Raw genomic sequence first — 50908 nt, forward strand, 5'->3', positions numbered from 1 at the left:
ATTCGACCAGGATACGGCCAAGCAGAAGCGCCTGTTCGGTGTCGTCGGTGATCGTTCCAGCGGGAAGCCCCTTCGACACCGGATGGTCGGCGAAAGGAGCAATGAAGCCCTCTACATGGGCGTAGAGTTCGGCAATCCGGGCCGGCGACAAAAGCTGCGTCGGCATGCCCAGCGCATCCCCCAGTGCCCCGCCGACAAGCGCCCCCATGGCCCGATCAGTCATATTCCCGGTGTTGTCGTCCGGCATCACTCAGAACCTCATATGCAGCGCAAAATGCGCCGGGTTGAGCAGGCTGGTCACATATTCGATCGGCCGGTCATCGGCGGCGCGGGTCAACCGGCGACCGCGAAGGAACGGCGTGCCTTGCGGGCAACCGAGGATTGCAGAGTCCTCGGCGTTGAGCATTTCGATGCCGACCCATTCCTCGCCATGGTCGGGAATGAGGCCGGCGCCGCGCAGCGTCTGGTGCAGCGAGCCTTCGCGCAGCCCGCGTAACGGCACGTCCTCCAGTTCCGGCGACAATGGCAGGCGGCTGCGCTCGATGGAGATGGCGTGGCCGTCGCTGGCATTGGTGCGCACCCGGTCGACAGCGATGAAAAACGGGTTTTCTATACCAAGCCGTGCGGCAAGATCGGGATCCTCGATCACCTCGAGCCGCAGCGTCCGCGTCTCTGCATTGGCGCCGGCATTGGCGAGCGCCCGCGACCAACCGATGGAGTCATCAACGGGCTTGCCATCGAAGGTGACGAAAGAGCCGATGCCGACTTTGGTGGTGATCAGCCCGCGGCTGGACAGTTCCTCGAGGCCTTTGCGGACGGTGTTGCGGCTGACGGAGAAACGATGGACGAGCTCGTTCTCGCTTTGCAGCCGGTCGCCGAAGCCGAGAACACCGGAGCGGATTTCATGTTCGAGAACGGTGGCGATCTGTTCGGGCTTGCCCGTGCCGGGAGACAGTTGAACCGAGCGTCGCTTCATATGGGCACCTGTTCAGTGAGCCTGTATAATCCTGTTCATATCACGGCAGGCTTGTCAACGAGTGCCGCATGGAGCTGCTATCGGGCTTGATTAGGCGTCGCGACGAGCAGTCGCCGGTTCCGTCGTCGTGGGACCTGGCGTCCAGCGCCAGCTCCGCATCATCGGCAACATAGCGGGCGTTGCGGTAGTCGCGAATGAAGCTGATCCGACCTTCACACCACTCGAGCCACATAAAGTGGTTGGGTTCGCGTCGGCTCGGTCTCGAACACCGCGATCACCTCCCGGCCCTCGTGCCAAGCCGGCTTGAGCCACACGCCCTCGCTCTTAACGTGGTGAAGAACCTGCTGACGTCTGCTGAGCCTGAGCGAAGCGGATGCAAGGACGGATGAAGCTTCACTGTTTTTCGAAGCCGATAATCCCTTGAATGACAGGGATGGCCTGCATCGCTTGAGCACACCGGCGGTGACGATGAAATGGCCGTAAGACGGACAATGTTCATTCATTGTCGGAGGCAGTTCGTGATCCCGAGTCCGGTTCAACAGGACGGCCTAAGGAGCGTCAGCCTAGCGCCGCCGCAGCCGAGACGCGGGATCGACCGCTCCCGTCGAGGGGCGTCGTTTAGCAGGAGCTCGCGACCAAGGTGAATTCCAGGATCACAGTCGGATGTGGGGAAAGGATGCCACACAACGCACTAGATACGGCGCACGACGGCCGCCTCGCCATCGTTGATCTCGCGGTCGCCGCCTGGCGAGGGCGTCAAACTACTCCTGTCGAGTGAGGTGAATTAGGAGGGGAAATTACCAGCCCGGACCCGCGAGAGGCAGGCGTGTCTTTCGAGAGTTGGAAAATCTTACAAGTTTCGTCGGTCTGCTGCATTCTTCTTAAACATGGCCAAGACAAGCCGCTTGCTTTCGCGCACACTGTCTTCGAGCGGCTTCGCCTTCGCCAGATGCGCCGCAATCGCGCTAGCCAGCATGCAACCCGTCCCGCGCATTGATGCGACAAGACGAGGTGCGTCGAAGCGGATTGGTTCTTGATCGGAACGCAACAGAATATCGGTTGATCGAGGTCCTGATGCATGGCCCCCTTTGATCAGCAGGCCCGGCACGCCGGCTGCCAGCAATTTCCGTCCCAGTCTCACCGCGTCGCTCTCGTCGGCTGGCGGTTCCGCACCAACAAGGACCGCCAGCTCGAGGAGATTGGGGGTCACAAGGCAGCAAAGCGGCATCAGATCGCGCCTCATGGCAGCGATGGCACCTGCTTCCAGAAGCCCCCGGCCGGAGCTCGAGGCCAGCACCGGATCGAGCACTGCCGGCACCTGCGGATTTTCGCGTAGCACAGCCGCGACGGCAACGACGATCTCGGCCGTTGCGAGCATGCCGATCTTAATTACCGCCACCTTGTTGGCCTGCAGCGCGGCGCGCATCTGATCGGCCACAAGATCGGGCTGCGAAGGATGGATTTCCATCACGGCTTCGTGCGTCTGCACCGTCAGCGCTGTGACAGCCAGGCAGGTGCGCACGCCAATGGAAGCGATCGTCTCGATATCGCGTGCAATTCCAGCCCCACCGCTGGAGTCTGATCCGCCGACCACGAGCACATGCGGTTCTCGACTCAGCGCCATGGCTTTGTCTTTTCGATCCATTCTCGCGTGCGCGCTTCGGGATCGGCATTCAACGTGATGTCGGTGACCACCGCCGCGCTGTCCGCACCAGCCTCGAAGACACCGTCGAGCCGGTCGGGGTTGAGGCCGCCTATTGCGACCAATGGGATCGGTGCGACCCGGCGCTTCCACTCGCTGATCCGTTCGAGCCCTTGCGGCGCCCATTTCATCTGCTTCAGGATGGTGGGATAGATGGGGCCGAGCGCGATATAGTCGGGCTCGGCAGCGATAGCCGTTTCCAGTTCGAGATGATCGTGCGTGCTGAGCCCGAGCTTCAATCCGGCGTACTTAATCGCCAGCAGGTCGGCCGCAGCCAAATCCTCTTGGCCGAGATGGACGAAGTCGCAGCCTTCCTCGATTGCCGTGCGCCAATGGTCGTTGACGATCAGTTGGCAACCATGGACCGCGCAGACGCCGTTCGCGCGGCGGATTTCCGTCCGCAACGTGGCCTCGTCCCTATCCTTGATGCGCAACTGAACCAGCTTGACGCCAAGCGGCACCAGCCGTTCGATCCAGGCGGCGCTGTCGACGATCAGGTAGAAGGGGTCGAGCTTCATGAAAAAACTGCCCTGCCAATTGTCGGCGTCGACGGCACGGCGACGTCGCGCGGTTCGAGCATTCCCGAGTTGAAAGCTTCACGACCGGCCTCGACCGCCTTGCCGAACGCACGCGCCATGCCGACCGGATCGGCCGCCTTGGCGACCGCGGTGTTCAGGAGTACGGCGTCAAAGCCGAGCTCCATGACGGTTGCCGCGTGCGACGGCCGTCCGAGCCCCGCATCCACGATCAGCGGAACGCCTGGGAAATGTCCGCGCATCGAGCGCAGCGCCGTGATGTTGATCGGTCCGAGAGCGGAACCGATCGGCGCGCACCACGGCATCAAGACCTTGCAGCCCGCCGCAAGCAGCCGCTCGGCAACGACAAGGTCGTCGGTAGTATAGGGGAATACAGCAAAACCGTCCTCGCACAGGATGCGGGCGGCTTCGACCAGACCGAACACATCCGGCTGCAGGGTGTCGTGGTTGCCGATCACTTCGAGCTTGACCCAGCTCGTACCGAAGACTTCGCGCGCCATTTTCGCAGTCGTGACCGCTTCCTTGACGGAGTGGCAGCCAGCAGTGTTGGGCAGGATTCTGACGCCGAGCGAGCGGATCAACGACCAGAATTTTTCGCCGGCCCTGCCGCCTGCCATTTCACGGCGCAAGGAGACGGTCAGCACCGACGTGCCCGACGCCTTGACCGCATCGGAAAGGATAGCCGGCGAAGGATATTGAGCCGTGCCGAGAAGCAGGCGGGAGGGAAGCGTCGTCCCGAGAAGATCGAACATGGCTAGCCTCCCTGCATGGGCGAGAGGATTTCGATCCGGTCGCCGTCGTTCAATTGGAATTCCGCCCGGCTGGCTTTGTGCACGAGGTCGTTGTTGACGGCGGTCGCGAGCCAATCGCCCTCATAGTCAAGCGCGGCAAGCAGCTCGGCCAGCGTGGTGGCGGCAACCTCATGCACTTTGCCGTTGACCATCAGTTTCATGAGCAAGCTCCTTGGTTCCGTCTTGATTGAAAACCAGGTCGGCAGCCTGGCGCGCCATGGCGGGAGCCAGGAGAAAACCGTGACGATAGAGCCCGTTGATCGCGATGATCTCACCGTTCGTTTCGGCGCGCGGCAAATTGTCGGGAAAGGCTGGACGGACGCCAACACCGGTTTCAACGATCTCGGCCTCGCCAAAGGCCGGATGGAGGGCATAGGCGGTACCCAGCAGCTCCAACATGGAGCGCGCCGTAACCGGTCCGGCGGACTGGCTTTCAATCATCGTCGCACCAACCATGAAACGGTGGTCGGTGCGCGGCACTGCATAGAGTGGAAAGCGCGGATGCAGCAGCCTGACCGGGCGCGACAGCGAGGTATCAGGGGTGCGCAGGATGAGCATTTCGCCGCGAACGCCGCGCAACCTGTCATCGGCGGCTGCCATTCCCGTGCAATCGATCTGACGATCGAAACCAAAAACATGCTGGGCGTCGGCGCCGAAGTGGAATTCGACACCCATGGCCGCGAGCTTGTCATGAAGCGCTGCCATCGCCTGGCGCGGATCGAGATGGCCCTCATCGGGAAAGAGCAATCCGCGGCGGAAGCGGCCGGCTAAGTCGGGCTCCAGCAAGGCAATTTCATCTTCCTCGACGCGCCGATAGCCCGTCGTGCGGCTGGCGAACCGGTCGAGCTCGCCCGCATCGCGCGGCGCGGCCACGACCAGCGTTCCGGTCCGCGTCACCTGGCCGGGCGTTGCGGCATCCCACCAGTCGGCGGCACCGCGCCCGAGATCCAGCACCGGCTGCTCGGCGCTTTCGCGCTCGCACCATGGCGCCAACATGCCGCCGGCGAACCACGACGCATTGCCCCCAAGGCCAGGCCTTGTCTCGGCAACGGAAACCGCCGCGCCGCGTGCGGCGAGCTCGAAGGCGGCGGTGAGGCCGGCAACGCCGGCCCCTTTGACCAGCACCTTCATGATGGCTCATGCGCCTGTGGCGAAAGCGGTGCGCCGGTCTCGTCCGCCGGCACGTAGAGATCGCCGCCCTCGCGGTATTTCGCCGCCATCGCCGCCATGCCCTCCTTCTGCGCTTCGGCGCGGATGTCGTGGGAAATTCGCATCGAGCAGAATTTCGGTCCGCACATCGAGCAGAAATGCGCCAGCTTGTGCGCCTCCTTGGGCAAGGTTTGATCGTGGAAGGACCGCGCTGTTTCGGGATCGAGCGACAGGTTGAACTGGTCCTCCCAGCGGAACTCGAATCTGGCCCGCGACAGCGCGTCGTCGCGGATCTTCGCCGCCGGGTGACCCTTCGCCAGGTCGGCGGCATGCGCCGCGATCTTGTAGGTGATCACGCCGGTCTTGACGTCGTTGCGATCGGGAAGGCCGAGATGTTCCTTGGGCGTGACGTAGCAGAGCATGGCGGTGCCGAACCAACCGATCATCGCCGCGCCGATGCCGGAGGTGATGTGGTCGTAGCCCGGCGCGATGTCGGTCGTCAGCGGGCCAAGCGTATAGAACGGCGCCTCGCCGCAAACGGCGAGTTGCTTGTCCATGTTCTGCTTGATCTTGTGCATCGGCACGTGGCCAGGCCCCTCGATCATCACCTGGCAATCCTTCGCCCAGGCGATCTTCGTCAGCTCGCCAAGCGTTTCCAGCTCGGCGAACTGCGCCGCATCGTTGGCATCGGCGATCGAGCCGGGACGAAGGCCGTCGCCGAGCGAGAAGGAGACGTCATAGGCGCGGCAGATGTCGCAGATCTCCGCGAAGTGCTCGTAGAGGAAGCTTTCCCGGTGATGGTGCAGGCACCATTTTGCCATGATCGAGCCGCCGCGCGAGACGATACCCGTGACCCGGTCAACGGTCAGTGGGATGTAATGCAGCCGCACGCCGGCATGGATGGTGAAATAGTCAACGCCCTGTTCGGCCTGTTCGATCAGCGTGTCGCGGTACACCTCCCAGGTCAGATCCTCGGCAATGCCGCCAACCTTCTCGAGCGCCTGGTAGAGCGGCACCGTGCCGATCGGCACCGGCGAGTTGCGGACGATCCAGTCGCGGATGTTGTGGATGTTGCGGCCGGTCGACAGGTCCATCACCGTATCGGCGCCCCAGCGGATCGCCCAGACCATCTTTTCGACCTCTTCGGCCATCGAGGAGGTGACAGCGGAGTTGCCGATATTGGCATTGATCTTGACCAGGAAATTGCGGCCGATGATCATCGGCTCGCTCTCTGGGTGGTTAATGTTGGCGGGAATGATTGCGCGTCCGCGCGCCACCTCATCACGCACGAAATCCGGCGTGACGAAATCGGGCAGTGTCGCGCCGAAAGCCTCGCCGTCGCGCTCAAGCTTGCCGTGCAGGATCTCGCGACCAAGGTTCTCGCGGATGGCGGCGAACTCCATTTCGGGTGTGATGATGCCGGCGCGCGCATAGGTAAGCTGAGTCACCGCCTTGCCTGACTTGGCCCTCAGCGGCCGGTTACGGACTGGAAACTCCGGCGTCAGGCGCTCGCCTGCGGCGAATCCGTTGTCTTCCGGCCGCACGTGGCGGCCGTCATAGGCTTCGACATCGCCCCGCGCCGTAATCCATTCGTGGCGAAGCCGGGCAAGGCCGTTTTCGATGCTGGTTTCGACAGTCGGGTCTGTATAGGGGCCGGACGGATCGTAGACGGTGACGGGCGGTTCGCCGGCCGTCGGATGGACGGAGATTTCGCGCATCGGTACCCTGATCTGCGGGTGGATGGCACCGGGCTTGTGGATTTTTCGTGAGGCGGGCAGCGGTCCCGTCGAGACGGCGGGGGTGAGGGCATTCATCTTGAGGCTCCTTTGCTCGTTGCATTGGAGACCCAGTTCTGTGCCGGGAGGATGAAAAGACGCTTCTGTCGACCTGCCGAAACAGGATCTCGGGCGTAAACTCCCGCAAAGCGCTTGCACCGTCCCTACGCCAGTATGAACTGGATCAGGTTCAACGGGTCACTGCGCCGCGAATGCCAGCAGTATCTCAGCCCCTTGCCGGGACTCCCCTGGTGAATGCGTGAGGTTGGACGGGACGGCTCCGGTTTGTCAAGCGCGTTCTGGCCGCGGCTGATCGGCCGCCGGTCAGACCGTGCGGAAAAAATCGTGCATGTCTCGGCGACAAGTCAAGCGTCGGAGATGAAGGCAGGGACAAGGGAATCGCAAACCGTCGGACTAAAAATCGATCCTGATGATCACACCTTCAATGGGGACCAAAGGTTTGCGCGTAGATCGCCTCGATTCTTCCTACCTCGTCATTGGTCAGCGCGGCGAATTCCTTTTCGCGCGCGCGGTTCGATAGATGTCCATCATTCTGGTGAAGAAAACGGAAGAGCAGATCGATCAACCGCTCGGGCATGTCGATAAAGGCGTCCACCTGCTGCCGGAACTGATCGTAGCGCTGCAGAAATGCGGTTTCCTCGGGAAGGTCCCGTTCGATCGTCCGCTGAACGCAGGCATAGAGGAATTCGGCGTGCGGGGTTGCATCGAAGAACCGGTAGAAATCACCGGTGTCATTCAGCACCCGGACGTTGAATTGCGGCGTCGGTTCCCATTCCACCAACGGCAGAAGGCGCTGCGAATAGCTCTCGAGCACGCCCCTGTACTCGTTGATCTGGTCCAGGATCGCGGCCGAGACGGGAAAGACAACTCCCGGCGGATTGAAGCCGCGCATGGCAAGGACGTGGTGGATTAGGTAGCGGTGAATGCGGCCGTTTCCGTCCTCGAACGGGTGAATGTAGACAAAGCCGAAGGCGAGGATTGCGGCGGCTACGACTGCATCAAGGTTTTGCGCGGGGCCCTGATCGAACGCCGCCATTCCATCAATTAGCCGCGGCAGGTCCTCGGGCCGAGCGCTGATGTGATCGGGCAAGGGCGTGCCGTTGTCTCGGTCATGCTCACCGACGAAACCTCCTTCTTTTCGGAAGCCAAGTCTTACGAAACGGGCGTCGCCAAGTACAATTCTTTGCAGACGCAGCAGCTCATCGCGATTGATCGGCCAGCGGCCGGATTCGCCGATGGCGCGGCCCCAGCGCTGGATGCGATCTTGCGGCGGGTGCTCGCCCTCGATCGCATAGCTTGATCGCGAGTCTTTGAGCAAAAGAAAGGCGGCGGTCCGAGCAAGAAGGTCGCGCGGCACGTCCGCTACGATTGCCTCCGCGCGCCGCGGTAGTTCAAGGCCGATGAATTTTTCGAGAATCTTGGTGCGGAACACCAGAGGGCAGAACTCACGCGTGCCGGGGAGATTGTCCCTTACGCGGTAGCGCGAAGCGGTCTTGTCGGGTCCCGGCCACTGCAGCTCGGGATCGACAACCGGAATGTATCGTCCGGCCTTCGCGTCCGGCAGATCGATACGCGCGCCCCTCAGCCATTCATATAAAAACCAGATGCGTCGGGCATAACTGCCGGTCGGGCTTTCACGGACCAGCGCCTCGATCGGCGCGGGACCGGTCACTTGGAACAGCCGCTTGAGGACGGCAAGGTTCAGTCCCTCGTACTTGAGCGCAAAGGTCAGGTGGCCTTCGAGGGTAGGATTTGGGGCATGGCGGGGGGTCATGATCCGCCAGCCATCCCGTTCGGTAATGCGATGATGCTCGCCCGTGGCGAACAACCTACGGGGCAAGGGCACGGCGAGCCTGTAGGCTCCGATCAGGGCGCTGTACCCGGCCGGGGTCGCCGTTTCAGGAAGGCGGATTTCCTGAAAAACGGTAACAGGACCTGAAAATTGGTGCTGTTGCACCGCAGGCATGAAAAGCGAATCCTTCCATCGAATTTTGGTTAGTTCGAGCCAAAACCTATGAAAAATGATCCTATCCCATGAAAATTGATGCCACAAGACAAATTTTCCGAAAACCGATTCTAAGACGGTGCTGAAGTCGATCAAGCAAGAACTCCGCCACCGGCTCAAGGAAGCGACTTCAGACAAAAAGGTGAGTCCAGGAACCGCCATTCGCCCGTCTGTTAGTCACGAGGCCGGCACGGATGGCCCGCCTTACGTCGAGCCGGATTGCTCGAGGAGCAGCGCGCCGTTCGGGGCTCACTCATAGAGCGCTCCGGCGCGCGATCCCGATTTGATAGCCGCGATCACGCTCGCGACTGATCTTGGTGACGTGGCGGCGTCGGAGTAGAAAAGTGATGCAGGATCTCGGTGGCGTCGTGTGTGTGTGTGTGTGTGACCTGAAATGAGTTCTCTACGGTATGGGGGGCGGCACGCAGCGCGCGCGTCTTCTCGGCAAACAGATCGACGAAGCGGCACCGAAGGGAAGTTCCCGGCATTCATTCTCGCCATCGCTGCCCCAATTTGCCGACCGGACTGCCGATCGATCTCGGCCAATACCTTGCGCGCGCAAGGGCCGAAGCTGAACTGGGCGGCACCTGCTCATTCGGGAGCTAACTCATGCTTGGCGCGCTAGCCCGAGAGAGCTGTGCCTGATCGAATGCGTGAAATCGTAGCTCGGGGTGGAGAGGCTGACGCGGTCATCTGTCACCCGCCTTCGGGCTGTAACGGAAAGCGCGACATCGTCTCCAATGCTCGTTCCCCACGTCGAGGGCCCAGCGGCTTGGCTGCGGGGGGACTGTCAGCTAGTGGCCGCTGGGCCTTGACGACCAGCGAGCGTAAGAGGAGGCCCTGTGCTGGCTGACGAAAACTTGCGAGCAAAGCCGCGGAAAAGCATCATTCGAACGAATTCTTTCGTCGAGACGAGGAGGCAGTGAGCGGTAGCCGCCGCTTTGAAGCTCTCCGGCAGCTGCTACGCTGGTCGTTCAGAGGGTCGCAGCTGCGCTTGCGCCGTCATATCAGATAAGTCTAATATAATCCGCGCCTGGCCATCGAACGCCGCGGCGCCCTCGGGTCGGCGCTATTCATCGGGTGGGCATGTCGGGCACGCAAGGGAGGACGAAATGAGACTGGTTCAGTCATTTGCATTTGCTGCTGTGCTGCTTCTTTCGTCTGCATTGTCTGCGGCCCCCCACTCGGCTCGTGAGGACATCGAAGCGGCGTTGGTAAAATTCATGGACGCCTTCAACAGCGGAAACGCAGCAGCGGTAGGTCAAATGTATACCGACGATGCCGCCCTGCTGCCACCCGACGGCAAACGCATCGATGACCGCAAGGGCGTGGAAGAATTCTGGCAGGGCGCAATCAAGGCCGGGATGAAGAATCTCACCCTGAAGGCGCTGGAAGTGGAAGGGAGCGGGAATCTCGCCTACGAAGTTGGCGCATTTACGCTCAGTGTGCCGAGCAAAGGCGGTGCCCCTTCCACCGTTGCGGGCAAGTACATTGTCGTTTGGAAAAAAGGGGACGACGGGACATGGCGCCTGCATCGGGACATCTGGAACTTAGGTGCGGCCGAATAGATTCCGCGACCCGTGAGGCCGGCGCGGCTTGCAACAGTTCCAACGAAAGTCCATGGCAATAGTTGATGTGACTGAATTGATTAACAAAATTGAACAGACTTGATGGGTCTGCTCATCGAGTCGGCTCTGGATCTATCGCGCTACCGATCAGGGAGGCGGTAAGATTCGAGCTCAGCAGAACGGCTGACCACCACTTGCCGGGACTAGAGTGTTCTCCGGCTCGGCGCGCCGCTGAGGACTCTTGTTCATTTGGTCATGCGCAATCCGTGGTTCTCCAAGAACCCGTCCATCTCGTCGAATGCCATCTGAGCCGAGACAACTAACTATCATTGGGCAAGTAGCGGCTCAACGGCTCCAGAAGAAAGCAGCCCCCCTATGCTCGTTCAACATTCGAGATCGCATCGGGCAAGTCTTTCCACGTCCGGGTACGCCATGCTGCTTCGACCGCCCCTTTTTTCTTGCGAATTTAGGAATTCGAGCTTTTCGGTTGTTCCGATCATCCATTTGGGAAACGACCGATGCCGGCAAGCAAGGTTTTATGGGGCCAGATCCTCACCGCCTTTCTGATCGTCGTCGCGACAACATGGGGAGCAACACAGTGGACGGCAGGGCGGCTCGGCTTTCAAAGCCAACTCGGTCCGCCGTGGTTCGAATTGGCTGGACAGCCCGTTTACCCGCCGCCAGCCTTTTTCTGGTGGTGGTTTTTCTACGACGCCTACGCGCCGAAGGTCTTCCTGGAGGGCGCGGCGATTGCGGCGAGCGGAAGCCTCATGGCTATCGTCGCAGCGATCGGGATGTCGCTGTGGCGGGCGCGCGAGGCAAAGGATACCACGACTTACGGCTCGGCGCGCTGGGCGACGCGAGACGAAATCAAGGCCGCTGGGATGATCGGTCAGGATGGGGTGATCCTGGGTATGTTGGGCCGACACTATCTGCGCCACGACGGTCCGGAACACGTGCTATGTTTCGCACCGACCCGAAGCGGCAAAGGCGTCGGCCTGGTCGTACCGTCACTACTGACCTGGCCGGGTTCGGCAATCGTCCACGACATCAAAGGCGAAAACTGGGAACTGACGGCCGGATGGCGGGCTCGTTTCGGCCAGGTGCTTCTGTTCGACCCGACCAATGCTGGATCCGCAGCCTACAATCCTCTGCTGGAGGTGCGACGGGGCGAGTGGGAAGTTCGAGATGTGCAGAACGTGGCGGATGTCCTGGTCGACCCAGAAGGCACATTGGAACGCCGCAACCACTGGGAGAAGACCAGCCATGCGTTGCTGGTCGGCGCAATACTGCACGTGCTCTATGCGGAGAAAGACAAGACCCTCGCAGGCGTGGCGAACTTCCTTTCCGATCCAGAGCGGCCAATCGAGGCAACGCTGCGCGCCATGATGCTGACGCGGCATTTGGGTGATGCAGGCCCGCATCCCGTCGTGGCGTCGGCTGCTCGGGAACTGCTTAACAAGTCCGAGAACGAGCGTTCCGGCGTGCTCTCGACGGCCATGAGTTTTCTGGGCCTCTACCGCGATCCAGTTGTGGCCAAGGTGACGTCATGCTGTGACTGGCGGATCGCAGACCTTGTCGAGGAGGCACGGCCGACGACGCTCTATCTGGTCGTGCCGCCATCGGACATCAGTCGCACAAAGCCGCTGATGCGACTCGTGCTTAACCAGATCGGCCGCAGGCTCGCCGAAGATCTTCACGCGAAGGATCACCGGCAGCGTCTTTTGATGCTGCTGGACGAGTTTCCCGCGCTCGGCAGGCTCGATTTCTTCGAAAGCGCGCTGGCCTTCATGGCCGGGTATGGCATCAAGTCGTTCCTGATTGCACAATCGCTCAATCAGATCGAGAAGGCCTACGGACCGAACAATTCCATCCTCGACAATTGTCATGTGCGGGTGAGCTTCGCCACGAATGACGAGAGGACGGCCAAGCGCGTCTCAGACTCTCTGGGGACCGCGACCGAGTTGCGCGCCATGAAAAACTATGCGGGGCACAGATTGTCGCCCTGGCTCGGGCATCTGATGGTGGCGCGGCAGGAAACGGCGCGTGCACTGATGACGCCGGGCGAGATCATGCAGCTGCCGCCTACCGAGGCGATCATTATGATCTCGGGCCAGTTCCCAATCCGTGCGAAGAAGGCACGCTACTTTGCCGACCCGCGTCTTGCCGAGCGTGTCTTGCCGCCACCAAGGACCGGAGGGACAACGCAGAACGCTCGCTCTGACGACTGGACCAACACGACACTTCTTGCTGAGCCGGAAGGCAAATCTCGCAAGCTGAGGCTTGCCAGGGATCAGCAGGACGAGGATCCGGCCAATGGCGGCATTCGCCGCCAGCCCGAGCTTCCCGAACACGAAGACATCGCGCCGGAACGAACGCCACGCTGCGACGATGAGTTCGACCTCGACAGGGACGAGCCCGACGATGACGCCGTTCGTCGCCGCAGTGTCGATCAAGCCATGAGACGCGCAGCTCGTCAGGCCGCCCTTGACCCCAATGATGGCATTGAGCTTTGAGCGCATGAAGAACGCCAAGAAAAAACGTCTCTCTGCCTATCTTGATCCTGACGTGATGAACGCGCTGGCAGACTACGCGGAGCGGCGCGAGGCCTCGCTGTCACTGGTTGCCGAGGCTGCGCTCGCGTCGTTCCTGTCGCCGGATGCCGAAGAGCGAAAGCAAGCCGCGATCACTCGACGCCTCGACCAGATCGATCGACGTGTGCAGCGTGTCGAACGCGACGTCGGAATTGCTATTGAGACGCTCGCATTGTTCGTCCGGTTTTGGCTCAATTCGACCCCAGCCTTGCCGGAATCCGCTCAGGCCGAAGCCCGCGCGAAGGGTTTGCAGCGCTACGACAATTTCGTCGATGCGCTCGGTCGCCGGCTCAGCAAAGGACCAAGGCTCAGGCAAGAAATAGCCGACGATGTCCCGCCAGCGCCGCCAGCGACTGGATGACCTGCCGGCAAGACAGTGCGCTTCAACAGCCCAACCCCAGTGCCCGATTTCCGAGCTATTTTGCGCAGCTGATGCCCATCAGATCACCTTTCATCGGAGCGGCGGGCCTCGGCAAGGTTATTGCCAGCGAAACCGGACATCGGGCCACGATCGATGCCCAGGGCTTCTTCTTAGGCGCAGTAACTTTGAAATAAATCCTGCCGGCAGGCGTTCCAGCATGGCGGGCGGCGTTGCCGGAGGACCCAATGCCCGACGAATACAATGACATCGTCATCCCCCAAGACCACGATGCATCGCCACTTCGGGAGGAGGAGTATTTCGTCCTCTGCCCGGCGTGCGGCCAGGCGTTCGACATCAGGTGTATGGCAGAGGCGCTTCATCACAACGACCTGGGCCACGAGCCCTACGACCTTGACTCGTAGGCAGTTACCGACGAACGTCGAGCCTGGTCGAGACCCACACCGAGGGTAAGTTCTCGCTCATCTGGCCGGCGTTGCCGTCTGATCGGCTTACAACGAATCCCCGTCGCAAGGGCGGAGCTTCGCCGGCGCGCTATGTCGTGACAGATACCTTGCGGCCTTTCAGCGACGACTTGATTGCCGATGCGGTCGCGGCCGTCACCGACGGGGTTGTTGACCCAGGGGAGGGCGCTTACTCCACCGCAACCATGTCGCCCAGTTCCGTCGCGACGCTCCGAAGCAGACCTGTTGCCGGCATCGGGGTCCGGGACGAACATGTGATCTCCATAATGGGTACGAGCCGGAGCCCATCGCGATTGAAACTGCTGACCGGCGATCAGGCGCTCGTTGCAGAGAAAGATTACGATCGATCGCGATGCCCGCGTTGCCTTCACCCGAAATGTTGCTGGGCGCCTCCTTCGACAGCGCGCACATGCGACACGTCCTGGCCGGGCGCGCCGCCTGTTGCCGAGAGCGACGATCGCGAATCCGAACGCTGGACGGCAGGTGAGGCGCGGTTGCGATAGGCCAGGTCTGACTTGCTTCACCAGTAATCCGAAGACGCCAGGGACGCACTACGCTGGACGCGTGCCCTAGCCGTCGAGCTCCCGCTTATCCGTTCGTCCGCTCCATATCCGGCTGGACCGCGCCGCACCCTTGGGCTGTTCAAAGGCGCTGGCATCTTCCCTACGCCGGCCGTTGTATCGCCGGAGCGTCAACCCGCTGAAGTCCGGCGGTGCTTTCTCAGCCGGGTGATCGCCGACTTGTCGACCGTGATCACCCCGCCGCAGTCAATCCGCACAGTGAGTTTGTTCGCCCCGCGCTCGATGCGGGTGACGTCCCCAACAAGAATCACTCGGTCGCCGGCCCGGACTTTGGGTGGCGGATCAATCGTATAAGGATGGTCATACGAAGGAATGCTCACCCTGGCGCGCCCGCTGGGGAGAATCGTGACGACGGTACCTGCCAGCGCAACCTCATCGCCGACCTCAAATTCGCGAGGCATGTTAACGTGCAGCATGGTCTTCCTCCCGATGCTTTCCCCCATTGACGCTTTGCTAAATTTAATGCCCGGCCAACCAGGTTGGTTGCTTGCAATCGACTTCGTACGGTTCCGCACAATTCCAAGCTGGTATGCACTCCCAGTTGGCCTCGGATCGGCCTTGTGTGCGTCAAATTCTGCAGAAATGGTTTGACAGTCAGCGATGACCTTGGCGCGCCCCGCCCAGCCCCGTGTCAGCGGAGCGGCGAACTTCCTCTCGGTCGGCGATGGTCATAAACGCGGAGCGTAGAGCGAAAATGAATCCTTGGCCTTCGGGTACTTCGTCCGGTAAATTCGAAGAACGCCGACGCTGGCTTCAGCTGCCACGCGGGTTATTGGAGCCAGATCATTGATGCGGGTGTCGCGCGCCTACGGCAGGTCAAGTTCGGTTTCATGCGCCCCGATCTTCAACGCCAGCGACGCCATCATCGGGCAATGTTCAGCCAGCTCATATGTTGTTCGCAATCGCTGCACATGGAAGGTTCCGATCGGTTGACATTTCAACACTAGAGCAACCGGACAGACGCTGGAAGCGGCCCAAGCCTTGCCCTTCTTCGGGCCATGCTTCGGGCTTTTTGGCGAGCTATCCTGAGCTCGGGCAGCGTTGGTTGCCACCAGCCTCGCTGCCGTTCCGTTAACTCGGCAGCACGCCGAGCGGGCCATGTTCTAATCAATTCAGTCAAGGTCGCCGGACGCCATCTGCCCCAGATATAGTCGACGTTCGCCTCGATCAAATGCGGATAGAACGCTGCTAGCTCCGAGGCGACGAGTTCGCCCGAAATCTCGGTGAAGACCACGACGCCGTATTGCTCCGTTGCCACGGCAGGGCCAAGCTGGGGTAAATCGTCAGGGGGCAGTGAATAGCGACGTCGCCTGCGTTCGGCATACCGTAATCTGGCGGCTTTATATTCCTCGGAGTCTTTGGACGCTTCCCGTCGCCGTTTCCTCTCCTCCGGTTCTGCGCGGCGTGCGGCCCTTTCGATGCTTGGCCAATGGCGCCTCAACTCCTCGTAGGAGCGGAAAGGCACCCTCCAGGCCCGCAGTTCGTCGTCCCAGCTCGCCCATGGAACGGCTCGCAGTTCTTCGAGAACCGTCCGCGAATATGGCGTGCGGATGCGCAGGTCGTCCGCGACTTCCAGATACCGGCTCGACAGGGGATCGAAGGCGAAGGCGTCTCGTCCCTTGCTGTCATCATGTGCTACTCGTAGATCCGCCTCTTGCGCAAGCCAGCGCTGGATGCGCCGCGCGGCAGTCTTTCCCGGCACGAACCAGCTTGTGCGCTCGTCACTCCACCTGGCGCGCGGGAATGCCTGTCGAAACCGCTCAACCGCCGCTCGATCGTACGGAAAGCGCGCTTCGGCACCAGGAACTGTCTGCGGTGCAGCAGGGGCGTCGGATTTTTCCATCAGATTGCGAAGCACAGCACTGCTCGCAAACAACGCGGTGCAGTTCATTTGGGTCTAAGAGCACCAGAACGTATGGTCAGAGCCGCTAGGGGCAGCCAATGAGGCGATCGGTGAAACTGCTGAATGCTAGCGTGGGAAAGCTTCGCCGCGCCGGACCGTTTATTTTGCTCCAGGAGAGGTCCATTCATGCCCAGACTAGATGCAAAAACCCAATTGCCAGACGGCCAACGAGCCCTCGTTCGCGTCCCCTGAAAGCGAGGAGACGGAAGTGAACCACTTCGTCGAAACGCAAAGTGTATCGCCAGCCCAGGCGCGGGAGCTTGTGCGGCGGCACGGAAACGACTGGCGTAAGATCGATAATGCCGCCAAGTCTTATAGGGACGACAGCTAAGCACTTCCAAGCCGGGGGAAAGGGAGCTTTGTCACGCCATCCGCGGAGTTGCAAATCGAGCGGATCTGCTTGAGGTGACGAATGACCACCATCGCCATCTTGGTAGCTTTCTCAGACCGTTTGCACCGGCCCGGTCTAGGATCGAATAAAACCAGCGAAGGCCGCGTTCGAGCGGCGCTTTTGCTTCGACTGCGCTGCCGTAGAAAAGCCGCTCCGTTGTCATATTTTTTAATTAATACAGTTACTTCAACAGTCGAAGTGGAATCACGTGAGAGCTGTTGCAATCGGGCGCTCCGCCGCCTATTGTGTCTTGCAACAGCTCTGAGCTAAACGTATGGTAACTGTTGAATTGATTGATTTTGTTGAATTAAATAACGATCAGCGTCGGGAAAAAGTCAATTCCGACCAACGTTTCATTGCGCTCAAAGAGGCCCAAAGGAAGGCGAAGAGCTTTCGGGGATCCCTCGTCTGGCACACCGTGAACGGCATCGACCATTTGATGCGAAGCTACTACGACGCCGCTGGCGTACGACACCAAAAGGCAGAGGGTCGGCGCTCGCCGGCGAGCGAAGCTGTCAAGGCGGATTGGGAAGCAGCTCGCGCGTCCGCCCAAGAAACGCTCTCTGCGCGACAGGAGCAGATGGAGCGCCAATCTGCTGTCAATCGCGCGCTCCGGCTTGGGCGTGTTCCCCTGATCGCCGCAAGAATTATCAGAGCAATCGATAACGCCGGTCTTCTCGGGGAAGGCATTCGTATTGCAGGCACGAATGCGATCTACGCCTATGAGGCGGCGGCCGGAGTGTTCGTGGATCCCGGAATCACATCGACGCAAGATATCGATCTTCTCATGGACTCGCGCCAGTCCCTCAGGATCATGTCTGGCGCCAACGTCGAAGATGGAGCGCTCATCAACCTTTTGCGCAAGGTCGATCGGTCTTTCGAGCGTTCATCCGCCACATTCCGCGCGGTGAACCGCGACGGATATCTCGTCGATCTGATCAAACCGCTCGCAAACCCGGCGTGGAAGCCGAGCCGGGAAACTATCGGGAAGGCTGACGACGAATTGGTGGCCGCCGAGATCGCCGGCCTGGCATGGTTGGAAAATGCCCCTGCTTTCGAAGCAATCGCCATCGATGAAAAAGGCGGACCGTTACGGCTCGTGGCACCCGATCCGCGTATTTTTGCCGCCCACAAATTCTGGGTCTCAAAACGAGCTGATCGCGAGCCAATCAAGCGCCGTCGCGACCTGGCCCAAGCGCAAGTGGTTGCCCGGCTGACGACGCAGTATCTCGAGCATCTCCCCTACGAAGCAAGCGAGCTTCGGGTCCTCCCAAGGGCCGTTTTCGACGAGGCCCATCATTTGTTCGCACAAGCAGCGCCGCGGCCGTGAATGTCTGAGCGACATGTTGGCCGGCTGGATTGGCCCTCAACTTCCAACCGATCGAAGACGCGGCCCAGCAGCGCCAGATCGGAGGGACGAAAGACGCCAGCTTGCTCTGCTTTGGGACCAATTGGCACGACCCCCCTTGATGCAGGCCCAGCCGACAGGATCGAAACTAATTGGCGCTATTACAGGGTTCAAGCTGGAGACAGCCGATGATCCTAGAGTCTCGTGCTCATGCCGGTTCGATATTCGTTTGGGAGAAGTCTTTGCCGATGAAAAGCAGCGGTTCGTCTGCACGCTTTGCCAAAGCATAGGACAGGAAATCGGCAAAATTCAGCGCCGCCGGGTGGTGGCCTTTGCCGTAGGTCAGCCAACCCTGGGTCGCCAGATCAACCAATTCGGAGTCGACAGGAATGATGTCGGCCTCGATATTGCGCAGCCAAAGATCGATCTCGGCCAATGCGTGTTCGCCCGCGCCTGCTGACCAGCACCATGCGTGCCTCGGGCACCCCGGTTGCCGGGACCAGTCGGATTGGGTCGGAGACCAGCGCTCGTTCCAGCCTTGCTGCCTCAGGCTCGCTCCGAAGGATCGCTACAACAGCTGAGGTATCGATCACCATCAGTTAGGGATTCCATGCTCGTCATACCCGATGATCTCCTCGTCGCTGCGAGTATCCAGTTCAGGCAATCGTGCCACTCTTTCTCGGATGGCGCGCAATTCTGCCAGCAGACGCTCCTGAGCGGTCTCTCCAAAGCCCAAGCGATGCAAGCGCTCGCTAAGGGCTTGATGGATGGCTGCTGTCTTACTGATACCCTGGCGGCGTGCGAGTTCATCGGCGAGAGCAACGGTGGCCGGATTTTTGATATTCAGGGACACGAGAAACTCCAAAAATCTACCTTTCTGGCAATTTCCACCATAGTTCTCTAGGCTCCTCAACATACCTGCTAGCCTCGCCTACACCCGCGCCGGATTGATCATGACAATCGCCAGGCCGTTGCCTGCCAAGGCGGCGACCGCCAGTCTCTCGAAGCTGCCTGTCGACTCCAATCCGACAACGGCCGGCGAAAGGGCTGCCAATCGCCGAACCAGATCCTCCACCCCGGCATGGTCATACCCACCGAGAACGCCTCGCCGGACGGCAAAACATGCACGTCGAGCCGATCCTTGGAACGTCGATGCCAAGAATGACTTCCCAATCGGGCTTCGCTTGCGGCCCTAGATATAGCCGGATGTTCTGCTGGAGCGGAGATGGCCAGTCGGGCACCGGGTTGCTGAGCTATCGCGGTCGCGGCCGCATTTCGCAAGTCTCTGCACGTCATTCCACGATCGCCGGCTTTGCTTGTTGCAAGGCCGGCGCTCCTGCCTTTTCTAATGATCCCCGACCGCGGCAAGAACCAGTTCGTGGCGAGAAACGGGGACCCGCATGGCGACCAACTATCGTGCCAGCAAGGGAGCGGTATCGCGCGGCGCGCGCATGCTGCGCACCGCCCTCGGCCCGGCGATCGCCGGCTTCCTTGACGATCCAGCCATTGTCGAGGTGATGCTCAATCCCGACGGTCGCCTGTGGGTTGACCATCTCAGCGAAGGACTCGCTGCAAGCAATGAAATACTGATCGCGGCAGACGGCGAACGGATCGTCAGGCTGGTCGCGCACCATGTCGGTGCGGAGGTGCATTCGGGCTCGCCGCGCGTTTCGGCTGAACTGCCCGGGACCGGCGAACGGTTCGAGGGTCTGTTGCCGCCTGTTGTCACGGCGCCAACCTTCGCCATCCGCAAGCCGGCAGTCGCGGTGTTCACGCTTCAAGACTATGTCGCCGCCGGCATCATGACCGAAGCCCAGGCTGGCGTCCTGCAGCTTGCCGTGAAGACACGGAAGAACGTGCTGGTGGCCGGCGGCACGTCGACGGGCAAGACCACGCTCGTGAACGCGTTGCTGGCGGAGGTCGCTAAAACCGCCGACCGCGTCGTGCTGATCGAGGATACGCGAGAGCTGCAGTGTGCTGCGCCCAATCTTGTGGCGCTGCGCACCAAGGACGGTGTCGCCTCGCTTTCCGATCTGGTGAAGTCGTCGTTACGCCTTCGGCCCGATCGCATTCCGATCGGCGAGGTACGCGGTGCGGAAGCGCTCGATCTGTTGAAGGCCTGGGGCACTGGCCATCCCGGCGGCATCGGCACCATCCACGCCAATTCTGCCATTGGCGCACTGCGGCGACTGGAGCAGCTCGTGCAGGAGGTGGTCATTACGGTTCCGCGCGCACTGATTGGCGAAACCATAGATCTCATCGCAGTTCTCGCTGGCCGCGGCTCAGCGCGCCGGCTCGTCGAGATCGCCCTGGTCGACGGGCTCGATCCGGCCACCGGCGACTACCGCACCCTGGAAGCAAATTTCGAGACCACAACGACCGTGAATCGCCACTCTCCCTATGGAGCTTCAGAATGACCCAGATCCGCTTCAATTCATCGGCTATCCGCAAACTTGCCGTGGAGCTGTCGTATGCGGCGACCGCCGCGATCATGACGATTGCGCCCGCCCATGCTGCCGGTTCCTCCATGCCCTGGGAGGAGCCGCTTCAGCAAATCCTTGAGTCAATCGAGGGGCCTGTCGCCAAGATCGTGGCGGTGATCATCATCATCATCACCGGTTTGTCGCTCGCCTTCGGCGACACGTCAGGCGGATTTCGCCGGCTGATCCAGATCGTCTTCGGGCTGTCGATCGCTTTCGCGGCAAGTTCGTTCTTTCTGTCCTTTTTCTCCTTCGGTGGCGGAGCTCTGATCTGATGGATGAGGAGATCCGTGGCTTTTTCGCGCCGGTGCATCGCGCGCTCACCGAACCGATCCTGCTCGGCGGCGCGCCGCGTGCGGTCGCCATCGCCAACGGCACGCTGGCCGGCGCGATTGGATTGGGGCTTCGCTTGTGGATCGCGGGGCTCATCATCTGGGCGGTCGGACATCTCGTGGCCGTCTGGGCGGCAAAGCGCGATGCGCAATTCGTCGATGTGGTTCGCCGCCACCTGCGCTATCCCGTGCATTTCGGATGTTGAGGTTTCGCCATGATGAACCTCGCGGAATATCGAAAGAAGAGTGCCAGCCTCGTCGATTATCTGCCGTGGGCTGCCCTGGTAGCGCCGGGCGTGGTGCTCAACAAGGACGGCAGTTTTCAACGGACGGCGCGTTTTCGCGGGCCGGATCTGGACTCCGCGACGCGGGCGGAGCTCGTCGGCACGACCGCGCGGCTCAACGGCGCGCTGCGCCGGCTCGGCTCCGGCTGGGCACTTTTTGTCGAAGCCCAGCGCAATCCTGCCAGCGGCTACCCAGACAGCCGGTTCCCGGATTGCGCATCCGCACTTCTCGACATCGAGCGTCGCGAACAGTTCGAAGACTCCGGTGTGCTGTTTGAAAGCAGCTACTTCCTCACCGTCGTGTGGCTGCCTCCGGCCGAGGAAGCGTCGCGCATGGAGAGTTGGCTCTACGAAGGCCGGGAAAAGACCGGCGTCGATCCTTGGGAGCTCCTGAAGATTTTTGTCGACCGCACCGACCGCGTGCTCAACCTCATCGAGGGCTTCGTTCCCGAAGCTGACTGGCTCGATGACGGAGAGACGCTGAGTTACTTACACTCAACCATTTCGACCAAGCGGCATCGCGTTCGCGTGCCAGAAACGCCGATGCATCTCGATGCTCTGCTTGTCGATCAGCCGTTGGCCGGCGGGTTAGAGCCGAGGCTTGGCGATGCGCGTCTGCGCACACTCACCATCACCGGGTTTCCGACGATGACCTTCCCGGGGATTCTCGACGATCTTAATCGCCTTGCCTTCTCCTACCGCTGGTCGACGCGGGCGATCATGCTGGACAAGACCGACGCGACCAAGTTGGTGACGAAGATACGCCGTCAGTGGTTCGCGAAGCGGAAATCCGTCGCCGCGATCCTCAAAGAGGTGATGACCAACGAGGCATCCGTTCTCGTCGACACGGACGCCGCCAACAAGGCGGCCGATGCGGACGCGGCGCTCCAGGACCTGGGCTCTGACCAGATCGGCGAAGCTTATGTCACCGCCACCGTTTCGGTCTGGGATGCCGATCCGTCGATCGCCGGCGAAAAGCTGCGTCTGGTCGAAAAGATCATTCAGGGCAGGGACTTCACCTGTATCGCCGAAGGCGTCAACGCTGTCGAAGCTTGGCTGGGCGGTATTCCTGGCCATGTCTATGCCAATATTCGCCAGCCGCCGCTTTCCACGCTCAACCTCGCGCACACGATTCCACTCTCCGCGGTCTGGGCAGGTCCGATCGAGAACGAGCATCTTGGAGCGCCGCCGCTGTTCTTCGCCAGAACGGAGGGCGCCACACCGTTCCGGTTCAGCCTGCATGTTGGAGACGTCGGCCACACCCTCGTCATCGGCCCGACGGGCGCCGGCAAGTCGGTCCTGTTGGCGATGATCGCGCTTCAGTTCCGGCGCTACGAAAACAGCCGGGTCTTTGCCTTTGATTTCGGCGGCTCAATCCGCGCGGCCATACTCGCCATGAATGGTGACTGGCACAATCTCGGAAGCGATACCGCAAGCGGGCAGGGGTCTGACGATCCGTTGCCCTTGCTGACTTTGACCGATCTGTCGGACGACGTTGACACCGTGTCGCTGCAGCCGCTTGCCCGCATCCATCATACGCCGGAGCGGGCCTGGGCGGCCGACTGGCTTTTCGACATTCTACTGCGCGAAGGCGTGCCCATCACGCCGCAGGTCAAGGAACATCTGTGGTCGGCGCTGACGTCGCTGGCGTCTGCGCCAGTCCAGGAGAGGACACTGACTGGCCTGTCCGTGCTGCTGCAGTCCTCGCCGCTGAAACAGGCGCTTGGTCCCTACTGCATCGGCGGCGCTTTTGGCCGGCTGCTTGATGCCGAGTATGAGCGTCTCGGCGAAGCCTCCGTCCAGGCGTTCGAAACCGAGGGCCTGATCGGCACGGGTGCTGCTCCCGCGGTGCTTGCCTATCTTTTCCACCGCATCGAGCAGAGGATGGACGGCCGGCCGACACTGCTGCTCATCGACGAGGGCTGGCTGGCGCTCGACGATGGCGGTTTCGCCGACCAGCTGCGCGAATGGCTGAAGACGCTGAGAAAGAAGAACGCCAGCGTGGTCTTCGCCACGCAGTCGCTTTCCGACATCGCCGGATCGCCAATCGCGCCGGCAATCGTCGAAAGCTGCCAGACGCGGCTGTTCTTGCCGAACGAGCGCGCTATCGAGCCGCAGATCGCCGAGATCTATCGACGCTTTGGTCTCAACGATCGTCAGATCGAGATCATCGCCCGGGCGATACCGAAGCGCGACTATTACTGTCAAAGCCGCCGCGGCAACCGTCTGTTCGAACTGGGACTCGGTCCGATCGCGCTGGCGCTCTGCGCCACATCGTCCAAATCAGACCAGGCCGCGATCGACCGGACAATCGCCGAGGCCGGCCGAGAGCATTTCCTCGAGGCCTGGCTAGCGGAGCGCGGTCTCTCCTGGGCGGCCGACCTCATCCCAGGTCTCACCAACGTGATCGACCAGTCCACAGAGGAGATTTCGTCATGAATTCCAATCTTGCAGGCAGCCGAATCCGTCGCAAGGCGGCAGCCGGCGCCATCGCCGTCGCCATGGCGCTGTCATCGGCACCAGCATCGGCGCTGATCGTGTTCGATCCGAGGAACTATGCCGAAAACCTGCTTTCGGCATCGCGTGCGCTGGAGCAGATCCACAACCAGATCACCTCGCTGCAAAACGAAGCGCAGATGCTGATCAACCAGGCGAAGAATCTCACGTCGCTGCCGACCTCGCTGCTTGGCCAGATCGAGGGCAATTTTTCCGAGATGAAGAGCCTGCTCGGCGAGGCCGAGAAGCTGGCCTACAGCGTCCAGGACATCGAGAGCCAGTTTACCTCCGCTTACAAGAATTTCGGTTCGGATCTCTCCAGCCAGCAGCTTGTCAACGGCGCGCGTCAACGATGGCAGACCTCGGTGTCTGCCTTTGAGCATTCGCTGAAAACCGGCGCCGTCGCGGTCGACAACATCGCCGGGACACAAGAGCAGACGAGTGCGCTGGTCGGTGCCAGCCAGTCGGCCGTCGGCGTGCTTCAGGCAACGCAGGCCGGCAACCAGCTCCTCGCCGTGCAAGCCAAGCAAGTTGCCGATCTCACTGCGATGCTGGCCGCACAAGGGCGAGCCGAAGCCCTTGAGCAGGCGAGGCGGGCGGCCGCGCAGGAGCAGGCACGCGAACAGTTCAGCCGTTTCATGACGGGCAGCAGTTACAGCCCGTCATCGGTAAAAATGTTCCACGACTGAGGCGAGAATCGCATGGATCTCAAGATCGCCGCCCGGATAGCAGCCGTTCTTGCCCTTGGCACCGCCATGACCGCCGCCTCCATGGCGCTGCGCGGCGACGGCTCGCACGACGCGTCCTCCCCGCGCTCCGCATATCCGGGCGGCGAGCCGGCTAAGGTCGAGCTTGCCCGATGCCGGGCCATCGGCATGGCGGCCGTTGACGACGAAGCCTGCAGGAGAGCCTGGGCGGAAAGCCGCCGACGCTTCCTGCAACCATCCCTCCGCCCCATCGCGCCAAACGCGGCTCCGTGGATCGAAAAGGACCAGAGCCGAATGCTGCCGCTCCAACCGCCAACTCCGCCTCGCGCGGAAGACCGGCTGCATCCGGAAACGGTGGCGCCATGAACGACACCGGCGTGATCGATCGCTTCCTGGAGACCTTTACCCGCTATATCGATTCTGGCTTCGGGCTGCTCAGCGGCGAGGTCGCATTCCTCACCTCCACTTTGATCGTCATCGACATCACGATTGCCGGCCTGTTCTGGGCTTGGGGTGCGGATGAGGACGTCCTGCACCGACTGATGAAAAAGACGCTCTATATCGGCTTCTTTGCCTTCATCATCGGCAACTTCAATCGTCTGGCCGGGATCGTCTTCGAGAGCTTTTCCGGGCTCGGTCTGAAGGCGGGAGGTTCGGCACTATCGGGCGCCGCACTGCTGCAGCCGGGCCGCGTCGCGCAGGTCGGCGTCGATGCCGGCAATCCAATCCTCGAAGCCGCCAGCCAGTTGATGGGCTACGTCTCGTTCTTCGAGAATTTTGTTCAGATCGTGGTCCTGATGATTGCTTGGGCGATCGTGCTGATTGCGTTCTTTGTTCTCGCCGTACAGATCTTCGTCACGCTGGTCGAATTCAAGCTGACGACGCTTGCCGGCTTCGTGCTGATCCCTTTTGCGCTGTTCAACCGGACCGCCTTCCTCGCTGAAAAAGTGCTCGGCAACATCGTTGCCTCCGGCGTGAAAATCCTGGTGCTCGCCGTCATCGTCGGCATCGGCTCGGGCCTGTTCGGCGAGTTCACTCAAGGCTTTGGTGCCGAACAACCGACGATCACCGATGCGCTGTCGCTTGTTCTCGGCGCATTGTCGCTGATGGGCCTGTCGATCTTCGGTCCAGGCATCGCGACGGGGCTGGTTTCGGGTGCTCCGCAACTGGGCGCAGGTGCCGCTGTTGGCACGAGCCTCGCCGTTGGTGGCCTTGGCGTAGCCGGCGCTATGGGCGCCCGCGCCGCAATAGGCGGCGCAGCAGGCGGGCTCAGTGCAGGCGGGCGCATGTCGGCAGCCGCCGCACGTAGTGGCGCGCATCTGGCCGGCAGCACTTCGGCCGCCTGGGAACTCGCCGCAGCCACGTCTGGAAGAGGTGGTGCAGGCTCAATCGCCGCCGGCATGGCGGGTGTCGCAAAGGCTGGTGCCAGCGCTGCCGTTCAACCCGTCAAGCAGGCAATGTCGCGCGCCGCGTCAGCCCTGTCCGATAGCTACGAGGCCGCCCGCTTGGCAGCTTGGGCTACGACGAGTGGAGAGCGATCGTCGCGAACGGCTTCCTCCGGTGACTGGTCGACCACCCAAACCAGTGCCGACGCCCCGCCCGCATGGGCAAAACGCATGAAGCGCGGCCAGGCCATGAGCCATGGCGCCAGCATCGCCGCGCATTCAGTTCATTCGAGCGATGATGGCGGCGGCTCAATGAATGTTTCCCTCGATCAGGACGACCGCCGATGACCCCCTTTAGACGCCCTTTTGTTCGTTACGGAAAAACGCCTCACCCTGAGACGCCATATCAGCGTGCAGCCCAGATTTGGGACGAGCGCATCGGCTCGGCTCGCGTCCAGGCGAAAAACTGGCGGCTGATGGCCTTCGGCTCGCTCGTCCTGGCCGGCGGTTTTGCATCCGCATTGGTCTGGCAATCGACGCGCGGTTCGGTGATTCCTTGGGTGGTTCAGGTCGACAAGTTTGGCGAGGCGCAGCTTGTCGCCCCGGCCATTGCCGACTATCGGCCGACCGATCCGCAGATCGCCTGGCATCTGGCCCGCTTCATCGAAGAGGTCAGAAGCATTCCGGCCGACCCGGTCATCGTCCGCCAAAACTGGCTGCGCGCCTACGATTACACCACAGACCGCGGCGCCATTTCCCTCAATGATTACGCTCGCTTGAACGACCCGTTTGCCAAATTGGGCAAACTCCAGATCGCCATCGAGGTTTCCAGCGTCATCCGTGCTTCGCCGGATTCTTTCCGCGTCGCCTGGATCGAGCGCCGCTACGAGAACGGCAACCTGGCCGGCACCGAGCGCTGGACCGCAATCCTCACAATCGTGATTCAGCAACCCCGCGACGCTGACCGGCTCAAAGTCAATCCGCTTGGCGTCTATGTCAACGCCATCAGCTGGTCGAAGGAGTTTTCATGATGCGTGCAGCACCAACAAGAACATCGGCGAGACCGGCCACGCGCAATGCGCCCAAGGCACGTAGGCTTGCCCTGGCATTGCTGTCGGCAACGGCGCTCGCCGGCTGTGCATCGAAGAAATACATTCCGCCGGAAATCGCCTACGACGATGCGGTGCCTGCCGTGCGCAGGGTCGACCCGCCTGGTCCGGTCAAGGTGGTGGAAGTGCCGAAACTGCTTCCGCTGCCTGGTCAGTTGAAACCGGTCGAGGCCACGAACCCGAAGGTGAAGCCGGAGCCAGCCGATCCGAAGCAGCGGATCAGCCAGGCCAATGAGGCCGCGCGCATGCAGCCGGTTCGCGACGGTTTCGTCAATGCCATCCAGCTCTATCCCTGGAGTGAGGGCGCGCTCTACCAGGTCTACGCCGCACCCGGCCAGGTCACCGACATCGCCTTGCAGCCCGGCGAGCAGCTTGTCGGCTCCGGGCCAGTCGCCGCCGGTGACACAGTGCGCTGGATCATCGGCGATACGCAAAGTGGGGCAGGGGAGCGCCAGCAGGTCCATATTCTTGTGAAGCCGACACGGCCAGACCTCCAGACCAACCTGGTCATAAATAGCGACCGCCGCACCTATCATCTCGAGCTCCGCTCGACCGAAAAGACCTACATGGCCTCCGTCTCCTGGCAGTATCCGCAGGACCAACTGATTGCGCTGCGGCGCCAGAATGCGCAGGCTTCCGCCGCAAAGCCGGTCGCGACCGGCGTCGACCTCCAGAAACTGAATTTCCGCTACCGCATCGAGGGCGATGCCGCACCCTGGCGGCCGCTTCGCGCCTTCGATGACGGTGCAAAGGTCTATATCGAGTTCCCGTCGGGCATAGCGCAAGGTGAAATGCCGCCGCTCTTCGTCATCGGCCCATCGGGCGGCTCGGAGCTGGTCAACTACCGTGCTCGCCAGAACTACTACGTCGTTGATCGGCTGTTTGCCGCCGCTGAATTGAGGCTCGGCGACAAAACAAGCGAAAAGCGCGTCCGCATCGTGCGCACGGACGGCAAACGAACCTCGCCTAGCACGAGGCTGTTCCGATGAGCGACCCTGCAAATGCACCCAACCAGGACATTCGAGCGGAACTGCGCCTTCGGCCCGAACCGGCCAGGGTCACGCGACTGTCGCGCAAGGTGCTGATAGGCGTTGGTGGAGTTGCCAGCGCTGTGATCCTCGGCACGTTGATTTGGGCGCTCGACACCAGACAGCGCGGAACCGAACAGCCGCCCGAGCTCTTCACCACCGAAAACCGCTCAACGGCCGACGGGCTACAGAAGCTGCCGAAGGACTATGCCGGTGTTCCGCAACTCGGCCCCGCGCTGCCTGGCGATTTGGGCCGGCCGATCTTGCGCGCGAAGGAGCGCCGCCAACCGATTGGGGCGTCCAACGTCAGTGGACCGCGCGCAGATCCGGAGGAGCAGCGCCGACTGGCCGAGATCGAGGCCGCACGCGTGGCGAAGCTCTTCACCGATACGAATACGAGACCTGGTCCCGCACGACAGAATGCTGGCACCAGAGTCATAGAACCGGACACCCAATCTGGTCTGACTCCGCCGCCGGGGCCGCCACCAATCGATCCTGGCGCCGCGCAAAACGTGCAGGATCGCAAGCTGGCCTTCGTCAATGCCGAGCCAGACCGTCGTACAGTCAGCCCCAATCGGCTCGCCGAGAAGGCCTCGCCCCATGTGGTGCAAGCCGGCAGCGTCATTCCAGCTGCCCTTATCACCGGCATCCGCTCCGATCTGCCCGGCGAGATCACCGCTCAGGTCACGGAAAATGTCTACGACAGCCCGACAGGATCCCATCTCCTGATCCCGCAGGGTGCGAGGCTGATCGGCCAGTACGACAGCCACGTCGCCTTCGGCCAGTCGCGCGTGCTGCTGGTCTGGAACCGGCTGATCATGCCTGACGGCACCTCGATCGTGCTGGAGCGCCAGCAGGGCGCAGACGCTGAAGGATTTTCCGGGCTGGAGGACGAGGTCGACCGTCATTGGGGCCAGATGTTCCGGGCCGCAGCACTCTCGACATTGCTGGGCATTGGGACATCGCTTGGGTCCAGCGACGACGAAAGGGAAATCGCCAAGGCCATCCGCGAAAGCGCGCAGGATTCGGCCTCCGATATTGGCCAGCAGCTCGTGCGCAATCAGCTCAATGTCCAGCCGACGCTCACCGTGCGGCCCGGTTTCCCGGTTCGCGTGATTGTCAATCGCGACCTTCTTCTTGTGCCTTACGGCACGCCAAAGGATCCATCATGACCAAGCTGAAACTTTCTGCCATTCCCGATGACCGTCCGGTCAAGATCACCGTCGAACTGCCTGCCGCCGTTCATCGCGACCTCGTTGCCTATGTCGATTATCTGAACAGTCAACATGTCTTTGTCTCACAAGCAGGAGGTGAACCATGCCGGATCTGAGGCTCGGTCGGCTGCCGAAGGTTGGCGTCGTCCGCATGACCATCTCCCTGTCGGAACCGCTCAAGGAGGAACTCGACCAGTATGCAGCCGAACACAGCCGGCTCTACGAACCCGTGGACGCCGCAGCCCTGATTCCGCACATGCTGGAAGCCTTCGTCCGTTCGGATCGCGGCTGGCGCGGCCGTAAGGCGAAGGCCGGCCGTGCCCGTCAACGAGGGGCGTCTCCAGCCAGCAGTACGACACGAAGCGGTGCTGAAGGTGATGGCTCCGCCTGAAGCTGTCCTGGTGGCTTTACCCTAAGCGGAAGTTCGCTCGCCCTCGGTTGAACTCACACTCATGGACCCAATCCTGACCTTCCGGGACCCATTTTCCTTCCAGAAACCGGACATTGGGCCCAACCAGCGCTCGTGACCCGAAGGCGACCTTCATTTCCTAGAAGCGCGTATGACTGCTCTTAGCCGGAAACCCGGCATTTGATGGACGCTGTGCTTGGAGGGCGGGTAATGAAGCGTCATAGCATCGTCGGCATGATAGGCGCCGTCGGCTTGCTTCTCGCCGCTGTGTTTGATTGCCTGTTGCCTTCCACTGATGAAAGAGTCGACTAGGACCTTTTTTGCTGTGACCGCACCGAATTGGTGATTAGATAAGTTGTCATGTCCGACCCACGCATCGACAGGGGCGATGACGGGCGCAATTCCAAGGATGTGGAACTGGTCCGCCGCGCGTTGGCGCGCGACGCGGACGCATTACGAACCATCATGCAGATGCACAACCAGCGCCTCTACCGTATCGCGCGTGGATTGGCCGACGACGACAGCGAAGCCGAGGACATCGTTCAGGAAGCCTATGTCAACGCCTTCGCCCACTTTGCCGAGTTTCGAGGAGAATCGGCATTGTCGACATGGCTCTGCAGGATCGTCGTCAACGAGGCACTAGGACGCTTGCGAAGGAGTCGGCGCGCGGCAGCTTTTGCAAAATCCGCGGCACGGGCCAATGCCGAAGTCATACAGTTTGCTCTCGACAAGCATTCCGGGGACGCAGAGCGAACGGTGGCGCAACGACAAATCCTGAGCTTGGTCGAACAGGCAACCGATAGGCTGCCCCCCGCCTACCGCGTTGTTCTTATTGCCCGAGCAATCGAAGGACTCTCTAATGACGAGACAGCGGAACTGCTCGGCGTGCGTCCCGAGACAGTGCGGACGCGGCTCCATCGCGCTCGCCGTCTCCTTCGCCAAGAGCTAGACGAGCAGATTGGCCCCGTGCTGCTCAATGCCTTCCCCTTCAAGGGCCGACGCTGCGAGCGACTAATCGACACCGTTATAGATCGCCTTCGTTTTCCAGCCTGACTGCGTGACGGAAGGTCTTTCTGCGCCTCTCTCTCCCATGCCGGCAGAAGGTCCATGCTCTATCGATCGATCGGTCTTCGCGCCGGACGCGGGAACGTTTTGACGGTTCGGTCATCCAATATTGTCAGCCAGATTCGGTAGCCACGCAATCGGGACGTCGCCGAACGGGTAGACCAACTGGAAAACAATGTTCGGGAGGACAAGGCAGTGTCAGCACGGTTCAATCGTATTGGTGTCTCCTTGGTCATTCTGGTCTCCGCGGCTTTGATTCCGGCCGCTGCCCAGACGGGCGCAAAAGGATCGGTCAGTGGAAAGGATTTTGACGCCGCCACGGCCGAGCAGGCCAAGCGATATCTCAAGGAAGGTCGCGAGACTTTCCGTTTCGATACCTTTGGTAGCGAGGAGTTTTGGGGCGGCAAGCTCAAGCTCCATGAGGCGATCGCCGGGGAGAAACTGGGCGGGGTCGGACCTGGCCTCAGTCCGGAAATGGCTCTCGAACTTGGCCTCAAGGTCGATGTCAATGCAATTCCGAAGGATGTGGCTGCAGCTCTCGACAAAGGTGAGGTCGACCTTACCGATCCTGCAAGCACGCTTCTCCTGCTCAAAGCCAATGCCGTTGTCGGGGTCACCGGGTTCTTCGCCGAGGACGGAAAGACGCTGACTTCGGTCGGCATACAATGTGCCGTGTGCCATTCGACCGTTGACGACGCATATGCGCCAGGCATCGGGCATAGGCTGGACGGCTGGCCGAACCGCGACCTCAATATAGGCGCTGTCGTTGCATTGGCGCCTGACCTCACGGCGTTCACCGAAATGCTGCAGATATCCGAAGCGGAGGTGAAGAAGGCGGTGGAAGCATGGGGCCCTGGCAAATTCGATGCTGAACTGAACCTCGACGGCAAGGCATTCCGGCCGGACGGCAAGACGGCCGCCACGCTCAATCCACCCGCCTTCGGATTGGCCGGCGTGAACAACCATACATGGACCGGAGCCTGGGGCACGGTGAGCTACTGGAACGCCTATGTCGGCAATCTCGAAATGCACGGCAAAGGCGTTTTCTACGATCCGCGCCTGGACGATACAGAGAAGTATCCGGTCGCAGCGAGAACGAAACAGGGCCACAAGCAGGACGAGGAAGACCGGATCACGGCGAAGCTGCCGGCGCTTCACTTCTATCAGCTTTCGCTGCCGACCCCGAAGCCGCCCGAGGGCGCCTTCGACAGTGCGGCGGCGGAGAAAGGCGAGGCACTTTTCAACGACAAGGCCAAATGCGGCACTTGCCACGTGCCGCCACTATTCACCGAGCCGGGATGGAACCTGCATACGGCCGATGAGATCGGGATCGACGATTTCCAGGCGATGCGATCCCCGGACGAGCGTTACAGGACGGCATCGTTGCGTGCACTTTGGAACACGGAAAAAATCCACAAGGGCGGTTTCTACCACGACGGGCGGTTCGCCACCCTCAATGACGTCATCAAGCATTATGACGACCATCTGGGCCTTGATCTGACCGATCAGGAAAAGAGTGACCTGATCGAGTACCTCAAGTCGATTTGACCCAGCACTTGACGGCGTCGGCGTTCCTCGGATGTCGATTGGGAGGAAAGGTTATGAACGGTGATCGTAGTGAGGCAAATCGCTGGTCGGCACACAGCGTGCCAAGCCAGACGCTGTCTCGTCGGAAGTTTCTGAAGGTATCGATGACCGGCGTCGCCATGCCGGTGGAGGCGGGCTTGCTTCCTGCATGACGGGCCAGCCTGCGGCGCGTGGCGCCGGAATAACGCCAAAGCCTCTGGCACTCTATCAGGATGTTCCAGACAAAGGTCGCCGCTGCGCAGGGTGGGCCCATTTCCTGGAGCCGAATGCATGCGAGATCGTTGCGGGCGAAATCAGCCCTGATGGCTGGTGCCGCTTTTACAAACCGCGGCCAGCCTGATCGGTCGGAAACCAGCGGCAGGGGAACCTCGTTGGAAACGGATCAAGGAATCACTTGGGCGCAGCAAAACGTGTATTCCGCCCGAAATCCGCAGTGCACGTCCAACATCGCGGCCCACCCGATCCAACCAATGTTGATCCCGTTCCTGGTAGCTTTTGATCACGACATTCTCATGGGATCGCTGTCAGGAAATGGATCATCAATTCGCCTGATCTTGCTGGACAAACATCCGAGAAGAGGCCGGATCGCGATCTTCAGTGAGTCCACTGCAGACGTCCGCGCATGGCGCGACCGAGCCGGCCGAAGGATTCGTTCTGCCGTACAGCCGCGGAGCGTTCTTCGTCGCGGTTGGGCGGCGAGCCGACTTTCTGGCTGCGCGCGCCGCAGACCGGTTGACGTTAGAAAGAGGCCATTCCTTCTGTTTCCGATCAAGTGGGGCTCACAAGGAGCTACCAACTGGACTCTAGCTCAATCTGCTGTTCATTGTAACGAATGGGCAACCAAAAATCCTCAGGGGAAAGCAGGCCACCCCGGTTGTACAATCTCGGTTCAACTGGCCTTGCCGAAGCGATCCTGCAGACAATGGATCAGCCGCTGCTGGTCCTAAGAGACGACCTTACGGTCGAGGAAGCCAATTCGGCGTTCTATACGCTGTTCAAGGTCGACACCGAAGAGACCCGCGGGCGCCTGCTCTACGAAATCGGCAATGGCCAGTGGAATATCCCCGAGCTCCGTCGGCTCCTGGAAGAGATCCTGCCGCAGCAGTCGGTAGTGGAGCACTACCGGCTAGAGCATAAGTTCCCGGAGATCGGCAAAAGGATCATGATCCTGAACGCGAGGCGGCTGCCGCCCGAGGGCGACCGCCCTGAACTGATCCTTTTGGTCATCTCAGATCGCACCGAGACCGAACAGGCCCGGTTCGAACTCGAAGGCTACGTCGAGTTCGGGGAAAAGCTGATTGACAGTACCCGGGAGGCGCTCCTGGTGCTCGATTGGGACCTGAAGGTGGTTCGCGCCAACCGGCCCTTCTATGACGCCTTCCAGGTGTCTCCTGACGACACTAAGGGGCGGCTGATCTACGAGCTCGGCAATCGGCAATGGGACATCCCGCGTCTGAGAGAGCTGCTTGAGAACGTCCTGCCCAACAACAACGCCTTCGATGATGTGGAAGTGGAGCATGATTTTGAGCACGTCGGCCGCCGCGTCATGCTCCTCAACGGGCGACGCCTCGACCACCTCGACCTCATACTGCTGGCGATCCGCGACGTCACCGAGCAGCGCCGCATGGAGAAGGAGCGGGAAACGCAGGTTGGCGAGCTCCATCACCGGATAAAGAACGTCCTCACCACAGTCGATGCGCTGGTAAGACGAACGCTGCGCGACAGCGGTTCGCTTGAGGAATTCGGCCGAGCCTTCGAGAGCAGGCTCGGTGCCATGGCACGCACGCAGGATCTGTTGGTGCGCGCGCCGAGGGGAAGTGTTGATATGTCCGAGATTCTGCGGCTGGAGCTGCAGGCGCATGGCGGACGGGAAGGTGGGAATTTCAATCTCGACGGCCCCGCAATCGCGCTACCGCAAGATGCGGTCCAGGCATTCGCAATGGCCGTTCACGAACTCACCACCAACGCAGTCAAGCATGGCGCGTTTGCTTCGCCTGAGGGGCGAGTTGACATTCAATGGACGGTGCAGGCGGGCGAAGGGGGCGCGACGCGTGTAATGTTTCGCTGGCGGGAACGTTGCCCGATCATAACCAGCGCCGGCCGCACCGGCTACGGCTCCCGCGTCCTGGAGGCAGCGTTCCGCCACACCCTGAAGGGCAGCTCCCGGCTTACGCTGCATCCTGATGGAGCTGAATTTTCGGCTGAGTTCCAGCTCTAATACCGCGCGGACATGTCGAGGCTGCGAGGACTGCGCCAAATCCCATATCCACATGATGGTGTCAGGCCGCGGTTCTGCATGCTGGCATAGCAACCGGTCTGGATCGAACGGGTTCCGCCGGGGGCGATGGGAGGAATGACTGCGGAACCCTGGGCAGCGGTCGTTTCGGGCCATGGGAGGTCGCATCAAGTCATAGCGCGAACGGCAGGTTTGTAGATGCCATGAAGGTCAGCAAATGGCGCGCAACATGACCTCCAGCATTGTCACCCGCGATGTCCGCTTCCGGGCGGAGGCTGAAGAGACTGCCACCGCACTTTCAACCTCGCCAAGGAACACCTCGAACAGCTCAAGGCGAGGCCATCGACTTAAGCCTAGCTGTGCGTGTTTCGACATTTCGACGTCGCGGTGTCGGATTATTTGCATGCAAACCAGTTTTACGACGCTATCCTCCCATCCTCAACGGAAGATTCTGGGAGGAATGCATGGCTGCGCATGAGCAACATGCCGTTGAAATCATTAGGGACAAAGAGTGGTCGGTTCGCGTGACGGTCAACGGCACCACCACCACGGTCCCTTTTACATCTGAGAGCTACGCGCGTTCGTTCGCAGACGGTCAGGCGTTCCGACTGGGCGTTCAGGTCGCGGAGATCAAGAAGGCGGCCTAGCCGCGCGCTTGCCCCAAGAGCCCCACAGCGATTGAACCTCGAGTGACCAAAGCCGGTTGAAATTAGCCGTTGCGCGGCATAAGAGCTTGTGCCTATAGTTAGTACGTGGCTCGCACGAACAAACAGACTGACTGTGACGACCTGTAGATGGCGCCCAAGCTGGGCTGCTGCGCGGTCTGGACGTGAGCCGGAACACTCGGTCAACAGGGGATACGCACAGTGAACCGCTTTCAGAAACTCTCGACCGCAGCGCTCGTCGCAGCATCCTTCACGTCGACCGCCCTCGCCACGAATGACAAGCTGACGATCGGCATCGTCACCTTCTCGACATCCGACGTCGACACAAACCAGATGGTCGACACGATGAGCCAGGAAGCCAAGTCTAAGGGCTGGTCGGTGGAAACGCTCAATGCCAATGGCGATCCTTCGCAAGCGATCACCAGCATCAAGCAGCTGGCAACCAAGAAGGTGGACGCCATCATCGTCACGGTCTTCGATTCGACGGGCCTGGCGGCCGGGCTCCAGGCGGCGGCGGACGCAAAGATCCCCGTGCTTTCGGCCGGCGGCGGCATGGCAGACGGGATCGCGCTATCTGCAAGTACCGGTGCTGCGCAACCGCTGATGGACTTGATGCTGAAGGACATCGGCAAGTCCGGAACTGTACTCGACCTCACCTACCATCCCGGCATTCCGTGCCGCGAACGAGCCGACGCCTTCGATACGGCCGTCAAGGCAAATCCGGGGCTCAAGGCGACCTCGCACGAGATCAGCATCCCGGGTGCTGCCGAATCGTCGCAGGCCGCGACCAGCGCCTGGCTTGCAGCCAATGCCAACGCCAAGGGGCCGTTCGCCATCTTCAACTGCTATGACGACAACGCTATGGGCGCGATCGCGGCGCTGAAGCAGAACGGCCGCAGCGACGTGAAGGTCTATTCGTTCAACGCCACGGCGCCCGCTGTCCAGGCTGTCAAGGACGGGACGATGACCGCCACGCTCGGTGTCGATCTGACTTCGGCAGGCAAAATGCTAGTTGATCAGATTCCCGACATCCTGGCAGCCGGCGACCAGTGGAAGCCCAAATCCTTCGTGCCAGGCTATACGCTCGTCACCAAAGAGAACGTCGACAAGTTCATCAAGGACAATCCGCAGTAAGCTCTCCTGATTGTGGGTCTGGGCCGGACTTGCCTGGCCGGGCCGGAGTGCTGTCATGAGAGCCGCTATGTCCGCTGATCATTTCCTGCCCGAAACCCACGCTCCGGCAGAGGCGCCCCGCGTCCTGCCGTCAACGCAGACCGGCTATGCCTCGCCCAATGCCCGACAGCGGCGCGCGTTGCTCATGCGCCTGCTTGGAACCTACGGCACCATCATCGTGCTGGCGTCGATGCTGGGGATCTTCTCGGTGCTGGAGCCGGGGACCTTCGCAACCATCGGCAATTTTCGCAACATCGTAAACGACATGGCGATCGGCACCATTGTCGCGGCCGGCCTCACCGTGCCCCTCGTCGCCGGTGATTTCGACCTCAGTATCGGCTATGTCGCGAGTTTCTGCGGGCTTCTCGTGGTCGGGCTGTTGAGCAGCAGTGGCTTGCCGATCCTACCCGCCATCTTCCTTGTCGTCGGCCTCGGAACGGTCATCGGCATTGTCAACGGCATTGTCGTTTCGAAGATCGGGGTGAACGCCTTCATTGCCACGCTTGGCACGGGCACCATCATCGTCGGGCTGAACTACGCCTATTCGGGCGGAATTCCGCTGCAGCTCACCCAGTCGCGCGAATTCACCAGTATCGCGATCGGCCGGATTGCCGGAGTGCCGCACCTCGTCATCATCATGGCCGTCGTGCTTGCGCTGCTGTGGGTGATCCTCAACCGAACAGTGCAGGGCCAACACATCAAGGCCATCGGCGTCAGCCCGGAATCAGCGCGCCGCGCCGGCGTCGCCGTCGATCGCAGCCGCATCGTTGCCTTCGCCATCGCCAGCACCTGTGCTGCTATCGGTGGCGTGCTGATGGCCTCCAATCTCGGCTCCGGCCAGGTGACGGCGGGTGACAGCTTCATGCTGACGTCGTTTTCGGCCGCCTTCCTCGGTTCGGCGGCGCTGCGAGAGGGTCAGTTCCATATCCTCGGCACCTTGATCGGCGTGCTGACGGTCGCCGTCGGCAACAATGGGCTGGCCATGATCGGCGCGCCGATCTTCACGCAGTTCCTGTTCACCGGCTGCCTTCTCGTCGTCGCCGTAGCGCTCGGCGGTATTGGCCGCCGCTATGCGAGGGGATAGGCCATGGCGCAGAAGATGCTGCTCAGCCTGCGCCGGATCTGCCGCAGCTTCGGCGGCATCCAGGCACTCGATGACGTTTCGCTGGACATCGCCAGGGGCGACATACTCGGCCTCGTTGGCGACAATGGTGCCGGCAAGTCGACGCTGATCAAAATCCTGGCCGGCGCGCATGACCCAACTTCCGGCGACGTGATCCTCGAAGGGCGGCCGCAAAAGTTGTCGCCGCCGTCCGAAGCGCAACGCCTCGGCATCGAGACGGTCTATCAGGACCTGTCGCTGATCGGCACGTTCACTGCCGCCGAAAACTTCTTTCTCGGCCGCGAGATTGCGCTTGGCCGCGGCCCGGCGCTGCTGCGCTGGATCCGCCGCAAATCGATGGGCGACATCGCGATGCGCGGCCTCGAGGAACTGCACATCGAGATCCCCGGGGTGCGCAGCAAACCGGTGGATCGCATGTCCGGCGGCCAGCGCCAATTGGTGGCGATCGCGCGCGGTGCCTTTTGGGGCCACAAGCTGCTGCTGCTCGACGAGCCCACCGCGGCGCTCGGCGTGCGCGAATCCCGTGAGGTGCTCGACCTCATCAAACGACTCGGCGCCCAGGGGCTGACGATCGTCATGGTCACCCACAATCTCGATCATCTCTGGCAGGTGTGCAACCGCGTGGTGGTGATGCGCAGGGGCCGCAAGGTCGCCGATCTCGCAAGTTCCGGCACCAACATGGAGGATGTCGTCGCTTATATCACCGGCGCCAGGCAGCCGGCGACCGCGCAGGCGGAAGCATGAGCGCGGCTGAAACGATGACGCTGCGCCGGCTGCTGGGCAATGCGCCGAGCCGCTGGGGGCATTGGGGTGCCGACGACGAGATCGGAGCGCTCAACTATCTGACCGCCGACGAGGTCAAGCGGGGCCTGGCGTCGGTGCGGGACGGCCGCACCTTCACCCTCGGCGTGCCGGTCGGGACTTCTGAGGGCGATGCCGTCTTTCCCGGCCGCTGGCCGGCGAAGCATTTCATGGTCGCCGACAAGGCCGGCTTCGAGAACGGTCACTGGCAACCGCTTGCCGGCGGCCTCGAATTCGCAGACGACTATATCACCAGCTTCGCACAGGCCGGCACGCATTGCGACGCGCTCGGCCACATGTGGTTCGACGACACGCTTTGGAACGGCTTCGCGGCAAGCAGTACCAATGGCGGCATGACCAAGGCCAGCATCATGCCGATCGCGGAGCGCGGGATCGTCGGACGCGGCGTGCTGCTCGACATCGCCCGGTTCCGCGGCAAACCGGCCCTTGAGCGCGCTGAAACATTCACGCATCGCGACCTCATGGAATGCGCCCGGGCCCAAGCGGTCGATATCCTGCCGCGCAGCATCCTTCTCGTTCGCACCGGCTGGGTCGGCGCACTGGCGGCGGGAAGCCAGCGCGTCGGCGATGGATATTGGGAACCCGGACTGACCTTCAGCCTCGACCTCGTGCGCTGGTTCGACCAGATGCAGATCCCCTGTCTGGTTACCGACACACTGGCCAACGAGACAACCTACGAGCCCGAGACCGGGTTGATGCTGGTGCTGCACGCCGCGCTGATGCGCAATCTGGGCGTGGCGTTCACCGAAATGGCATCGCTCGACCTGCTGGCCGCCGACTGTGCCTCGGACCGCCGCTACGAAGGCTTCTACTGCGCCAGTCCGGTCAAAGTGAGCAAGGGCACCGGCGGCGCGGCAAATCCAGTGTTCATCAAATAGCACCCAACAAGCTGGAACGGCTTATGACTTCTGCAGACGACCAGATCTGTTTCCTGCCGGCCACGGAACTGGCCCAGCGCATCCGGCGCCGCGACCTGTCGCCGGTTGAAGTAACCGAGGCCTATCTGCGCCGCATCGAGGCGCGCAACCCGGTGGTCAACGCCTATACGCTGGTTCTCGGCGACCAGGCGATGGAAGCTGCGCGGGCCGCCGAAAAGGCCGTGATGGCAGGCGGTTCGCTTGGACCGCTGCATGGCGTCCCCGTCGGCATCAAGGACCTCGACGATATGGCCGGCGTGCCGACCTCGATGGGGTCGTGGGCGGTGCACGACCGGGTGCCCAAAACAAGTGCTGTGGCGGTCGAGCGCCTGCTCGACGCAGGCGCCATCGTGCTCGGCAAGACCAACACGCCGGAGTTCGGCCATAAAGGTATCACCGACAATCTGCGCTTCGGGCCGACCAGCACGCCCTTCGCGATCGGCTACAATTCCGGCGGCTCGTCCGGCGGCAGTGCGGCAGCGGTCGGCGACGGCATGGCGGCCCTGGCGCAAGGCACGGACGGCGGCGGTTCGGTCCGCATCCCCGCCTCGTTCAGCGGCACCGTCGGCTTCAAGCCCTCTTTCGGCCGCATTCCTTCGGTGACTCGCCCCGACGCCTTCTTGTGGGGACATCCTCTGGTCCATATCGGACCGCTGACCCGCACCGTTGCGGACGCCGCGCTGATGACCAAGATCATGGCCGGGCCTCACAACCGCGACCCGTTCTGCCTGCCGGATCACGGCGTTGACTATGTCGGCGCCGTTGCCGGGCGGACGCCGAAACTGCGCGTGGCCTACAGCCCGCGACTGGGCAATTTTCCGGTCGAAGCCGGGGTCGCCACCGTCGTTGCCCGGGCAGTCGATGTCATGCGAGCACATGGCATTGAGGTTGATGAGGTCGAGCTCGATTTCAGGGCCGATCACAAGGAACTGGCTGCGCTTTGGGTGCGCACGATCTCGATCCACTATGCTGCCATCGCCGTGTACTGGAAACAGGAGGGCATCGACCTAATGGGCAAGCACGCCAAGGTGCTCACCCCGCAGTTCCTCGCCATGCTGGAGGGCGCCTACAAGGTGTCCGCCGTCGACCATGCGCTCGACGATCTTTTGCGCACCGGCGTCCTTGACGGCCTCGAGGATGTATTCGAAACCCATGACCTGATCGTCTCGCCGACGCTGGCCGTTCCGCCCGTCAAGAATGCCCCCGACGGCAACACGATCGGGCCGACATCGATCAATGGCGAGGCGGTCGATCCGCTGATCGGCTGGTGCATGACCTATCCGATCAACTATACCGGCCATCCGGCGATTTCGGTTCCGGCCGGCCTGACGGCGCAGGGCCTGCCGGTCGGCCTGCAGATCATCGGGCGGCGGCACGCCGACGAAACCGTTCTGGCGATGGCGGCTCAGTTCGAACGTATGCAGCCCTGGTTCCAAAGCTATCCGGGGCTCGCTGGATAGTTGGGTGTCGGAATACCTAGATCGGAAGCTGCAGCAGCTCGGAAATCACCAGACCGGCTGCGCCTAGGAGGGCGGCCCGGTCACCTGCATCGCCGGCAATGAATTCGATCGCGCCGCCGGGTCGTGACGGAACCATGGCGCGGACATGCTCCGCGATTGCGCCGAGCAGGCAATCGCCGCCGAGCACGACATCGCCATGCATGATGAAAATGTTGGGCGCCACCGTCTGCTGCAGATTGGCGATGCCGACGGCGACGTTGCGGGCATAGCGGTCGAGCAGCTCAGCCGCTCCCGGCAGCCGCCGCGCCGCCATGTCGACGAGGCGGGCCGAGTCGATCAGGTCTGGCTCTGGCAGAGCCGTGCGGGCGGCCTCCCGCCGGAGCCAGCTCAAGGTGGCAATGGTGTCCCAGCAGCCGCGCCTGCCACAGCGGCAGGGCTCGCCGTCGAGCTGCACGAAAGTGTGTCCGAGTTCGCCGCCTGCGCCTGCCGTGCCACGATAGAGGTGCCCGTCGAAATAGAGTGCGCCGCCCAGCACCTCGCCCGTGTAGACGACCGCGAATTGCCTGACGCCGCGCCCGGCGCCGAACCAGCGGTCGCCGACCAGCAAGGCGCGCGGATGATGGTCGAGCTTGACCGGCAGGCCGAAGCGTCGCCCGAGATCGTCGGCGAGCGGGTAGCGGTCGAGCGCCGGCGCGAGATTGACAGCGACGATCGACCCGCGATCGGTGTCAACCATGCCGCCGACGCCAACACCGATCCCGAGAGGCATGCGCCGCGCCCTGGAGAGAGTGTCGCCGACGCATTCAGCGATCGACTCGATGATTGGCCGGACCGGCCCCCTGCCGTCCGGCAGGGCCATCTTGCGTTCCGATTCGATCTTGCCGTCGAGCGTCGCCACGCAGGCATGCACGGCATCCGGCATCAGCAGCACACCGCAGATCGGACGGGCATTGGGCGAGAACCACAGCGGCCGGGCCGGCTTGCCGCCGCCCGGACTGGGAGGAACCGGGTCGCTCTCGACCAGCACCTGATCGTCGATCAGCGGCTGCACGATTCCGGAAATGGTGGTGCGGTTGACCCCGGCCAGGCGGGCCAGTTCAGCCCTGCTCGTCGGCCCAAGATCGAACAGGGCCTGCAGCACACGGCCGCGATTGGTCGAGCCGACCATCGAGGACGACAGCAGCGCCTTGCGCCGGCGCGAAACCCGCTCCGCGCCGGACGCATCGCCGGGCGGCGTGAACAGAGCGCTGCGTCCGCCATTCGGGCGCCCATCGTCGGTATCGTCCATCGTCGGGTTTTTCATAAGGGGCATCCTGCCAGCTCTTCTAACCCAGGACCTTACCGGTTTCGAGCACTTTGTGCGAGCAGGCAACAAACTCGTGCATTGCCAGGACAAGATGCGTCGCAAATGTTCAAAGACACGCCAGCTCGGCGTCTCCTGACTAATTGGTGTCACAATAAGTTCCTGACCCACTTCGGCTTTGACACGTTGCGCGACCTGCCGGATTTCGAGGCACTCGAGGACGCTGGCCTGCTGTCCAAAGACAAGCTGCTCGCCGGCGATATTCCGGTTGGCCAGACGAGCGGGGAGCGTGATGATGAGGTGGACATCGTCGCTGAAGGCGAGATGCCATGAGCAGACAGGCTTCTCTCTTCGACTCTCGGCAATCTCACGTCCAGGACCGACCGAACTGCAAATGCCCTCTCACGCTCCACCCATATAAATATCCATGATCTGCCGATCGTCGCGCACATCCTGAGGCTTTCCCTCGAAGCGCCTTTCGCCGGCCGCCAGGATGTAAAGCTTGTCTGCCATCGGCATCGCCTCACGGATATTCTGCTCCACCATCACGATGCCGATGCCGTGCGCGGTGAGGCTGCCAATGCGCTCGAGCGTCTCGATGACCATGGCCGGCGATAATCCGGCGGAAGGCTCGTCGAGCAGAATGAAGCGCGGTTCCGAGACCAGCGCTCGCCCCAGCCCAAGCATTGCCTGCTCGCCGCCAGAAAGCGAACCGGCCGCGGTTCGCCGTCGCCGCGCCAAAGAAGGATATTGCTCGATCACCGCCTCGATGCGCTGTTCGACTAGCCGGCTGTCCGCGATGGCGTAGCCCCCCATGCGCAAATTCTCTATCACTGTGAGGCGCGGAAACACACCGCCGCCCTGCGGCATCAGCACCAGCCCCTGGCGCACCACCTCATGGACGGCAAGGTTGGAGAGCGTTGCATCGCCCAGGCTGGCCGTGCCGCTCCACACCGGCAGGGCGCCGGCAATCGCCTTGAGCAGGGTCGACTTGCCACAGCCGTTCGGTCCGAAGATGCAGGTGATCTTACCAGCCTCCGCGCTTAGTGAAACGCCATGGACGATCTCCTGCTTGCCGTAGCCGGTGACGATGTTTTCGGCGGTGAGGGTGGTGCTCATTGCGGCCGCCCCAGATAGGTCTGCATAACTTCCGAATTGCGAACGATGTCGTTAAAAGAGCCGCTGGCCACGACGCGCCCTGCATCCATGACGATGATGCGATCGCACACGTTGCGTACCATCTCCATGTCGTGCTCGATGACCAGGAAGGTGATGCCGTGTTCGCGCAGCCGCGCGATGGCCTCTAGGATGATCTTGCGGATGTTGGGATGCACGCCCGCCGTCACCTCGTCGAGCAAAATGAGCGTGGCCTGTCGCATGATGACGCGCCCGAACTCCAGCAGCTTCTGCTGGCCGCCCGAAAGGTCCGAAGCGCGATTGTCGGCGACATGGTCCAGCGTGAGCAGCGCCAGCGTTTCGGCTGCCCGATCACGGGCGCCCTGCCAATGGCCCTCGGCCGCTGCCGCTAGCAGGTTTTCGGTGACGCTCATATTGTCGAACATGGCCGGAATCTGGAAGGTGCGCGCAAGCCCCAGCCGCGCGATCGCGTGAGCCTTTCGGCCGCCAATTTCGTGACCGTCGAAGCGGATCTGGCCACGATCCGGCGCCACCGTGCCCGACACCAGGCTGAACAGAGTCGACTTGCCGGACCCGTTGGGCCCAATCAGGCCGGCGATCTCGCGCCGACCGACCTCCAGAGACACACCGTTGACAGCCTTGATGCCGCCGAAATGGCGGTAGAGTTCGCGCACGACGAGGATAGGGTCGCCGGCCCCGGCCGTTTTGCCCTCGACCACGCTCAATTGGGCCCTCCATGGCCGTCGCCGACAACCTTGCCGACCGCCTTGTCCAGCACGGCGCCGGACTTGGCCCCGTGCCGCGAAAACAGACCGGCGATGCCGTTCGGCATGAACACCACCACCAACACGATGGCCGCGCCCAATATGGCGATATAGAAGGCGGTGTCGCCCCAGTACATCCAGATCACGCGGTTGACGACGAACAGCCCTACACCGCCCAGTGCCGGCCCCCACAGGCTGCCTAACCCGCCCAGCAGCACCATTACCACCATCTGGTCGGTGATGTCGCCGCCGAAGACGCTTTTCGGATTGATGAAGGTGACCCAGTAGGCGAAGATCGCGCCGAACACCGAAGCGGTAACGGCGCTGAGTACGAAGGTTTGCAGCTTGACCAGCGACGTGTTGATACCGATTGCCTCGGCAGCCGGCTCGTGGTCGCGCAGCGCCTTGACCTTCAGCCCGAAACGCGACCGCTCGAACAGCGCCCAGGTGATAAGGTAGGTCAGCGCAGCCGCGCCGAACATGGCGAAGTAGAAGAAGCGCTCGTCGAGAAAGGGCGGCAGCCCAATTCCGCCAATGCCGCCGGTAAAGTCCATCACCGAGGTGAACTGGATGAGCACCTCGGCGAAGGCCCAGGTGGCTATAGCGAAATAGGCGCCGCGCAGGCGAAGTGTCGGCGCGCCGATCATGATGGCAAACAGCGCCGTCACCACGATACCGGCCGGGACGGTGGCAAAGAAGGGCCAGGCGAGTTTGTCGCCCATCAGCAGCGCCGTGACATAGGCGCCGAGCCCGAAGAAAGCCGAATGGCCGAAATTGATGTAGCCGGCATAGCCGCCGAGCATGTTCCAGGAGCAGGCCAGCCCCGCCCACATCAGCGCGCCGGTGGCGATGCGCAGCCAGTAGTTGTTGACCAGCATCGGCAGGAGCGCCAGCACAATGATCACCCCAATCAGCAGGAGGAGGCCGGTCCGGCGTTGCTTCATGTCCGGCCTCACAGGCCGTGTCGCAGGATCCCGCTCGGGGACAGGAGCAGGACGAGGAACAGCGTGGCGAAGATCGCCAGCAGCGAATAGCTCGACCCGACATAGGTCGCGACGAAGGCTTCGATGACGCCGAGCAGCAAGGCGGCGACAAGGGCACCGCCGACGGAGCCCAACCCGGCAAGCACAGCCACGAAGAACGCGAACAGCGTATAGCGCAGGCCGACCTCCGGATTGACTGAAAAAATTGCACCCATCAGCACGCCGGCCATGGCGGTGATGCCTGCGTAGAGCCCGTACACATTGGCGCTGAGGCGGCGAATGTTGACGCCCATCAGCGCAGCGTTCTGCCGGTTTTCGGCCGTCGCTCGGATCGCCAACCCATAGCGGGTGCGGTAGAGGAACAGGAACAGCCCGCCGGCGATGGCGATGGCGAACGCCGCCGCCGCCACGCGGATCAGCGGCACCGTCACCGGCCCGACGGCAAGGCTCTCGCCGCTCAACGCCGTCGGAACGCTGTGGGTATTGAAGCCCCACGCGGTCAGCATGCCGCCGCGTAGCAGCGTGAACAGGCCGAAGGTCAGCGCCAGCGCCATCAATTCCGGCCGAGCCGTGCGGCTGTTGCGGACATTGTAGAGGATCGGCCCAATCAGATAGCCAATGGCGCCGAACAGCACGAATGCCACGGGGATCGCCAGGAATCCGTCTACGCCCAGTCCGGCGGCCATGTAGTAGCCGAGATAGCCACCCAGTACGACCCAGCCGCCCACAGCGAAATCGATGACGTGCAGCACGCCGAAAGCGAGCTGGAATCCGATCGTAAAGGTGGCGATGACGCCGCCGATCAGAAGGCCGTTCAGCAAGGTCTGTAGGAAAAGATCCAAGGCGGGAACCATCCGTCAGTCAGCCAAACCAAAAAAACGCGGGGTGCCGCGGCAAGGCGGCCGCACTCTATGGCATGGTCCGTTATTTTCTGAGCACGCGCAACCGTCGTCGTTCCCCCAGAAAGGGTGATGGCGATGAGGCTGCCCACCCCCTGTCCGAAGCCGCTTATTTCCAGGCCGGCAGCGGGTAGGTGAGGTTTGCCGACGCGGCCTCTTTCGGGCCCACCGCCACCGTCTTGCCGCCCTGAATCTGGATCAGCACCGGAACCGGTTGGACGTTGTCATGGTAGTGGTTGCCTTCCTTCTCGAACTTGATCGGCCCATAGAAGGTCTGGATTTCTGTCTCCGCGATCGCGTCCTTCAGCGCCACCCTGTCTTCGGGCGTTAGTGCCGGCTTCTTGCCGAGTCGCTTGACGGCATCGCCGAAAACGAGGCCGCTGGCCGCGCAGGCCGCTTCGGTGTAGTCGGGCTCGTGCCCGGACTTCTTTTGCGCCATCTCGGCAAACTCCCTTGCGGTGCCGAAGACGTCGTCCTTGTACGGAACCGATGGCAGCCACACCGAGACGCCGCAGGTGCCGTCGGCGTCCGCGGCCAGCGCCTCGGCGAAGGCCGGGTCGGTGACGCCGTAGTGCATTATCAGCGCCTTGGGCCGGAAGTTTAGCGACTTCGAGGTCTTGACGACATTGATCAGCGGCTCCTCATGGCCGCCGACGGCGACGATGTCGGGATTGAGCGCTGCGATCTTAGAGATAACTGGGGTTAGGTCGCCCGAGGCGGGCACCAATTCGTAGGCGACGACTTCCAGCCCGGCCTCCTTGGCTCCGTCGCGGAAACCTTCGCCGGTTTCCTTCGAGAAGGGCTCGTTGACCCCGATCACCGCAATCGTCTTGGCCGTGGGGTTGGACAGTTTCGCCAGCACGGCCAGCGACTTACCGGCAGTGGTGTCTACGGCCGGGATGATGCCGAAGTTGAATTCCGGCTTGGCCTTCCAGACGTTCGGCGATTCCGCGGAGCCGGAAATCATCGGCACCTGATACTTCTGGCAGATCGGCTGCACGGCGATGGTCGAGCCGCTGGTGTAGGGGCCGAACAGCACGTCCACCTCGTTCTGCACGATTAGGCGCTCGGCGGCGTCGGCGCCGGTCGCCGGGTTGCTCTGGTCGTCACCGTAGAACATGTCGACCTTGAAACGCTCGCCGGCGACCTCGACGCCCCCCTTGGCATTGATCGCCTCCGCCCACAGGTCGTAACCGCGCTTGGTCAGGTTGCCGCCGAGGATGTTCTCGCCCGACAGCGAGGTAATAACGCCGGCCTTGTAGGTCGCCACCTGCGCGTGTGCCGTTCGCACGAACGGCATTCCCAACGGACCGGCCGCGAAGGCGACAGCGCTGCCGCCGAGGACCCAGCGACGCGAAAAACCTTTGCTGTTCGTGGACATCATTCAACTCCCTTTGCCCGGCTATGAGATTTGGAAACCGACCATATTCTTGTTCCTACCACTATATGCCCTTTGTGCGGATAAGGAAGATTTCGCTGCCGTCCTCGGATCACGGCGGCGCAGGCGGCGATGAAAGCCATCTGGAATGACGATGGCTCCCGCTCGGTAGCCCTATGTTGATGACTATTGCAAACTCGCCAGCGGATTGCTCATCGGCTTGATTAATGCCAGCGCGGGCCGGCGCTTCCGCAATGCCGCGCCGCTCGCCGTCAACTGCAGAAATGGGACAGTCGTCATCAGGACAGGTCAGCTCGTCGCTGCTCGACTCCGCGATCGAGAGGAGAAACGCCGGAAGTGGCGGTTAGCTCAAGCCAGGATGGAGCGACCCGGCGCCCGCAGGTCAAATCCTGCTGTCGCAACGATTAGGAGGGCCCGACAATCTACCTTGATCGCAACGCCACGGTAGTCAACACGATAGCTGACGCCGCGAAAGCGCTGGAACAACCATGGCCATACATGGGCAGGCAAGGGACGTTGTGGAGGCGTTTCGTCAGGAAGTGGGTGGCGCCCATGCGGGCCTTGATCGTGCCGAAGGGATGCTCGACCGTCTCGCGCCTGTCCGCATGGCGTCGGGATTGGCGTCGAGCCGGCGCTGGACCTCCTCCACGACATGCTCGCGCTCCCATCGGGTGATCCGGCGCTCCTTGGACGGCGTGCATTGCCGCTTGATCGGGCAGGCCGCGCAAGCTGCGGTCGACCAGTAGCGACGCAGCGTCATGCCATTCTCGACGTTGCTGTAGTGGTAGGTCAGCAACGCTCCGGACGGGCAGCGATAGACATCCTGATCAGGTAGATAGGCGAAGTCCTGCTTGCTGAACCGTCCGTCGGCCTTCGCGCCGGCTGTTCACAGCTGCTCTACGCGCTCAGTTCTCGACAAGCCGGCCAGAGAACTATCCTTCCAGAAGCGACGCGGGATCAAGGGACGTCGCCTGGCCAGACGTGACGCGCAGGAGAGGGCATCTTTGCAAACGCGACGATCACTCCGGCACGCCGGAGATGCCCAGCGCCTCGACGTAACGCTCGGCGAACACCTTGTCCCGCCACGGGTTGATCTGTCTCTGCAGGGTGAGCGTGTAGGTCGGGAACGCCTCCATCAGCCGCCGCGCCGCCGCCTGCGCTTCGTCCAGCCGGTTGAGTTTGACCAGCGCCATGATCACCACCCGGTGCGAGGAGCCGTAATTCGGCATCTCGCGCAGCGCTCGTTCTCCCCAAACCAGCGCTTCCTCGTAGCGTTCGAGCATCAGGTAGCTCATCCCGATGCCGGAGAGCGCGATGCCCTTCTCGGGGTCGACCGGACTCAGCCGCATTGCCCTGTGGAAGTGCTCGATCGCGACGAGGGGGTGGCCGGAATGGGCGTTCACCCAGCCGCTGCCCGTATGGCCCTGCGCCGAATTGGGGTTAAGGAGCAGGGACCGTTCGATCGTGTCCAGCGCCGTCTCGTAATCCTTGGCGCTGTAGGCGATTACCTGCGCGGCGAAACGCAAGCTTGTCGGGTCGTCTCGCGCGTCCGCCAGCACCTCGCGAGCCATGCGCACGGCGACGCGGATATCGTCGGGCTCGTGCCAGCACTGACTCACCGACAGGCTGCGGATATAGGCACCGAGTGCCTTCGCCAGGGTGAAGCCTGGGTCGATGCTGAGCGCCTCGTTGGTGAGCCGGCGCACGTCGGCGAAGCCTTCGCGCGTCATGCTGTAGAAGCGCGGCAGCGCACGAAGGTAGAGGTCGTAGGCACCGATGTAGTCGGTCGGCTTCATGCGCGCCTGCTTGATCTCCTGCAGCCGGATGCTCGGTTCGACAGCGCCGACGACGCTCTCGGTCACCTTGTCCTGCAGGTCGAAGATATCGCTCACGTCGCCCTCGAAGCGGTCGGCCCAGACATGATGTCCGCTGATCGCGTCCACCAACTGCCCACTGATGCGCACCCGCGATCCTGCTCTGCGGATGCTGCCTTCGAGCACGTAGCGGACGCCCAGCTCGCGCCCGACCTGGCGAAGGTCCACCGCCCGGCCCTTGTAGGTGAAGGACGAGTTGCGCGCGATCACGAAGAAGGAGTCCACCCGGCTCAATCCCGTGATGATGTCCTCCACCAGCCCGTCGGCGAAGTATTCCTGATCGGGATCGCCGCTCATGTTGGTAAAAGGCAGAACCGCGATCGAGGGTTTCGCGGGCAGCGGAGGCGGTGCAGCCACCGAGGCACCGGCGTCGGTCTCGACGCGGTAGGCGCGCACAGGCCGCTCGATGTTCTTGAGGCGCAGGTCGCCGAGCGGCGTGAAGCCGCAGTCGAGCTTGCCCTGAAGGTGGTCGTAGGCGGTGCCTGAGACGACCACGGTGCCGGGGTCGGCGATGCTGTCGAGGCGGGCGGCGATGTTGACCCCGTCGCCGTAGAGGTCGCCGTCCTCCTCGCAGACCACGTCGCCGAGATTGATGCCGATGCGGAAGCGAATCCGCTCTTCCTCGGGCATCTCCGCCTCGTGTTCTGCCAGGGCCTGCTGGATCGCCATCGCCGAGGCCACCGCGTTGACGACGCTCGCGAACTCACACAGCATGCCGTCGCCGGTGAGCTTGACGATCCGACCCCGGTGCTCAGAGACCAGCGGTTCGAGGAGGTCCTTGCGGTAGATCTTCAGCCGCTCGAGCGTGCCGCGCTCGTCGCGCTCCGTCAGGCGCGAATAGCCGACCACGTCGCAAACCATGATCGCTGCGAGGTGGCGCTGCGTGGTCATTGCACCGCTCAGCCAAGCGCCTGCACGCGGGCCGCCCCGCGTCCATGTCCTGCCAACTTCCAGACGCCCCACGTGCATGGTATCCGTCTCTCCCAGTCGCCGCCCGTCGCCGATACAGAACGGAAAACGCAGCTCGACCTTGCCTTCACGAGATTTCGCTATCCCGCTTGCCAGGCGTGGAGCGTTCCAGTCGCCGCGCTAACAGCCAACCGGCGACACGCCCACGCAGCCTCTGGGGACGCTGACACGCCAATCCCAGAAGGCCGGAGATATTTGCTGCCCTTGGTAACCGGTTGACGCCACCGTCGCGGTGCTTTTGTCACCGCGATGTAACAGCGAGATGGCCCTACGAACGCGCGCATCGGGCATCACACCAGACGTTCGCGCTTAGAGGTGCTGAGGTCGGAAAGTGGCGCGTTCTTCCGCTTGGCGAACGCGTAACAATGACTCTCGTTGCTGCCGTTTAGTCGCAAAATCCCAAAGCCCGGATCGGGTGACGGGCATCTACTGTTCCGAGACACCGGCCGCGCGGTGCGAGGCCATGTCTGCGGCCATCCGCTCGACATCCCTACGGAACTGCGTTCTAAACCAGGACGTGATGGTGAACGTTGGCCGCGCCGCGACAAGCTGCGCCGCCCCGTCCGACGAGCTTCTTCGATGCGCCCCGCCTGCTCCTGGATCATCATGATGTATTGGCATGGCGCGACCCCAACTACGGCAATGTCGCATATTGCTATTCAGGAATCACTCGATTGCAAGGCCGTCGAGCGGATGGAGAAAGTCAGCGACGAACAATACCGCCGCTGAACCTTACCGGGGCCGCACCGTCTCGCACTTGGCGAAGTCTTGCGCTGCCGAGTTCTGCAATAGTGACAGGCACGCTGCCAACTCACCCCAGCCAATACCTCGGCCCCGGCCCCTTGCGTCCTGCCATATCGGCAGGGTTCGCAAGGCTACACCGGTCGATCGACAGGCAGCCGCAA

46 protein-coding genes, 3 pseudogenes and 1 riboswitch (1 of these 50 only partly in view) are annotated in these 50908 nt (G+C 62.1%); of the genes and pseudogenes, 28 read left to right on the plus strand and 21 right to left on the minus strand.

The window, feature by feature from the left end; genetic code table 11:
- The 9 genes from NKI25_RS15050 to NKI25_RS15090 all read right to left on the minus strand — a co-directional run.
- Positions 1-247 carry the 5' portion of an ADP-ribosylglycohydrolase family protein gene (locus tag NKI25_RS15050; protein WP_352845221.1) on the minus strand. 812 nt of this gene lie to the left of the window's left edge, so only the first 247 of its 1059 coding nucleotides appear in the window; the start codon lies at positions 245-247; its stop codon lies beyond the left edge, outside the window.
- Between the two features lie 3 nt (positions 248-250).
- Positions 251-976 (minus strand): GntR family transcriptional regulator, encoded by a 726-nt coding sequence (locus NKI25_RS15055; RefSeq protein WP_352592653.1) that lies wholly within the window; start codon positions 974-976, stop codon positions 251-253.
- Between the two features lie 850 nt (positions 977-1826).
- On the minus strand, positions 1827-2621 hold the full coding sequence (locus NKI25_RS15060; protein ID WP_352640790.1) for a hydroxymethylpyrimidine/phosphomethylpyrimidine kinase: 795 nt from the start codon (positions 2619-2621) through the stop codon (positions 1827-1829).
- The gene (locus tag NKI25_RS15065) at positions 2591-3196 is read right to left on the minus strand and encodes a thiamine phosphate synthase (RefSeq protein WP_352596356.1); all 606 of its coding nucleotides are present in this window, start codon (positions 3194-3196) and stop codon (positions 2591-2593) included. The genes NKI25_RS15060 and NKI25_RS15065 overlap by 31 nt, the downstream gene beginning before the upstream one ends.
- Positions 3193-3966, minus strand: a complete 774-nt coding sequence (locus tag NKI25_RS15070) for a thiazole synthase (RefSeq protein ID WP_352853585.1) — start codon at positions 3964-3966, stop codon at positions 3193-3195. The genes NKI25_RS15065 and NKI25_RS15070 overlap by 4 nt, the downstream gene beginning before the upstream one ends.
- A 2-nt stretch (positions 3967-3968) precedes the next feature.
- The gene (thiS, locus tag NKI25_RS15075; protein ID WP_023679205.1) at positions 3969-4166 is read right to left on the minus strand and encodes a sulfur carrier protein ThiS; all 198 of its coding nucleotides are present in this window, start codon (positions 4164-4166) and stop codon (positions 3969-3971) included.
- Positions 4135-5136 (minus strand): glycine oxidase ThiO, encoded by a 1002-nt coding sequence (gene thiO / locus NKI25_RS15080; protein WP_352853587.1) that lies wholly within the window; start codon positions 5134-5136, stop codon positions 4135-4137. The genes thiS and thiO overlap by 32 nt, the downstream gene beginning before the upstream one ends.
- A complete protein-coding gene (thiC, locus tag NKI25_RS15085) occupies positions 5133-6968 on the minus strand; it encodes a phosphomethylpyrimidine synthase ThiC (protein ID WP_352708177.1) in 1836 nt (611 codons plus the stop codon). The genes thiO and thiC overlap by 4 nt, the downstream gene beginning before the upstream one ends.
- Positions 6969-7072: 104 nt before the next feature.
- Positions 7073-7189, minus strand: a riboswitch (TPP riboswitch).
- Positions 7190-7371: 182 nt separating this feature from the next.
- A complete protein-coding gene (locus NKI25_RS15090) occupies positions 7372-8916 on the minus strand; it encodes a Fic family protein (RefSeq protein WP_352596059.1) in 1545 nt (514 codons plus the stop codon).
- Between the two features lie 1151 nt (positions 8917-10067).
- Between NKI25_RS15090 and NKI25_RS15095 the strand changes: the two genes are divergently transcribed.
- The 4 genes from NKI25_RS15095 to NKI25_RS15110 all read left to right on the plus strand — a co-directional run bounded on the left by NKI25_RS15095 (position 10068) and on the right by NKI25_RS15110 (position 13900).
- Entirely contained in the window at positions 10068-10523 is a 456-nt protein-coding gene (locus tag NKI25_RS15095; RefSeq protein WP_352596050.1) for a YybH family protein, read from the plus strand.
- Positions 10524-11041: 518 nt separating this feature from the next.
- Positions 11042-13039 (plus strand): conjugal transfer protein TraG, encoded by a 1998-nt coding sequence (locus NKI25_RS15100; protein WP_352998643.1) that lies wholly within the window; start codon positions 11042-11044, stop codon positions 13037-13039.
- Between the two features lie 4 nt (positions 13040-13043).
- Entirely contained in the window at positions 13044-13478 is a 435-nt protein-coding gene (locus NKI25_RS15105) for a CopG family transcriptional regulator (RefSeq protein ID WP_352596062.1), read from the plus strand.
- Between the two features lie 245 nt (positions 13479-13723).
- Entirely contained in the window at positions 13724-13900 is a 177-nt protein-coding gene (locus NKI25_RS15110) for a hypothetical protein (protein WP_352708175.1), read from the plus strand.
- A 751-nt stretch (positions 13901-14651) separates the two neighbouring features.
- Here NKI25_RS15110 and NKI25_RS15115 read toward each other — a convergent pair.
- On the minus strand, positions 14652-14957 hold the full coding sequence (locus tag NKI25_RS15115; protein WP_352989465.1) for a hypothetical protein: 306 nt from the start codon (positions 14955-14957) through the stop codon (positions 14652-14654).
- A gap of 527 nt (positions 14958-15484) precedes the next feature.
- Positions 15485-16384: a hypothetical protein gene (locus NKI25_RS15120; protein ID WP_352998644.1), complete on the minus strand. Its 900-nt coding sequence runs from the start codon at positions 16382-16384 to the stop codon at positions 15485-15487.
- A gap of 725 nt (positions 16385-17109) precedes the next feature.
- On the opposite strand from NKI25_RS15120, the gene NKI25_RS15125 reads away from it, so the two are divergent.
- A complete protein-coding gene (locus NKI25_RS15125; protein ID WP_352595188.1) occupies positions 17110-18165 on the plus strand; it encodes a GSU2403 family nucleotidyltransferase fold protein in 1056 nt (351 codons plus the stop codon).
- Between the two features lie 226 nt (positions 18166-18391).
- Here NKI25_RS15125 and NKI25_RS15130 read toward each other — a convergent pair.
- Together NKI25_RS15130 and NKI25_RS15135 are read right to left on the minus strand one after the other, a co-directional pair.
- A pseudogene (locus NKI25_RS15130) lies at positions 18392-18779 on the minus strand (type II toxin-antitoxin system VapC family toxin).
- Positions 18779-19036, minus strand: coding sequence for a type II toxin-antitoxin system VapB family antitoxin (locus tag NKI25_RS15135; RefSeq protein WP_352502877.1), 258 nt, complete (start codon positions 19034-19036; stop codon positions 18779-18781). The pseudogene NKI25_RS15130 and the gene NKI25_RS15135 overlap by 1 nt, the downstream one beginning before the upstream one ends.
- A gap of 547 nt (positions 19037-19583) precedes the next feature.
- On the opposite strand from NKI25_RS15135, the gene trbB reads away from it, so the two are divergent.
- From trbB to NKI25_RS15240, 21 genes are all read left to right on the plus strand, one after another.
- Positions 19584-20600 (plus strand): P-type conjugative transfer ATPase TrbB, encoded by a 1017-nt coding sequence (gene trbB, locus NKI25_RS15140; protein ID WP_352595185.1) that lies wholly within the window; start codon positions 19584-19586, stop codon positions 20598-20600.
- A 74-nt stretch (positions 20601-20674) separates the two neighbouring features.
- Complete coding sequence (locus NKI25_RS15145) at positions 20675-20938, plus strand: TrbC/VirB2 family type IV secretion system protein (protein ID WP_352492921.1); 264 nt, start codon at positions 20675-20677, stop codon at positions 20936-20938.
- Complete coding sequence (locus NKI25_RS15150) at positions 20938-21201, plus strand: VirB3 family type IV secretion system protein (protein WP_352595179.1); 264 nt, start codon at positions 20938-20940, stop codon at positions 21199-21201. Before NKI25_RS15145 ends, NKI25_RS15150 begins: the two co-directional genes overlap by 1 nt.
- Positions 21202-21210: 9 nt before the next feature.
- Positions 21211-23718: a conjugal transfer protein TrbE gene (gene trbE / locus NKI25_RS15155; RefSeq protein ID WP_352595177.1), complete on the plus strand. Its 2508-nt coding sequence runs from the start codon at positions 21211-21213 to the stop codon at positions 23716-23718.
- Positions 23715-24464, plus strand: a complete 750-nt coding sequence (trbJ, locus tag NKI25_RS15160) for a P-type conjugative transfer protein TrbJ (RefSeq protein WP_352595174.1) — start codon at positions 23715-23717, stop codon at positions 24462-24464. Before trbE ends, trbJ begins: the two co-directional genes overlap by 4 nt.
- A 12-nt stretch (positions 24465-24476) precedes the next feature.
- The gene (trbK-alt, locus tag NKI25_RS15165; protein WP_352595173.1) at positions 24477-24848 is read left to right on the plus strand and encodes a putative entry exclusion protein TrbK-alt; all 372 of its coding nucleotides are present in this window, start codon (positions 24477-24479) and stop codon (positions 24846-24848) included.
- Positions 24845-26215, plus strand: a complete 1371-nt coding sequence (gene trbL, locus NKI25_RS15170; RefSeq protein ID WP_352595170.1) for a P-type conjugative transfer protein TrbL — start codon at positions 24845-24847, stop codon at positions 26213-26215. The genes trbK-alt and trbL overlap by 4 nt, the downstream gene beginning before the upstream one ends.
- Positions 26212-26898 carry a conjugal transfer protein TrbF gene (gene trbF / locus NKI25_RS15175; protein ID WP_352595167.1) on the plus strand — a complete coding sequence of 229 codons (687 nt, stop codon included), beginning with the start codon at positions 26212-26214 and terminating at the stop codon, positions 26896-26898. Before trbL ends, trbF begins: the two co-directional genes overlap by 4 nt.
- Entirely contained in the window at positions 26895-27965 is a 1071-nt protein-coding gene (gene trbG / locus NKI25_RS15180) for a P-type conjugative transfer protein TrbG (protein ID WP_352595165.1), read from the plus strand. Before trbF ends, trbG begins: the two co-directional genes overlap by 4 nt.
- Complete coding sequence (locus NKI25_RS15185) at positions 27962-29176, plus strand: TraB/TrbI/VirB10 family type IV secretion system protein (RefSeq protein ID WP_352595162.1); 1215 nt, start codon at positions 27962-27964, stop codon at positions 29174-29176. The genes trbG and NKI25_RS15185 overlap by 4 nt, the downstream gene beginning before the upstream one ends.
- A complete protein-coding gene (locus NKI25_RS15190; RefSeq protein WP_502896937.1) occupies positions 29173-29334 on the plus strand; it encodes a DUF2274 domain-containing protein in 162 nt (53 codons plus the stop codon). Before NKI25_RS15185 ends, NKI25_RS15190 begins: the two co-directional genes overlap by 4 nt.
- On the plus strand, positions 29322-29609 hold the full coding sequence (locus tag NKI25_RS15195) for a DUF2274 domain-containing protein (protein ID WP_352572196.1): 288 nt from the start codon (positions 29322-29324) through the stop codon (positions 29607-29609). Before NKI25_RS15190 ends, NKI25_RS15195 begins: the two co-directional genes overlap by 13 nt.
- A 378-nt stretch (positions 29610-29987) precedes the next feature.
- Positions 29988-30680 (plus strand): RNA polymerase sigma factor, encoded by a 693-nt coding sequence (locus NKI25_RS15200; protein ID WP_023679398.1) that lies wholly within the window; start codon positions 29988-29990, stop codon positions 30678-30680.
- A 207-nt stretch (positions 30681-30887) separates the two neighbouring features.
- Complete coding sequence (locus NKI25_RS15205; protein WP_352595159.1) at positions 30888-32240, plus strand: hypothetical protein; 1353 nt, start codon at positions 30888-30890, stop codon at positions 32238-32240.
- A 913-nt stretch (positions 32241-33153) separates the two neighbouring features.
- Positions 33154-34497: a sensor histidine kinase gene (locus NKI25_RS15210; RefSeq protein WP_502897381.1), complete on the plus strand. Its 1344-nt coding sequence runs from the start codon at positions 33154-33156 to the stop codon at positions 34495-34497.
- Positions 34498-34979: 482 nt separating this feature from the next.
- Positions 34980-35162: a hypothetical protein gene (locus tag NKI25_RS15215; RefSeq protein ID WP_023679139.1), complete on the plus strand. Its 183-nt coding sequence runs from the start codon at positions 34980-34982 to the stop codon at positions 35160-35162.
- A gap of 219 nt (positions 35163-35381) precedes the next feature.
- Positions 35382-36314, plus strand: a complete 933-nt coding sequence (locus NKI25_RS15220) for a sugar ABC transporter substrate-binding protein (RefSeq protein WP_352595153.1) — start codon at positions 35382-35384, stop codon at positions 36312-36314.
- Between the two features lie 67 nt (positions 36315-36381).
- A complete protein-coding gene (locus NKI25_RS15225) occupies positions 36382-37437 on the plus strand; it encodes an ABC transporter permease (protein WP_352595150.1) in 1056 nt (351 codons plus the stop codon).
- Between the two features lie 3 nt (positions 37438-37440).
- Positions 37441-38220 (plus strand): ATP-binding cassette domain-containing protein, encoded by a 780-nt coding sequence (locus NKI25_RS15230; protein WP_352457238.1) that lies wholly within the window; start codon positions 37441-37443, stop codon positions 38218-38220.
- Entirely contained in the window at positions 38217-39176 is a 960-nt protein-coding gene (locus tag NKI25_RS15235) for a cyclase family protein (protein WP_352595147.1), read from the plus strand. Before NKI25_RS15230 ends, NKI25_RS15235 begins: the two co-directional genes overlap by 4 nt.
- A 23-nt stretch (positions 39177-39199) precedes the next feature.
- The gene (locus NKI25_RS15240) at positions 39200-40675 is read left to right on the plus strand and encodes an amidase (protein WP_352595146.1); all 1476 of its coding nucleotides are present in this window, start codon (positions 39200-39202) and stop codon (positions 40673-40675) included.
- Between the two features lie 16 nt (positions 40676-40691).
- Here NKI25_RS15240 and NKI25_RS15245 read toward each other — a convergent pair whose 3' ends face one another.
- On the minus strand, positions 40692-41978 hold the full coding sequence (locus NKI25_RS15245; RefSeq protein ID WP_352595144.1) for an ROK family protein: 1287 nt from the start codon (positions 41976-41978) through the stop codon (positions 40692-40694).
- Positions 41979-42134: 156 nt separating this feature from the next.
- Here NKI25_RS15245 and NKI25_RS15250 point away from each other — a divergent pair.
- Positions 42135-42311 (plus strand): annotated as a pseudogene (locus NKI25_RS15250) (SMC-Scp complex subunit ScpB); the annotation flags it as partial.
- Positions 42312-42380: 69 nt separating this feature from the next.
- Here NKI25_RS15250 and NKI25_RS15255 read toward each other — a convergent pair.
- From NKI25_RS15255 to NKI25_RS15285, 7 genes and pseudogenes are all read right to left on the minus strand, one after another.
- Entirely contained in the window at positions 42381-43097 is a 717-nt protein-coding gene (locus NKI25_RS15255) for an ABC transporter ATP-binding protein (protein ID WP_352595141.1), read from the minus strand.
- Positions 43094-43834 (minus strand): ABC transporter ATP-binding protein, encoded by a 741-nt coding sequence (locus NKI25_RS15260; RefSeq protein ID WP_156937422.1) that lies wholly within the window; start codon positions 43832-43834, stop codon positions 43094-43096. Before NKI25_RS15260 ends, NKI25_RS15255 begins: the two co-directional genes overlap by 4 nt.
- Before the next feature lie 2 nt (positions 43835-43836).
- Positions 43837-44823, minus strand: coding sequence for a branched-chain amino acid ABC transporter permease (locus tag NKI25_RS15265; RefSeq protein WP_352595138.1), 987 nt, complete (start codon positions 44821-44823; stop codon positions 43837-43839).
- 8 nt (positions 44824-44831) lie between these two features.
- Positions 44832-45704, minus strand: a complete 873-nt coding sequence (locus NKI25_RS15270) for a branched-chain amino acid ABC transporter permease (RefSeq protein ID WP_352642802.1) — start codon at positions 45702-45704, stop codon at positions 44832-44834.
- A gap of 166 nt (positions 45705-45870) precedes the next feature.
- Entirely contained in the window at positions 45871-47145 is a 1275-nt protein-coding gene (locus tag NKI25_RS15275; RefSeq protein WP_352825609.1) for an amino acid ABC transporter substrate-binding protein, read from the minus strand.
- 527 nt (positions 47146-47672) lie between these two features.
- Positions 47673-48046, minus strand: a pseudogene (locus NKI25_RS15280) (transposase); the annotation flags it as partial.
- A gap of 133 nt (positions 48047-48179) precedes the next feature.
- Entirely contained in the window at positions 48180-49925 is a 1746-nt protein-coding gene (locus NKI25_RS15285; RefSeq protein WP_352595132.1) for an adenylate/guanylate cyclase domain-containing protein, read from the minus strand.
- Between the two features lie 453 nt (positions 49926-50378).
- Between NKI25_RS15285 and NKI25_RS15290 the strand changes: the two genes are divergently transcribed.
- Positions 50379-50732: a cupin domain-containing protein gene (locus NKI25_RS15290; protein ID WP_352595129.1), complete on the plus strand. Its 354-nt coding sequence runs from the start codon at positions 50379-50381 to the stop codon at positions 50730-50732.
- The last annotated feature ends 176 nt before the right edge of the window (positions 50733-50908 follow it).

Source organism: Mesorhizobium sp. M0808, assembly GCF_040320025.1.
Taxonomy (GTDB): Bacteria; Pseudomonadota; Alphaproteobacteria; order Rhizobiales; family Rhizobiaceae; genus Mesorhizobium.

What these genes read in the sequence shown, in the direction of transcription:
- NKI25_RS15185 (WP_352595162.1), top strand. Translation starts at nt 27,962, where the DNA reads ATGAGCGACCCTGCAAATGCACCCAACCAGGACATTCGAGCGGAACTG.
- NKI25_RS15230 (WP_352457238.1), top strand. Translation starts at nt 37,441, where the DNA reads ATGGCGCAGAAGATGCTGCTCAGCCTGCGCCGGATCTGCCGCAGCTTC.
- NKI25_RS15255 (WP_352595141.1), bottom strand. Translation starts at nt 43,097, where the DNA reads ATGAGCACCACCCTCACCGCCGAAAACATCGTCACCGGCTACGGCAAG.
- NKI25_RS15215 (WP_023679139.1), top strand. Translation starts at nt 34,980, where the DNA reads ATGGCTGCGCATGAGCAACATGCCGTTGAAATCATTAGGGACAAAGAG.
- NKI25_RS15070 (WP_352853585.1), bottom strand. Translation starts at nt 3,966, where the DNA reads ATGTTCGATCTTCTCGGGACGACGCTTCCCTCCCGCCTGCTTCTCGGC.
- thiC (WP_352708177.1), bottom strand. Translation starts at nt 6,968, where the DNA reads ATGAATGCCCTCACCCCCGCCGTCTCGACGGGACCGCTGCCCGCCTCA.
- NKI25_RS15275 (WP_352825609.1), bottom strand. Translation starts at nt 47,145, where the DNA reads ATGATGTCCACGAACAGCAAAGGTTTTTCGCGTCGCTGGGTCCTCGGC.
- NKI25_RS15110 (WP_352708175.1), top strand. Translation starts at nt 13,724, where the DNA reads ATGCCCGACGAATACAATGACATCGTCATCCCCCAAGACCACGATGCA.
- trbG (WP_352595165.1), top strand. Translation starts at nt 26,895, where the DNA reads ATGATGCGTGCAGCACCAACAAGAACATCGGCGAGACCGGCCACGCGC.
- NKI25_RS15225 (WP_352595150.1), top strand. Translation starts at nt 36,382, where the DNA reads ATGTCCGCTGATCATTTCCTGCCCGAAACCCACGCTCCGGCAGAGGCG.
- trbJ (WP_352595174.1), top strand. Translation starts at nt 23,715, where the DNA reads ATGAATTCCAATCTTGCAGGCAGCCGAATCCGTCGCAAGGCGGCAGCC.
- trbB (WP_352595185.1), top strand. Translation starts at nt 19,584, where the DNA reads ATGGCGACCAACTATCGTGCCAGCAAGGGAGCGGTATCGCGCGGCGCG.
- NKI25_RS15125 (WP_352595188.1), top strand. Translation starts at nt 17,110, where the DNA reads ATGGTAACTGTTGAATTGATTGATTTTGTTGAATTAAATAACGATCAG.
- NKI25_RS15245 (WP_352595144.1), bottom strand. Translation starts at nt 41,978, where the DNA reads ATGAAAAACCCGACGATGGACGATACCGACGATGGGCGCCCGAATGGC.
- NKI25_RS15090 (WP_352596059.1), bottom strand. Translation starts at nt 8,916, where the DNA reads ATGCCTGCGGTGCAACAGCACCAATTTTCAGGTCCTGTTACCGTTTTT.
- thiS (WP_023679205.1), bottom strand. Translation starts at nt 4,166, where the DNA reads ATGAAACTGATGGTCAACGGCAAAGTGCATGAGGTTGCCGCCACCACG.
- NKI25_RS15200 (WP_023679398.1), top strand. Translation starts at nt 29,988, where the DNA reads ATGTCCGACCCACGCATCGACAGGGGCGATGACGGGCGCAATTCCAAG.
- NKI25_RS15055 (WP_352592653.1), bottom strand. Translation starts at nt 976, where the DNA reads ATGAAGCGACGCTCGGTTCAACTGTCTCCCGGCACGGGCAAGCCCGAA.
- NKI25_RS15265 (WP_352595138.1), bottom strand. Translation starts at nt 44,823, where the DNA reads ATGAAGCAACGCCGGACCGGCCTCCTCCTGCTGATTGGGGTGATCATT.
- NKI25_RS15095 (WP_352596050.1), top strand. Translation starts at nt 10,068, where the DNA reads ATGAGACTGGTTCAGTCATTTGCATTTGCTGCTGTGCTGCTTCTTTCG.
- NKI25_RS15115 (WP_352989465.1), bottom strand. Translation starts at nt 14,957, where the DNA reads ATGCTGCACGTTAACATGCCTCGCGAATTTGAGGTCGGCGATGAGGTT.
- thiO (WP_352853587.1), bottom strand. Translation starts at nt 5,136, where the DNA reads ATGAAGGTGCTGGTCAAAGGGGCCGGCGTTGCCGGCCTCACCGCCGCC.
- NKI25_RS15235 (WP_352595147.1), top strand. Translation starts at nt 38,217, where the DNA reads ATGAGCGCGGCTGAAACGATGACGCTGCGCCGGCTGCTGGGCAATGCG.
- NKI25_RS15060 (WP_352640790.1), bottom strand. Translation starts at nt 2,621, where the DNA reads ATGGATCGAAAAGACAAAGCCATGGCGCTGAGTCGAGAACCGCATGTG.
- NKI25_RS15285 (WP_352595132.1), bottom strand. Translation starts at nt 49,925, where the DNA reads ATGACCACGCAGCGCCACCTCGCAGCGATCATGGTTTGCGACGTGGTC.
- NKI25_RS15105 (WP_352596062.1), top strand. Translation starts at nt 13,044, where the DNA reads ATGAAGAACGCCAAGAAAAAACGTCTCTCTGCCTATCTTGATCCTGAC.
- trbK-alt (WP_352595173.1), top strand. Translation starts at nt 24,477, where the DNA reads ATGGATCTCAAGATCGCCGCCCGGATAGCAGCCGTTCTTGCCCTTGGC.
- trbL (WP_352595170.1), top strand. Translation starts at nt 24,845, where the DNA reads ATGAACGACACCGGCGTGATCGATCGCTTCCTGGAGACCTTTACCCGC.
- NKI25_RS15120 (WP_352998644.1), bottom strand. Translation starts at nt 16,384, where the DNA reads ATGGAAAAATCCGACGCCCCTGCTGCACCGCAGACAGTTCCTGGTGCC.
- trbE (WP_352595177.1), top strand. Translation starts at nt 21,211, where the DNA reads ATGATGAACCTCGCGGAATATCGAAAGAAGAGTGCCAGCCTCGTCGAT.
- NKI25_RS15065 (WP_352596356.1), bottom strand. Translation starts at nt 3,196, where the DNA reads ATGAAGCTCGACCCCTTCTACCTGATCGTCGACAGCGCCGCCTGGATC.
- NKI25_RS15100 (WP_352998643.1), top strand. Translation starts at nt 11,042, where the DNA reads ATGCCGGCAAGCAAGGTTTTATGGGGCCAGATCCTCACCGCCTTTCTG.
- NKI25_RS15240 (WP_352595146.1), top strand. Translation starts at nt 39,200, where the DNA reads ATGACTTCTGCAGACGACCAGATCTGTTTCCTGCCGGCCACGGAACTG.
- NKI25_RS15145 (WP_352492921.1), top strand. Translation starts at nt 20,675, where the DNA reads ATGACGATTGCGCCCGCCCATGCTGCCGGTTCCTCCATGCCCTGGGAG.
- trbF (WP_352595167.1), top strand. Translation starts at nt 26,212, where the DNA reads ATGACCCCCTTTAGACGCCCTTTTGTTCGTTACGGAAAAACGCCTCAC.
- NKI25_RS15195 (WP_352572196.1), top strand. Translation starts at nt 29,322, where the DNA reads ATGCCGGATCTGAGGCTCGGTCGGCTGCCGAAGGTTGGCGTCGTCCGC.
- NKI25_RS15150 (WP_352595179.1), top strand. Translation starts at nt 20,938, where the DNA reads ATGGATGAGGAGATCCGTGGCTTTTTCGCGCCGGTGCATCGCGCGCTC.
- NKI25_RS15190 (WP_502896937.1), top strand. Translation starts at nt 29,173, where the DNA reads ATGACCAAGCTGAAACTTTCTGCCATTCCCGATGACCGTCCGGTCAAG.